This is a genomic window from Nocardia sp. (assembly GCF_025465275.1).
Classification (GTDB): Bacteria; Actinomycetota; Actinomycetes; order Mycobacteriales; family Mycobacteriaceae; genus Nocardia.
Genome location: NZ_JAODNK010000006.1, coordinates 57,672 through 102,393 on the forward strand (window position 1 = coordinate 57,672; position 44,722 = coordinate 102,393).

51 protein-coding genes (1 of these 51 running past the window's edge) are annotated in these 44,722 nt (G+C 65.5%); 26 read left to right on the forward strand and 25 right to left on the reverse strand.

The genetic code is table 11. From position 1 onward, the window contains the following. Window positions 1-15, reverse strand: the 5' end (the start) of a protein-coding gene (locus tag JWN03_RS01990) for a M50 family metallopeptidase (protein WP_297608746.1). It extends 1,188 nt beyond the left edge of the window; the window shows 15 of its 1,203 coding nt (coding positions 1-15); its start codon is at window positions 13-15; its stop codon lies off the left edge, out of view. A gap of 22 nt (window positions 16-37) precedes the next feature. Continuing rightward, a complete protein-coding gene (dxr, locus tag JWN03_RS01995; RefSeq protein WP_297608749.1) occupies window positions 38-1,177 on the reverse strand; it encodes a 1-deoxy-D-xylulose-5-phosphate reductoisomerase in 1,140 nt (379 codons plus the stop codon). A 118-nt stretch (window positions 1,178-1,295) separates the two neighbouring features. Here dxr and JWN03_RS02000 point away from each other — a divergent pair, with 118 nt between their 5' ends. Then, window positions 1,296-1,562: a DUF2631 domain-containing protein gene (locus JWN03_RS02000; protein WP_297608752.1), complete on the forward strand. Its 267-nt coding sequence runs from the start codon at window positions 1,296-1,298 to the stop codon at window positions 1,560-1,562. Between the two features lie 120 nt (window positions 1,563-1,682). Then, the gene (locus JWN03_RS02005) at window positions 1,683-1,994 is read left to right on the forward strand and encodes a hypothetical protein (protein WP_297608755.1); all 312 of its coding nucleotides are present in this window, start codon (window positions 1,683-1,685) and stop codon (window positions 1,992-1,994) included. A 77-nt stretch (window positions 1,995-2,071) separates the two neighbouring features. On the opposite strand, the gene JWN03_RS02010 is transcribed toward JWN03_RS02005, so the two are convergent. From JWN03_RS02010 to JWN03_RS02040, 7 genes are all read right to left on the reverse strand, one after another. Further along, window positions 2,072-2,785 (reverse strand): hypothetical protein, encoded by a 714-nt coding sequence (locus JWN03_RS02010; protein ID WP_297608758.1) that lies wholly within the window; start codon window positions 2,783-2,785, stop codon window positions 2,072-2,074. A 266-nt stretch (window positions 2,786-3,051) separates the two neighbouring features. Next, entirely contained in the window at window positions 3,052-3,759 is a 708-nt protein-coding gene (locus JWN03_RS02015) for a hypothetical protein (RefSeq protein WP_297608761.1), read from the reverse strand. 237 nt (window positions 3,760-3,996) lie between these two features. Beyond that, a complete protein-coding gene (locus JWN03_RS02020; RefSeq protein WP_297608764.1) occupies window positions 3,997-5,181 on the reverse strand; it encodes a TetR/AcrR family transcriptional regulator in 1,185 nt (394 codons plus the stop codon). 9 nt (window positions 5,182-5,190) lie between these two features. Continuing rightward, entirely contained in the window at window positions 5,191-6,021 is an 831-nt protein-coding gene (locus JWN03_RS02025; protein ID WP_297608767.1) for an SDR family NAD(P)-dependent oxidoreductase, read from the reverse strand. 50 nt (window positions 6,022-6,071) lie between these two features. Beyond that, a complete protein-coding gene (locus tag JWN03_RS02030; protein WP_297608769.1) occupies window positions 6,072-6,482 on the reverse strand; it encodes a MaoC/PaaZ C-terminal domain-containing protein in 411 nt (136 codons plus the stop codon). Beyond that, window positions 6,479-6,937 (reverse strand): MaoC family dehydratase N-terminal domain-containing protein, encoded by a 459-nt coding sequence (locus JWN03_RS02035; protein WP_297608772.1) that lies wholly within the window; start codon window positions 6,935-6,937, stop codon window positions 6,479-6,481. The genes JWN03_RS02030 and JWN03_RS02035 overlap by 4 nt, the downstream gene beginning before the upstream one ends. A 2-nt stretch (window positions 6,938-6,939) precedes the next feature. Further along, window positions 6,940-8,124 (reverse strand): lipid-transfer protein, encoded by a 1,185-nt coding sequence (locus JWN03_RS02040; RefSeq protein WP_297608775.1) that lies wholly within the window; start codon window positions 8,122-8,124, stop codon window positions 6,940-6,942. Window positions 8,125-8,339: 215 nt separating this feature from the next. On the opposite strand from JWN03_RS02040, the gene JWN03_RS02045 reads away from it, so the two are divergent. Further along, window positions 8,340-9,884 (forward strand): acyl-CoA synthetase, encoded by a 1,545-nt coding sequence (locus tag JWN03_RS02045; RefSeq protein ID WP_297608777.1) that lies wholly within the window; start codon window positions 8,340-8,342, stop codon window positions 9,882-9,884. A gap of 8 nt (window positions 9,885-9,892) precedes the next feature. Here the strand turns inward: JWN03_RS02045 and JWN03_RS02050 are convergent, their stop codons facing one another. After that, window positions 9,893-10,120 (reverse strand): chitin binding peritrophin-A domain-containing protein, encoded by a 228-nt coding sequence (locus JWN03_RS02050; RefSeq protein WP_297608779.1) that lies wholly within the window; start codon window positions 10,118-10,120, stop codon window positions 9,893-9,895. Window positions 10,121-10,138: 18 nt separating this feature from the next. Then, entirely contained in the window at window positions 10,139-10,312 is a 174-nt protein-coding gene (locus JWN03_RS02055) for a hypothetical protein (RefSeq protein WP_297608782.1), read from the reverse strand. Window positions 10,313-10,527: 215 nt separating this feature from the next. Between JWN03_RS02055 and JWN03_RS02060 the strand changes: the two genes are divergently transcribed. Further along, window positions 10,528-11,541, forward strand: coding sequence for a MauE/DoxX family redox-associated membrane protein (locus JWN03_RS02060; RefSeq protein WP_297608785.1), 1,014 nt, complete (start codon window positions 10,528-10,530; stop codon window positions 11,539-11,541). 40 nt (window positions 11,542-11,581) lie between these two features. On the opposite strand, the gene JWN03_RS02065 is transcribed toward JWN03_RS02060, so the two are convergent. Beyond that, window positions 11,582-12,346 carry an ArsR/SmtB family transcription factor gene (locus JWN03_RS02065; RefSeq protein WP_297608788.1) on the reverse strand — a complete coding sequence of 255 codons (765 nt, stop codon included), beginning with the start codon at window positions 12,344-12,346 and terminating at the stop codon, window positions 11,582-11,584. 65 nt (window positions 12,347-12,411) lie between these two features. On the opposite strand from JWN03_RS02065, the gene JWN03_RS02070 reads away from it, so the two are divergent. The 4 genes from JWN03_RS02070 to JWN03_RS02085 all read left to right on the forward strand — a co-directional run bounded on the left by JWN03_RS02070 (window position 12,412) and on the right by JWN03_RS02085 (window position 17,662). Continuing rightward, on the forward strand, window positions 12,412-13,857 hold the full coding sequence (locus tag JWN03_RS02070) for an MFS transporter (RefSeq protein ID WP_297608791.1): 1,446 nt from the start codon (window positions 12,412-12,414) through the stop codon (window positions 13,855-13,857). 93 nt (window positions 13,858-13,950) lie between these two features. Then, window positions 13,951-15,603: a sulfatase-like hydrolase/transferase gene (locus tag JWN03_RS02075; RefSeq protein ID WP_297608794.1), complete on the forward strand. Its 1,653-nt coding sequence runs from the start codon at window positions 13,951-13,953 to the stop codon at window positions 15,601-15,603. Between the two features lie 118 nt (window positions 15,604-15,721). Beyond that, window positions 15,722-16,723 carry a Gfo/Idh/MocA family protein gene (locus JWN03_RS02080; RefSeq protein ID WP_297608797.1) on the forward strand — a complete coding sequence of 334 codons (1,002 nt, stop codon included), beginning with the start codon at window positions 15,722-15,724 and terminating at the stop codon, window positions 16,721-16,723. Window positions 16,724-16,747: 24 nt separating this feature from the next. Further along, on the forward strand, window positions 16,748-17,662 hold the full coding sequence (locus JWN03_RS02085) for an SDR family NAD(P)-dependent oxidoreductase (RefSeq protein ID WP_297608800.1): 915 nt from the start codon (window positions 16,748-16,750) through the stop codon (window positions 17,660-17,662). Window position 17,663: 1 nt separating this feature from the next. Here JWN03_RS02085 and JWN03_RS02090 read toward each other — a convergent pair whose 3' ends face one another. Then, the gene (locus JWN03_RS02090) at window positions 17,664-18,968 is read right to left on the reverse strand and encodes an alpha/beta hydrolase (protein ID WP_297608803.1); all 1,305 of its coding nucleotides are present in this window, start codon (window positions 18,966-18,968) and stop codon (window positions 17,664-17,666) included. 57 nt (window positions 18,969-19,025) lie between these two features. Between JWN03_RS02090 and JWN03_RS02095 the strand changes: the two genes are divergently transcribed. Beyond that, window positions 19,026-19,559, forward strand: coding sequence for a helix-turn-helix domain-containing protein (locus tag JWN03_RS02095; protein WP_297608805.1), 534 nt, complete (start codon window positions 19,026-19,028; stop codon window positions 19,557-19,559). Here the strand turns inward: JWN03_RS02095 and JWN03_RS02100 are convergent. Beyond that, on the reverse strand, window positions 19,522-20,586 hold the full coding sequence (locus JWN03_RS02100) for an Lrp/AsnC family transcriptional regulator (protein ID WP_297608808.1): 1,065 nt from the start codon (window positions 20,584-20,586) through the stop codon (window positions 19,522-19,524). The genes JWN03_RS02095 and JWN03_RS02100 overlap by 38 nt on opposite strands. 168 nt (window positions 20,587-20,754) lie before the next feature. Here JWN03_RS02100 and JWN03_RS02105 point away from each other — a divergent pair, with 168 nt between their 5' ends. The 5 genes from JWN03_RS02105 to JWN03_RS02125 are packed head-to-tail and all read left to right on the forward strand — an operon-like array spanning window position 20,755 to window position 25,435. Further along, the gene (locus tag JWN03_RS02105) at window positions 20,755-22,179 is read left to right on the forward strand and encodes an MmgE/PrpD family protein (protein ID WP_297608811.1); all 1,425 of its coding nucleotides are present in this window, start codon (window positions 20,755-20,757) and stop codon (window positions 22,177-22,179) included. A 6-nt stretch (window positions 22,180-22,185) separates the two neighbouring features. Then, entirely contained in the window at window positions 22,186-23,061 is an 876-nt protein-coding gene (locus JWN03_RS02110; RefSeq protein ID WP_297608813.1) for an isocitrate lyase/PEP mutase family protein, read from the forward strand. 3 nt (window positions 23,062-23,064) lie between these two features. Further along, complete coding sequence (locus tag JWN03_RS02115) at window positions 23,065-24,312, forward strand: 3-isopropylmalate dehydratase large subunit (protein WP_297608816.1); 1,248 nt, start codon at window positions 23,065-23,067, stop codon at window positions 24,310-24,312. A gap of 8 nt (window positions 24,313-24,320) precedes the next feature. After that, on the forward strand, window positions 24,321-24,866 hold the full coding sequence (locus JWN03_RS02120) for a LeuD/DmdB family oxidoreductase small subunit (protein ID WP_297608906.1): 546 nt from the start codon (window positions 24,321-24,323) through the stop codon (window positions 24,864-24,866). Further along, complete coding sequence (locus tag JWN03_RS02125) at window positions 24,863-25,435, forward strand: YbhB/YbcL family Raf kinase inhibitor-like protein (protein ID WP_297608819.1); 573 nt, start codon at window positions 24,863-24,865, stop codon at window positions 25,433-25,435. Before JWN03_RS02120 ends, JWN03_RS02125 begins: the two co-directional genes overlap by 4 nt. Here JWN03_RS02125 and JWN03_RS02130 read toward each other — a convergent pair. Then, window positions 25,420-26,250 carry a class I SAM-dependent methyltransferase gene (locus JWN03_RS02130; RefSeq protein ID WP_297608822.1) on the reverse strand — a complete coding sequence of 277 codons (831 nt, stop codon included), beginning with the start codon at window positions 26,248-26,250 and terminating at the stop codon, window positions 25,420-25,422. The two genes, JWN03_RS02125 and JWN03_RS02130, sit on opposite strands and share 16 nt — an antisense overlap. A gap of 167 nt (window positions 26,251-26,417) precedes the next feature. Here JWN03_RS02130 and JWN03_RS02135 point away from each other — a divergent pair, with 167 nt between their 5' ends. The 7 genes from JWN03_RS02135 (at window position 26,418) to JWN03_RS02165 (ending at window position 32,795) form a co-directional block, all read left to right on the forward strand. Next, on the forward strand, window positions 26,418-26,990 hold the full coding sequence (locus JWN03_RS02135; RefSeq protein ID WP_297608825.1) for a TetR/AcrR family transcriptional regulator: 573 nt from the start codon (window positions 26,418-26,420) through the stop codon (window positions 26,988-26,990). A gap of 170 nt (window positions 26,991-27,160) precedes the next feature. Continuing rightward, window positions 27,161-27,466, forward strand: coding sequence for a helix-turn-helix domain-containing protein (locus JWN03_RS02140; protein WP_297608828.1), 306 nt, complete (start codon window positions 27,161-27,163; stop codon window positions 27,464-27,466). Then, window positions 27,463-28,710: a type II toxin-antitoxin system HipA family toxin gene (locus JWN03_RS02145; protein WP_297608831.1), complete on the forward strand. Its 1,248-nt coding sequence runs from the start codon at window positions 27,463-27,465 to the stop codon at window positions 28,708-28,710. The genes JWN03_RS02140 and JWN03_RS02145 overlap by 4 nt, the downstream gene beginning before the upstream one ends. A 74-nt stretch (window positions 28,711-28,784) precedes the next feature. Further along, complete coding sequence (locus JWN03_RS02150) at window positions 28,785-29,105, forward strand: YciI family protein (protein WP_297608834.1); 321 nt, start codon at window positions 28,785-28,787, stop codon at window positions 29,103-29,105. Further along, on the forward strand, window positions 29,102-30,340 hold the full coding sequence (locus JWN03_RS02155; RefSeq protein WP_297608837.1) for an RNA polymerase sigma factor: 1,239 nt from the start codon (window positions 29,102-29,104) through the stop codon (window positions 30,338-30,340). Before JWN03_RS02150 ends, JWN03_RS02155 begins: the two co-directional genes overlap by 4 nt. Window positions 30,341-30,403: 63 nt before the next feature. Then, a complete protein-coding gene (locus tag JWN03_RS02160; protein ID WP_297608839.1) occupies window positions 30,404-31,189 on the forward strand; it encodes an alpha/beta fold hydrolase in 786 nt (261 codons plus the stop codon). A 61-nt stretch (window positions 31,190-31,250) separates the two neighbouring features. Next, a complete protein-coding gene (locus JWN03_RS02165) occupies window positions 31,251-32,795 on the forward strand; it encodes an MFS transporter (RefSeq protein WP_297608843.1) in 1,545 nt (514 codons plus the stop codon). A 4-nt stretch (window positions 32,796-32,799) separates the two neighbouring features. Here the strand turns inward: JWN03_RS02165 and JWN03_RS02170 are convergent, their stop codons facing one another. Further along, window positions 32,800-33,723, reverse strand: a complete 924-nt coding sequence (locus tag JWN03_RS02170; RefSeq protein ID WP_297608847.1) for an AraC family transcriptional regulator — start codon at window positions 33,721-33,723, stop codon at window positions 32,800-32,802. A gap of 95 nt (window positions 33,724-33,818) precedes the next feature. Between JWN03_RS02170 and JWN03_RS02175 the strand changes: the two genes are divergently transcribed. Further along, complete coding sequence (locus JWN03_RS02175) at window positions 33,819-34,829, forward strand: zinc-dependent alcohol dehydrogenase family protein (protein WP_297608850.1); 1,011 nt, start codon at window positions 33,819-33,821, stop codon at window positions 34,827-34,829. 23 nt (window positions 34,830-34,852) lie between these two features. Here JWN03_RS02175 and rlmN read toward each other — a convergent pair whose 3' ends face one another. Beyond that, a complete protein-coding gene (gene rlmN, locus JWN03_RS02180) occupies window positions 34,853-35,965 on the reverse strand; it encodes a 23S rRNA (adenine(2503)-C(2))-methyltransferase RlmN (RefSeq protein WP_297608853.1) in 1,113 nt (370 codons plus the stop codon). Between the two features lie 175 nt (window positions 35,966-36,140). Here rlmN and JWN03_RS02185 point away from each other — a divergent pair, with 175 nt between their 5' ends. Continuing rightward, entirely contained in the window at window positions 36,141-36,458 is a 318-nt protein-coding gene (locus JWN03_RS02185) for a LapA family protein (RefSeq protein ID WP_297608855.1), read from the forward strand. Here the strand turns inward: JWN03_RS02185 and JWN03_RS02190 are convergent. Continuing rightward, window positions 36,455-38,152 carry a metallophosphoesterase gene (locus JWN03_RS02190; RefSeq protein WP_297608858.1) on the reverse strand — a complete coding sequence of 566 codons (1,698 nt, stop codon included), beginning with the start codon at window positions 38,150-38,152 and terminating at the stop codon, window positions 36,455-36,457. The two genes, JWN03_RS02185 and JWN03_RS02190, sit on opposite strands and share 4 nt — an antisense overlap. 90 nt (window positions 38,153-38,242) lie before the next feature. Continuing rightward, window positions 38,243-39,160, reverse strand: a complete 918-nt coding sequence (locus tag JWN03_RS02195) for an AraC family transcriptional regulator (RefSeq protein WP_297608861.1) — start codon at window positions 39,158-39,160, stop codon at window positions 38,243-38,245. A 120-nt stretch (window positions 39,161-39,280) separates the two neighbouring features. Between JWN03_RS02195 and JWN03_RS02200 the strand changes: the two genes are divergently transcribed. Continuing rightward, window positions 39,281-39,730 (forward strand): pyridoxamine 5'-phosphate oxidase family protein, encoded by a 450-nt coding sequence (locus JWN03_RS02200; RefSeq protein ID WP_297608866.1) that lies wholly within the window; start codon window positions 39,281-39,283, stop codon window positions 39,728-39,730. A gap of 17 nt (window positions 39,731-39,747) precedes the next feature. Here JWN03_RS02200 and JWN03_RS02205 read toward each other — a convergent pair whose 3' ends face one another. The 4 genes from JWN03_RS02205 to JWN03_RS02220 form a co-directional block, all read right to left on the reverse strand. After that, on the reverse strand, window positions 39,748-40,677 hold the full coding sequence (locus JWN03_RS02205) for a phosphatidate cytidylyltransferase (protein WP_297608908.1): 930 nt from the start codon (window positions 40,675-40,677) through the stop codon (window positions 39,748-39,750). A 113-nt stretch (window positions 40,678-40,790) separates the two neighbouring features. Then, the gene (frr, locus tag JWN03_RS02210; protein WP_297608869.1) at window positions 40,791-41,348 is read right to left on the reverse strand and encodes a ribosome recycling factor; all 558 of its coding nucleotides are present in this window, start codon (window positions 41,346-41,348) and stop codon (window positions 40,791-40,793) included. A gap of 37 nt (window positions 41,349-41,385) precedes the next feature. Beyond that, complete coding sequence (gene pyrH, locus JWN03_RS02215) at window positions 41,386-42,120, reverse strand: UMP kinase (protein WP_297608872.1); 735 nt, start codon at window positions 42,118-42,120, stop codon at window positions 41,386-41,388. Window positions 42,121-42,250: 130 nt separating this feature from the next. After that, window positions 42,251-42,397, reverse strand: coding sequence for a hypothetical protein (locus JWN03_RS02220; RefSeq protein ID WP_297608875.1), 147 nt, complete (start codon window positions 42,395-42,397; stop codon window positions 42,251-42,253). Here JWN03_RS02220 and JWN03_RS02225 point away from each other — a divergent pair. After that, window positions 42,396-42,785, forward strand: coding sequence for a hypothetical protein (locus JWN03_RS02225; RefSeq protein WP_297608878.1), 390 nt, complete (start codon window positions 42,396-42,398; stop codon window positions 42,783-42,785). The genes JWN03_RS02220 and JWN03_RS02225 overlap by 2 nt on opposite strands. A 123-nt stretch (window positions 42,786-42,908) precedes the next feature. Next, on the forward strand, window positions 42,909-43,145 hold the full coding sequence (locus JWN03_RS02230) for a hypothetical protein (RefSeq protein WP_297608881.1): 237 nt from the start codon (window positions 42,909-42,911) through the stop codon (window positions 43,143-43,145). Window positions 43,146-43,248: 103 nt separating this feature from the next. On the opposite strand, the gene tsf is transcribed toward JWN03_RS02230, so the two are convergent. Further along, entirely contained in the window at window positions 43,249-44,073 is an 825-nt protein-coding gene (gene tsf, locus JWN03_RS02235) for a translation elongation factor Ts (RefSeq protein ID WP_297608884.1), read from the reverse strand. A gap of 101 nt (window positions 44,074-44,174) precedes the next feature. Beyond that, window positions 44,175-44,722 (reverse strand): 30S ribosomal protein S2 (gene rpsB / locus JWN03_RS02240; protein ID WP_297608887.1); only part of this gene is annotated, 548 nt, incomplete at its 5' end.

Below are 44,722 nucleotides of genomic sequence, written 5' to 3' on the forward strand. Positions count from 1 at the left end.
GATCGCGTAGACCATGCGGTTCCGAACCCTCCTGAAGTCAGCCGCGCACGATCGTGCGCGCCGTCTCTCGCGCCCACGTATCGGCCGCGAGCACCTCGTCCAAGGTACTGGGTTCCGCAGTCCACCGGTCGGCAGACTCTACGACCCGCGCCACCGTGCGCACGATATCGGGGAATCGGATCACCCCGTCGAGGAAGGCCTGCACCGCGATCTCGTTGGCGGCGTTGTAGGTGGCCGTCACGCAACCGCCCGCCTTACCGGCCTGACGCGCCAGCTCCACCGCGGGGAAAACCTCGCTGTCCACCGGTTCGAAGGTCCACGTCGAGGCGGCCCGGAAGTCACAGGCGGCCGCCGCGCCCGGCACCCGGTCCGGCCAGCCCAGCGCCAATGCGATGGGCAGCTTCATATCCGGCGGGCTGGCCTGGGCGAGGGTGGAGCCGTCGACGAAGGTGACCATGGAATGCACGATGGATTGCGGGTGCACGGTCACGTCGATGTTGTCGTAGGGCACGCCGAACAGCAGGTGCGTCTCGATCAGTTCGAGGCCCTTGTTCACCAGCGATGCCGAATTCAGGGTGTTCATCGGCCCCATGGACCAGGTCGGATGTGTCTTGGCCTCAGCCGGATTCACCGACTCCAGCATCTCGGCGGTCCAGCCGCGGAAGGGCCCGCCCGAGGCGGTGAGCACAATGGTGGCCACCTCGTCGGCGCGGCCGCCGCGCAGGCACTGCGCCATGGCCGAGTGTTCGGAATCGACCGGCACGATCTGCCCCGGCTTGGCGGCCCGGGTGACGAGCGAGCCACCCGCGACCAGCGACTCCTTATTGGCCAGCGCGAGCCGCCGCCCCGAATGCAGGGTCTCCAGCGTCGGCGCCAAACCCAGCGAGCCGACCAGCGCGTTGAGCACCACGTCCGCATCGGTGCGGCGGACCAGCTCGGTGGCCGCATCCGGACCGGCCAGTGACACACCCAGTTTCGCCGCGGCCGCCTCGTCGGCCACCGCCACATTGCGGGTCCCGGTGGCGGCGATCTGCTGTGCGAGCAGTTCGGTATTGCCACCGCGCGCGGCCAATCCGACCACTTCGAAGCGATCGGGGTTGGCGGCGATCACCTCCAGCGCCTGGGTACCAATCGAACCGGTGCTGCCCAGCAGCAGAACTTTCACGACGTCGGACACGCGCCCATTCTCCCTTGCCCCGAAAACGACCCGCTGCGCTGCCACCCTGCTGGCTACGACACAGGGTCGTATGTCACGATAAGGGTCAGCATTCGATTCGAGCCTATAAGGAGCGAAAGTGGCCGCCACGGAACTGGAACCCGCCCACAGCGCCGGAGTCGTCACCAAGGTCGACACCGCCGAGGTTCCGTCCGCCGCATGGGGCTGGAGCGGCGAGTCGCGTCGCACCTTCCGCACTGCCGGTTGGGTTGTCGTACTGATCCTGCTCGCCATGCTGATCGGTAACCACAAGGGCAAGATCGAGGACATCTACCTGGTCGGATTCGCCGTCGCCATCGCCGGCATCCTGATCCGCGACTCGCTGTTGCAGCGCAAGCCGCGCTAGTTCGCACGCACGCAAATACCCGGCCTCGCAGACTTTTTCGCGGGGCCGTGGTTGTTTTCACCTGACCATCAGGCAAACTCGGGGTGGCAAACACGCACACGAGTTTTGGGAGTGAAACGAATGCGCAAGATCCTGCCCTCCACTTTGCTGGCCGCTGCCGCTGTCGGCGCGCTGCTGGTGCTGCCCACCGGCACCGCGAGCGCCATGTCCCCCGCCTGCAACCAGGCGAGCGACGTGATCAACAACAACCGCAGCCTCGGCCCGGACGCCGCTCTGACGCAGTCCATTTCCGACCAGCTGCTCGCCATCGACGCCAGCGGCCAGGAGCAGCAGGCCATCGCCAACTACGCGCACGCGCTGACCAATGGTGATGTCGCCAGCGTCGGCAATGCCTCGACCATCCTCAATGGGGTGTGCCAAGTCGGGTCGTAGCAATCTCTGCTTCGCAGCAGACTTCGGGCCGGATCGCATATGCGATCCGGCCCGAAGTCTGTTGTGGCTGAGTGCCGTTAGCTGGCCGGAGCGGCCGGCGCCGGCGGGGTGGCCAGATCGCTGAAGAACTGGAACAGGCCCACGGCGACGACGGGTCCGCCGATGATGATGGTGCCGGCCACCAGACCGATCGCGGCCATGGCCGCGCCGGTCACCAGGCAGCCACCGAGGAAGCCCGGAATGGTCAGGGTGCCGATGCTGATCACCGTGGCGCCGAGGGCCACTGCGGCGCCGCCCGCGATGCAACCGATGCCCGCGCCGATCACGGTGCCGACGAGGCTACCGATCGCAACACCGACGGAGACCGTGCTGGACAGGTTGCTCAGCGCCTGGTTGAAGTTGGGGTTCGCGGTGGCGTCGACCTGCTTGATGAGCGGGGTGCCCGGGGCGACCGGCTGTGCGGCGGCCGGATCGGCGTTCGGGGTCAGGGTGGCGGTATTGCCGTCGATCTGGGCCGCGATCGGGAAGGCCTGGCCGTCCTTGACGAAGCTCAGCGGGACGGTGGTGACCACGCCGCCCTGGGGATCGCGCACCTGGAGCTGACCGTCGTCTGTGGTCAGCGAGCCGATATCGGTCTTCAGAACGACCGACGAGCCCTCGATCTTGGTGTCGTAGTGAATCGCGGTGGCGGCGGCCGGAGCCGGCGCAGTATCGGCGTAACTCGTGCCGGCAGAGACACCGAGAGCCGCGATTGCCAGGGCCGAGGTGGCGGCGAACTTCTTGAAGCGCATAACTTTTCGTCGCTTTCTGCAGCGGACGCACTACCTCTTTTCGAGGAGTGCGGGTTCTCGTCGAGCACCCGAGATAAGAGTCGTTCCGTGATGTTTCCGTGATGTTGCCGTGCCATAGCGGTATGGAGTCAGTGAGCCGGTTTTCGTTACGTTTAACGTGCCCTCGGTTTTTTTCACAGGAATGAGGCAACTCATTAACGCAGCAAGAAGGGCCCGCCGCCATCCGATCGATGGGAGCGGGCCCTCAGGTTGCCCAGGTATAACCGCTACTGGTTCGCGGGGTCGTTGATCCGCTGGAAGAAGCCGATACCCACGATGATCGCGGCAGGGACGCCGGTCAGGACCAGGCCCGCGGCCGCGCCGAGCGGGATACCGATCAGCGTGCCGGTAATGCAGCCACCGATCCAGCCCGGCAGTAACACCGGAGTACCGAGGAACGCACCCAGGGCACAACCGCCGATGGCGCCGACCAGAGTGCCGACCATGGTGCCCACAGCAGTAATGACGCCGAACTGTGCACCCGCGGCGCCGACGGCGTCGTCGAACGCCTTCTGCTGCACGACCTCGTGGATCGGCAGATCGACCGGACGGGCGGCGGCCGGATCCAAGTTCGGGGTCAGAGTGGCGCGCAGGCCGTCGATGGCGGCGTTGATCGGGTACCGCAGGCCGTCCTTGACGAAGCCGAGCGGGAAGGCGGTCACCAGAGCACCCTTGTTGTCGAGCATCCGGAACTGGTCGTCCGCGGTGGTCAGCGAGCCGGCGTCGGTGGTCAGCACTACCGAATCGCCCTGGATCTCGGCATTCCAATGAATGGACGGGACCATCTGATCGATCGCCTGATCGACGCCGTTCACGATGTCGGAGACACCCGGGATCGCGGGGGCGGGAGCCGGGGCGGCATGCACAGCACCGGCGGAGATGCCGAGGGCCGCGATGACCATGGCCGAGGTCGCGGCAGCTTTGCTGAACTTCATGACATCGTTGCTTTCTTCGCACGGCCGCTGCCCTTATCAGCAGCGGGAGGCTTGTGAAGCCTTCTAGTCAAGTGTCCAACAAGGCGATTACTGATGAGTAGCTGAGAAGTCCATAAGAGCCCGAAAACGAGAGTGATCTGCGTCAAACGACTCGAAAACCGCACTGCTGAACAAACTTTCAGTCGGTTATAGGGCGGTTTTCTGCCATATGATCTGCATCACTCTGACGCACATCGGCTATCGAATTGCGAGCAAACCTGCTCCGACGGCCAGTACCGATGCGTCCGCGCCCGGCAGCTCCCGAACGCGGGCGGTCAGGGCAAGTTCGTTCAGTACCGTCTGCGCGGCCTGCACCCGGACGCGGGCGCTGATCGGATCCCAGTCCGGATGCACCCGGCGGGCGAGGCCCACCCATTCGGCGATATACGAGTGCTGCGCGACCCGGGCGCGGTGCCGGTCGGCGTCGGGCAGATGCATGGACTCCGAGACGAGTATCTGGACCAGATCGGGATTCTCGGCGACGAAGCCGCCGTAGCTGCGCAACAGCCGGTCCAGGCCGTCGCCGGCATCGACGGCCCGGGCGAAGGCGCGGCTCATATCCATCCGAAGCCACTCGTTGCCACGGAACACCATGGCCAGCAAGATATCGGCCTTGCCGGGGAAATGGTTGTAGACGCTGGGCCCGGCAATGCCGACGGCCTCCCCGATATCGTCCATGCTCACACCGACGAACCCCTGGCGAGCGAACAGTTTCGCCGCCTCGGCGAGAATCGCCTCGCGACGCGATCTGGTCATCGAAAGATGCACTTTCCCGGCAGGATTCGCGACAACTTCGGGCAGCGCGATCTGTGTGTCGACCGCCGCCGAGACGAGTTCGTCCAGCAGCGCGGTGAATCCGGGTTCGGGCAGCGAAAGGCTGTGGAACGACATGCTGTCGGCCACCGCCAGCGCGCAGCGGGCGAGCAGATCCGCCTCCACCGCGTTCAGCTCGGGACGGCGCTCGCGCACCAACTCGGTGAGGCGGGCGATGATCCGATGGGTGAGAGTCCGGAACGCGGCCCGATTCTCGGCGGACAGATGTCGGCCTTCGCGCCGCCACAGCACCCCGACATGACGGTGCGCGAGCGACGCGGCGGCGAGGCTCGCGCCGATATCGTTCGCGGTGGTCACTGCCAGGGCGGCATCGATGGTGGTCAGGGCATCGCCGACAACGGTGGCGAGCAGATCCTGCTTGCCACGGAAATGCCGGTAGAGCGCAGACGGGCCGATGGCCACCGCCGCGGCGACCTCGCCCATACCGACGGTGGCATAACCCTTGCGATAGAACAGCTCCGAAGCCGCCCGCACGATGAGCTGCCGCCGATTGGCCGGGCGGGTGCCCCGAGCCGGGCCGGTCACCGTCTGCGTCTCGCGCCCGGCCATGGCTGAACCCTAGATATTGAAGCCGCCACCGCAGAGCAGAGTCTGCGCGCTGACGTAGTTGGACTCGGGAATGCAGAACAGGTAGACCGCGCCGGCGGCTTCGGTCGGTGTGCCCGCCCGGCCGAGCGGGACCATCTGCTCCATGGCGGCAAGCAGATCCGGGTTCACGCCGACCTTGAGCGTCTTGCCCTCGATGTCGATGGTGCTGTCGCCGCCGGCGGGGGCCTCGGTGAGCCGGGTCTTGATCAGGCCGAACGCGACCGTGTTCACGGTGACGTTGTAGCGGCCCCACTCCTTGGCCAGGGTCTTGGTCAGGCCGGTGATGCCCGCCTTGGCGGAGGAGTAATTGGCCTGTCCCGCATTGCCTCCGGTGCCGGCCATGGAGGAGATGTTCACGACCTTGCGGCACGGGATCGGCTCCCCCGCCGCCCTGGCCTTCTTCACGGCGGCGGCGATGACCGGCTGTGCGGCGCGCAGAATCCGGAACGGGGCCTTGAGGTGTACGTCGAGAATGGCGTCCCACTGCTCGTCGGTCATCTTCTGGATGACCGAATCCCAGGTGTAGCCGGCGTTATTGATGATGATGTCCAAGCCGCCGTAGTTGTCGACGGCGGCCTGCACGAAACGCTCGCCGAAATCGGCGTCGGTGACACTGCCGACGCACGAAACAGCCTGGCCGCCAGCGGCTTCGATGGCCGCGACGGTTTCCTTGGCCGGATCGGCATCGAGGTCGTTGACCACGACCTCGGCGCCCTCGGAGGCGAGTTTCAGCGCGATCTCACGGCCGATGCCGCGGCCGGAGCCGGAGACAATGGCGACCTTGCCATCAAGAGTTCCCATGGGAGACAAAACCTTTCAGTGTGGATGAATGCGGCGTGGATCAATGAGGCTCAGAGTGCGACAACAGCCTCACCAGCGAGGGTGACCGTGCCGTCGTCGAGGGTGACGACGAGGGCGAGGGTGGCGCGGCGTTCACCGTCGACCTCCTCGATGGCGGTGACCTTGCCGGTGGCGGTGGGCTTGCCGTGCACCGGTGTGATGGCCGCGAACCGCACGCTGTAGGAGCGGATCGACTGCTGCGGAACCCAATTGGTGAGCAGTCGGCCGAGGTACGCCATAGACAGCATGCCGTGCACGAAGACGTCGTCGAGTCCGGCGGACTTGGCGACATCGAGATCGATGTGCATCGGATTGTGGTCACCCGAAGCGCCCGCGAACAGGGCGAGTGTGGTGCGCGAGATCGCCCGAATCTGCAAGGGCGGCAACTCGGTTCCGACCTCGACCGCTTCGACTGTGGTCATTTGCCTGCTCCTGGATTCCGGACGACGATCACGGATTTCAGGTCCGCCACCGCGGACCCGTCGGCACGGGTGACGGCGGTTTCCTTGACCAGAAATTCGAGTGCGCCGCCCTTTTTGCTGTAGACGTCGGTGATGCGCGGCCGAGCGGTCAGCACGTCACCGGCCACGGCTGTCGAGTGGTAGGTGAAGGTCTGCTCGCCGTGCAGGACGAATCGCATATCGATCCCGGCGGCGGCGGCGAAGGCGAACGGGTCCGGGGCTTCGAGTTCGATGGAGAACAGGAAGGTCGGCGGGACAGGCAGATCGGTGTAGCCCGCGGCCTTCGCCGCCTCGGTGTCGGTGTAGACCGGGTTCTTCTCGCCGATGGACTTCGCGAAGAAGCGCAGCCGCCCCGCGTCGATCGTCAAGATTGTCGGCGGGAACTCGGTTCCGATAATGGCGGGATCGATGGCCATGCTCAGCTCACCTTCTCGTACAGGGTGACGACGGCCGCGCCGCCGAGCCCGATATTGTGCTGCAGCGCCAGGTTCACACCCTCGACCTGACGACCCTCGGCCTGACCGCGCAACTGCCACACCAGTTCCGCGCATTGCGCCAGACCTGTCGCACCCAGCGGGTGCCCCTTGGACAGCAGGCCACCGGACGGGTTGGTCACCACCCGGCCGCCATAGGTGTTGTCGCCGTCGGCGATGAACTTCTCGGCGGTGCCTTCGGGCGTGAGGCCCAGACCCTCGTAGGTGAGCAGTTCGTTGGCGGTGAAGCAGTCGTGCAGTTCGACAACCCGAATGTCGGCCGGGCTCACCCCCGCAGCCTCGTACACCTGGTCGGCGGCGGCCTTGGCCATGTCGTAGCCGACCACTCGCATCATGTCGGTGGTGAAGGTCGACTCGAAGTCGGTGGTCATCGCCTGTGCCTTGATGACAACGGCGGTGGTGAGGCCGTTGGCCTTCGCGAACTCCTCGGAGCAGAGGATCGCCGCGGCCGCGCCGCAAGTCGGTGGGCAGCACTGCAATCGGGTCAGCGAGCCGAAGATCTGCGGCGAGGCCAGCACCTCCTCGACGGTCACCGGAGTGCGGAATACCGCGTACGGGTTATTGGCCGCATGCTTGCGCGACTTCACCGAGATCTGCGCGAACACCGCGGGATCCATGCCGTACTTGTCGGCGTAGGCCTGGCCCGCGCCGCCGAAGTACTGCGCGGCCATGGGCGCCTGCTCGTCCCAGCCCTGCAATTGCGTGGTCTTGGTGTCGAAGCGTCCGAACGGGGTCGGCCGGTCGCTCCACATCGAGCCGAGCGCCCCGCGCAGCATCTGCTCGAAGCCGAGCGCGATCACACACTCCGCGGCGCCGGTCTCGATCGCCTGACGAGCCAGGAACAGGGCCGACGATCCGGTGGAGCAGTTGTTATTGACATTGACGATCGGAATACCGGTCTGGCCGAGTCCGTAGAGCGCCGCCTGCCCCGAGGTGGAGTCGCCGTAGACGTACCCGACGTACGCCTGCTGCACCTTGCTGTAGTCCACGCCGGCATCGGCCAGCGCCTTGCGGGCAGCCGTCTCACCCATGACGTCGTACGGCTCGGTCCGGCTGGGTGTGGTGAAGGGAATCATCCCGACACCCGCCACCACTACGCGTCTATTCATCAAGACCTCCTGGACTTACTAGTGCCTATTCACTTAGTGAACCTCACACCGCCCTCGACGCACAAGCCATCGCGCACATATGGCCGACTATCGGCAGATAGCTGCCGGAAAACTGGGTCTTGCGCCACTGCATGTGACCGTTGTTACACTACCTACTGTTCACATAATGCAGGCACGGTCACAGCTGCAACCCACCGGATCCGGAGATCGCATCCATGTACCTCACGCAAGGCCTGCACCGGGCCGTTCAGCAGAACCCCGACGGGATCATGACCATCGACGGGGAGCGGACACGAACGTTCCGGGAGGTGGCCGATCGAGTCGCCCGGCTGGCGGGGGCCCTGCGCGAGCTGGGGGTCGGCGACGGTGATCGGGTCGCGATGCTCGGGCTGAACTCCGATCGCTACAGCGAATACCTACTGGCGGTGCCGTGGGCGAATGCGGTGCTCAATCCGGTCAATATCCGGTGGAGTGTGCCCGAAATCGTGTACAGCTTCGAGGATTCCGGCACCACGGTGCTGTTCGTCGACGATGCGTTCGCGGCAGTGCTGCCCGCGGTTCGACAGGGCTGTCCCGGACTGACGACGATCATCCACTGCGGCAACGGACCTACTCCCGAGGGCACGCTGTCCTATGAGGACCTCATCACGAGCTCCGCGCCCATCGAGGATGCCCGGCGCGGCGGTGACGAGCTGGCGGGGATCTTCTACACCGGCGGCACCACCGGATTCCCCAAGGGCGTCATGCTCAGCCACGCGAATATGTTCGCCTCGGCATTGGGTTCGATCTCCACCGGATATCTGTTCCGGCCCGGCGGCTCCTACCTGCATACCGCGCCGATGTTCCACCTCGCCGATCTGGCGGGCTGGATGGCCGAGGTACTGCTCGGCGGCACCCATGTGATCATTCCATCGTTCGATCCGGTGACGACCTTGAATGCCATTGCGGCACACCGGGTTACCGATACCCTGCTGGTCCCGGTGATGATCCAGCTGGTCGTCGATCATCCGCAGGTGGCCGAGTACGACCTGTCGAGCCTGCAGACCATCATGTACGGCGCGTCACCCATCGCGCAGGCGGTGCTGGAGCGGGCGATGAAGGTTTTCCCCAATGCGAGCTTCACCCAGGCGTACGGCATGACCGAGGTCGCACCCGTCGCAACCCTGCTGGGTCCGGCCGATCATGCTGCGGGACTGCTCCGTTCGGCCGGTCGGGCCGCGCCGCATTCGGAGGTCCGCATTGTCGATCCGGACGATCTCCCGGTGCCCAACGGCACGGTCGGCGAGATCCTGGTGCGCGGTGACCATGTAATGCTGGGCTATTGGAACAAACCCGAGGAGACCGCCGACGCCCTGCGCGGCGGGTGGATGCATACCGGCGACGGCGGCTATCTGGATGATCGCGGCTATCTCTATGTGGTCGACCGGATCAAGGACATGATCGTCAGCGGCGGCGAGAACGTGTACTCCGCCGAAGTCGAGAATGCCGTTGCCGCACATCCCGATGTCGCCGCCTGCGCGGTGATCGGCGTGCCGGATGCGGAATGGGGCGAGCGGGTGCACGCCGTGATCGTCTGTGTGCCGGGGACTTCGGTGACCACGGAGCAGATCCGCGAGCACACCAAGACCTTGATCGCCGGATACAAGGCGCCGCGGAGCGTCGAGGTGGTCGACGCGCTACCGGTATCCGGCGCCGGCAAGATTCTCAAACGTGAACTGCGGAAGCAGTATTGGGGCGAGAGCGACCGGCAGGTGCACTGACCGCGGCCCTAATACATGCAGCCGGCGACCTCCGGGTAGTCGCAGCGTGATGTCACTGGGTCGGGCCCGGAGTTTTGGACGTAATGCAGCAACTCGCCGTTATGGCCCATCGCACACGGCATCTCATAGGCGTGTGCGTGTGCGACACACGCCACGTAGTGAGTGCATTTGGTGGGATGCGGGTAGTTACCGTCCGCCTTGTCGCTGCAGTCGAAGTGGAATTCGGTTGTGTCCATGGCTTTCTCCTCCGGAGGTCAGGCGCAGGTCGGGACATCGTCGAAGGTCTGACAGGTGGTGCCCGACGCGCAGGGCCTGACAAGCCAGGACCCGTTGTCGCAGGTGGCGTAGTTGTTGTCGTCCCAGCAGATGTCCACGACGCCGTCACTCGTATCGCAGCTTTCGTCACCGGGGCCGTATCGGAGATGCATTCCAGATCATCGTCGGGTTCCTGCGCCGAGCTATTCATGGCGATACCTTCCGTTGTCGTCATCTCAGAGGTTCGAACCAGTAGGCGTGCCACCCTTTTGCCAATTTTGACAGGACCGCTCCGGCGACACGCGGAAATTCGTTCGCCGGGCGGCAGCCGGACAATCGCCGATTGCCGTACCGGGCCCAGCCGAAGTGTGCGAATCTGATCGATGTGATGGCGCAGTCACTGGGGTGGGCAGTGCGGATGGCGTTCGCGGCGGTATTCGCGACATCCGCTTTCGGGAAGCTGACGGCACGACAGGCCGCGCGAGATGCCTTGCTCGCCTTCGGTATCGGTGAGCGATGGGTACCTGCGACGACCTGGGCGGTACCGGTCGCGGAGGCACTCGTTGCCGCCGGACTCCTGCTGCCGGTGACCGGACTGTCGGCCGCCGCGGCCGGAATTCTGCTACTGACCGTCTTCACGGTGGCGGTGGCGGTACAGCTGCTGCGAGGTAACCACCCCTCGTGCGCATGTTTCGGCGCGGCCGATGTCGCGCCGATCGGACCGCTCACGCTCGTGCGCAATGGTGCGCTACTCGCGCTCGGCTGCGCCGCAATGGCCACTGCCATCGCCTATCCGCGCCTGCCGTCGCCATTGCCCGCCGACCGGGCAGCCCTGATCACTGTCGGGATTGCCGTGGTGACAGTGCAGATATGGCAGGGTTTGGCACTGCGCCGGATTCGGCGTGCGCAAGCGACCAGTATCCCCGCCGTGGCACTGCCGAGCCAGTTGCCGGTTGGGACGATCGCGCCGGAGTTCGAGCTTCTCGCCTCGCCGGGCACACCGGCGACGCTGAGCGGACTGCTGGCGGATGGGCGTCCGCAAGTGCTGCTGTTCCTGCATCACGGCTGCAGTCCGTGCCGGCAAGTCGCCGACGAGATCGGCGTCTGGAACCGAAAGCTGCACGGACAGGCCGACATCACCGTCATCGGCTCGGGGACCCTGCAGGACAATGCGCTGTGGGCCGAGGAGTACGGCATTGCCAGATATCTGGTGCAGCAGTACAAGGAAGTGGCCGAGCGCTACGCGATACGCGGCACCCCGACCGGGGTGAAGGTCGGGTCCGACGGCCGCATCGCCACCGGGCTGGCCATCGGTAGTGCGGCCATCCGAGCCCTGCTCAGCGAATCCGAACACCCTGGCAGCGAGGGCCTCCACATCGAGAACCGACTGCACCACTCGTGAATTCAGCCGCCACAGGACCGATAGTGACCGTCTCGGGTAGTCATTCGACGCCGACGCCGAGGATCCGGTCGAGTGCCCGGGTCCCGGCGGGCGTGATCTTCAGCGCCCGGCGTGAATTGTGGCGCTCCAGCCAGTCGGCGGATTCCATTCGAGTCAGCACTGCCGCACCGAGCGCGCCGCCCAGATGATGCTGCTGTTCACTCCAGTCGACGCAGAAACGCAGCAGTGGCCTACGGCGAGAGCGTAATTGGTCCAGGTCGACGCCGAGCTCGGCGAAGATCGGCTCGGCGGCCGGACCCAGTTCGTAGGGGTGCTCATGCAATGGCGCGGCGATCGGATCGGACGGAGCGCGTTCGGTGTGCAGGCCTCCGTCGGTGCGGGTCAACGCCTTTCGTTCGAGCAGCGCTCCGGTGACGGCGACGCCCAGTCGCCCGGCCAGATGGTCGTAGCAGCTGCGGGCGCTGCGCATGGCGGCGGCTCGGCTCGATTCGCGCAGGGAGCGCACCGGGCGGATCGGCGCGAGCGCGGCCACCGCTTCGAGGACCGTCGCGACCTCGGGACCGGCCAGCCGGTAGTAGCGATGGCGCCCCGACGGCTGCACGGTGATCAGTCCGCCCGCGACGAGCCGGGACAGATGCGCGCTGGCCGTGGATGCCGAGACGCCCGCCTCCGCGGCCAGTACCGAGGCGGGGAGCGCGCGGCCGTCGAGGAGCGCCATCAGGACCCGGGCGCGGCTCGCATCGGCCAGTAGCTCGCCCACACCGGCAATATCGGCGAAGCCGAGTTCAGCAGTGTGTGCGTTCATGCTCTCCAGTCTGCCGCGCCGACACTTCGATGGGCGACGAAGCGTTTCGGGGAAACACTGGGGATATGAGTACATCGACTCGCGCGATGACCACACCGAACCCGATAGTGCGGCCCGGACGACTACTGACGGTGCTGTGCGCCGGAATGTTCCTGGTTCTGCTGGACGTGACCATTGTGAATGTCGCCCTGCCGAGCATCAGCCATCAGTTGCACGCGGACTCCGCCACGCTGCAATGGGTGGTGGACGGCTATGCGGTCGCCATCGGCGGTCTGCTGCTGGCGGGCGGCACCCTCGGCGACCGCTTCGGGCACCGCCGCATTCTGCTGATCGGATTCGCGGTGTTCGGGGCGGCCTCGCTGATCTGCGCGCTGGCGCCGACCATCGGAGTACTGGTCGGCGGCCGGGTCCTGCAGGGTGTCGGCGGCGCACTACTACTGCCCAGCACGATGGCTGCGCTGGTCGACGCGTTCCCGGATCGGGCCGCGCAGGCGAAGGCGCTGGGGACCTGGGCCGCTATCTCGTCGCTGGCGCTTCCCGCGGGCCCGTTGCTCGGCGGGCTGCTGGTCAGCGGGCTGGGCTGGCGACCGGTCTTCTGGATCAATGTCCCGCTGATTGTTCTTGCGCTGGTGGCTATTCCGGCCGTGGTGCCCGCGCGACCGGCTAATCGGCAAGCGGGTGGGATCGATATCCTCGGATTGACGGGATTCGTCGTCGGGCTGAGCGGACTGGTGTTCACCGTCATCTCGGCCGGACACCACTCGGACCCGGTGCTGCTGGCGGTATCGGCACTGGTGACGCTGGCCGCGCTCGGTATCGCACTGCGGTCCGCGCGACACAGTGCGCACCCGATCCTGCCGTGGGATCTCTTGCGCCGCAGGGATTTCCTGAGTCCCAATGTGGTGGCGCTGACCATGAATCTGGTCTTCAACGGCCTGCTGTTCGTCAGCATGCTGTATCTACAGGACGTACTGCACTATTCGCCGTTCGCCGCGGGCTGCGCGGTACTGCCCCTGGCTGTTCCGCTGGTCGCGCTGGCCCCGGTGTCCGGACGTCTCACCGCGCGGCGCGGGCCCCGCACCGCCATCGCCATCGGCTGCGTCGCCGCTGTGCTGGGCTCGCTGCTGCTGACACAGGTCCGGCCTTCCTCCGGAATCGGCTGGCTGCTGGCCGGATTCGCGCTGCTCGGCGTCGGTGCGGGGCTGGTGACCACCTCCGTGGTCGCCGCCGTCGTCCGCGCCACCCCGTCGGACCGGTCCGGTTTGGCGACCGGTGTGTCGAATACCGCCAGGCAGATCGGAACCGCCTGTGGTGTAGCGATTTTCGGTGCCATCGCCGGATCACCCACCACACCCGGATTCCGCCACGCGATCCCGCTGCTCGCGATTATTGCCGCGGCGCTCTGGGCGATGGCGCTCGCCGTGACACTCCATGGGATCGGGCGACAACAAGGCAGTTCAGCGGCCGGCGTGTCCCCCGCGCGAGGGACCCGAGTTCCCCCGGTGGAGTGATTGTTTCACCCGCTGCGGAACCTAGGCTGCTCTGGTCGGGCAGCCACCAGCGATTCCATTCGGCCGCCCGCCGGAACGCCCTTGGGAGGCATAGTGTTCGGTGCTGTCAGCAGACGAGGATTCCTGGCCGGTGCGGCGACCACCGCGGCAGCCGCGGCGACCGCGGCATCGGCAGGTCGCGCTCGCGCCGACGGGAACCGCGACAAGCCGAATATTCTCGTGGTGCTCGTCGATGAGATGCGCGCGCCGGTCTGGTTCCCGGATCAGCAGGCGCTCGACGGCATACTGCCCAATCTCGCCCGTATTCGGCACGGCGGTGTGTCCTTCGAGCAGCACTACACCGCCGCGAACGATTGCACCGCTTCCCGTGGCGCCCTGGTGACCGGGCTGTATACCCATCAGACCGGATGCATGGTCGTCTCCGAATCGACGCTGTCGCCGAAATTCCCGACCTGGGGTTCGATGCTGCGCGATCACGGTTACGAGTCGACCTGGTGGGGCAAATGGCATCTCGGGCATTACCCCGATCGCACGCCGGGCGCGCTGGACGCCTACGGGTTCGGCGGCGGCACCTATCCCTCCCCGAACGGTGCGCCCGGTCAAGGGCTGCAAATGGATCCGAAGATCGTCGACCAGTTTGCGGATTGGTTCGAGCACGATGCCGGGACCGCGCCGTGGTGCACCACGGTATCGCTGGTGAATCCGCACGATATCCAGTACTGGCCGCGCTGGACGCGCCGCGACCAGGCCGCGCTGAATATCCCGCGGTGGGTGACCGACCTGCCGCCGAATTTCGAATCTCCCGAACAGCTCGCCGGGAAGCCACGCCTGCAGACCGCACTGGTGCAGGTGTCGACCGCCGCATTCGGGCTCGCGCCGTACGGCACGCCGGACGCCCGGCAGGCCTGGATCGATATGCGCAATCTGTATCTGTGGCTGCAGCAGCAGGTCGATATCCAGATCGGGCGTGTGCTCGACACTTTGAATTCGCAGCCGGAGGTCGCGGCCAATACCGTCATCGTCTTCACCTCGGACCACGGTGATTACGCGGGTTCGCACGGTCTGCACGGTAAGGGCGGCGGCGCGTACGACGAGGCGATCCGCGTCCCGCTCTACGTGCACGATCCGCGCGGTTACTACAGCCCCACCGACGGCACCACTGTCCGCAACCAGCTGACCTCCAGCGTCGATCTCACCCCGCTGCTGCTGTCCATCGCCACCGGCGGCAATGCCTGGCGCGGCGACGGCCGCTACGAACATCTGCGTGACCGTCTCGACCTGGCCGCCCTGTGCCGTGATCCAGGCGCGGCCGGCCGCCCCTGGATCGCGCACACCACCGATGAGGCGACCATCGAAGAGGCCGCAATCCTGTTCGACCGCAATGCCCCCGGCCACGTCGCCATGGTCCGCACCGCCGACGCCAAATTCGCCTCCTATTCGACCTGGGTAGACGGCCGAATCCAGATCGATCCGAGCCAAGAGCAGGAATTCGAGCTCTACGACTACTCCACCGACAACGGCAAACTCGAACTCGACAACCAGGCCGCCACCGCAAACCCCCTCCGCGCCAACACCTCCCAACTCCTCGACCACGCGATCCAAACCGAAATCCAGCAACCCCTCCCCACCTACCTGAAGGACGCCCAGGACCAAGGCATAGCCGACTACCTCGATTCCCAGCGCAACCTCGCCACCAAGGCCGAACGCCTCGGCGACTTCCTCGACGATTTCGCCACCCCCCGCTGACCGGCGAGATCTGCCGATCCGACACCGCGCCTCGAACGTAAACACCTGCAATGCAAGGTGATTCAGCGACCGCGGCGATGAATCATCCGGGCAGATACGCCAGTGTTATGGTGCGTTGATGAATGATGGTGCGGGATCACCGGTGCGTATCGGCATACTCGGCGCTGCGCGGATCGCGCCGACGGCGATCGTCGATCCGGCGAAGGCGCATCCGGATGTGGTGGTCGGGGCGGTGGCTGCGCGGGATGGGGGGCGGGCTCGGGCGTTTGCGCAGAAGTATGGGATCGAGACGGCGTATGACAGTTATGAGGCGCTGATCACGGATCCGGGGCTGGACGCTGTTTATATTCCATTGCCGAATGGGTTGCACGGGCAGTGGACGCGGGCGGCGCTGGAGGCTGGGAAGCATGTGTTGTGCGAGAAGCCGTTTACGGCGAATGCGGACGAGGCTCGTGACATTGCCGCGCTGGCCGCGGATTCGGGGCGGGTGGTGATGGAGGCGTTCCATTATCGGTATCACCCGATGAATCTGATGGCCGAGCAGATCATTGCCTCGGGGGAATTGGGGAAGCTGGTGCGGGTGGAGGCGGCCATGTGCTTCCCGCTGCCGAAGTTCTCCGATATTCGGTACAACTATGCGCTGGCCGGCGGGGCACTGATGGATGCCGGATGCTACGCCGTGCATATGGCGCGGGTGTTCGGTGGCGAGAATCCCGAAGTTGTCTCGGCCACAGCGAAATTGCGCGATCCGGAGGTCGATCGGGCCATGACGGCGGAGCTCCGGTTCCCGGCGGGGCATACCGGCGGGATTCGCTGTTCGATGTGGTCGTCGGAGCTACTGCGGATGAGTGTCAAGGTGGTGGGTGAGCACGGACAGCTGCACATCGTCAATCCTATTGCCCCGCAACTCCCGAGCTGGCTGACGGTGCGGACCGAGCGCGCTAAGCGCCGGGAACGCTTCACCCACCGGCCGAGTTATGCCTTCCAGCTCGATGCCTTCGCCGGCGCGGTGCTGCACGGCGAACCGGTGAAAACCGGTCCGCAGGATTCGGTCGAGAATATGACCGTCATCGATGCGATCTACCAGGCCGCGGGGCTGCCGCTGCGGCAGCCGAGCTGAATGCCCAGCCCCACAGGAGATCTGATGACCGATCCACGGACTGTCCTGATCACCGGTGGTACCGGCAGCCTCGGTTACCGGACCGCCGCGGCGATTCTCGATGCGGGCCGGCATGTCGTGATCACCGGGCGCGATTCGGAAACGGTTGCGGCCGCGGCGAATCGGCTCGGTGACAATGCGGTGGGATTGCCGCTCGACCTGGGGTCACTCGACAGTGTGCGGCGGTTCGCCGGTGCGATCACGCGATCGGGTCTGCCGCCGCTGCATGCGATCGTCTGCAATGCCGGTATGCAGATCGTGTCCGGAACCACGTTCACCGCGGACGGTTTCGAGCAGACCTTCGGCGTCAATCATCTCGCGCACTTCCTGCTCGTTCAGGAGTTGCTACCACTGCTGGCGACGCCCGGACGAATTGTCTTCGTCGCCAGCGATACTCATGATCCGAAGAAGCCCACGGGCATGCCCGCGCCGAATTACACCAGCGCCCTGGCGCTGGCCTATCCCGAGGCCGATGACGCCGCTGCCGGAGCGGCCGGACGCCGCCGGTACACCACCTCGAAACTCTGCAATGTGCTGACCACCTACGAGCTGGCGCGGCGGCTCGGGGACGAAACGCCGCCGCCGATCACCGTCAATGCCTTCGATCCCGGACTCATGCCCGGCACCGGGCTCGGCCGCGACTACCCCGGAATCCAGCGGCTGGCGTGGCGATTCCTGCTGCCCGCAATGACATTGGTGCCCGGACTCAATATTCATACGCCGCGGAGATCGGCCGCAGCGCTGGCGCGGCTGGTGCTCGATCCCGCGCTCGCCGGGACCACAGGGCGGTACTTCTCGGGACGACGGGAGATCCGATCCTCGGACGAGTCCTACGACGCCGATCTCGCCGCGGATCTGTGGAACACCAGCGTCGAATTGATCGAGAAGGTTCGTCACTGAGTCAGCTACGGGACAGGCCGAGGAGCCGCGCGATTCTCCCCCGGGCCGGCGCCGGTGCCAGCCAGTCGGCGATATCGGCGATCACAGCGGGGTCGATGTGTTGTGCCGGTTCATATTCGGCGGGGTTCGAAGGTCCCGTGCCGGGGAAGAACAGGTGATTGTCGGCGTCGTAGACGCGGATGGTGACGTCGGGACGCTCGCCGAGACCGGCCTGCCACAGGGCGAGGTCGTCTTCGACCGTCACCTGATAGTCACGGCCCCCTTGGAGAATGAGCATCGGTTTGTCCAAGGCCGCCGCTGTCGCGACCGGGTCGTAGCCGCGCAGATCCAGCCAGTACGCGCCGGGCAGGCCGAACGGCAGTTCGGCAGCGGGCGTCGACGCCGACAGCCCGGGACTGTCGACGCGCTGAGCCTGTTCGATGATCATCGCTACGGCGGATTCGTTTGTCGCACCGGGGTTCAGCGCGGCAAGGTACCGGGCCACCCGGATCGCCGAACGCTGCATCGGCGAGGCATCGGCGGCCAGCAGCACCAGCCCGGCGACCGACGGCTCGGCGGCCGCGACGCGCGGGGCGACTTTGCCTCCCATACTGTGCCCGAGCACGAAGACGCGTGCGGCGGCGACGCCCGGATGTTGTTGCAGCAGTTGGATAGCGGCGACGGCGTGCGGCACGTATTCGTCGGTCATGGTGAACTCTGGCATATCGGCGACGAGGCCCGGGTGTGTGCGAGTGACGAGGTCGAACCGCGCCACCGCGATGCCGCGGCCGGCCAGCCCCCAGGCGATATCCTTGAGCGGCTTGTTCTGCCCACTCGTCTCATCGCGGTCGAAAGGCCCACCACCACTGAGCAATACAACGCCGGGATGGACGCCGTGCCCGCGCGGAATACTGACCGTGCCGGACACCGCGAGTGAGCCCTCGCCGACAGTGACCTCGAATTCCGTGAACCGTTTCCGCGCGGCGTAGGACGGCGGTTCCCACGCCGGACCGACCGGCGGTGCGAGACGCAGCCCATGAAGCGATCCCGCTTCGTCGACCGACATAACCACGGTGAGTCTGCCGCGTTCGCCGGTCACCGGAACACTCACGCGCACCAGCCCCGCATCGATCGGTTCGCTGGACGGCTCGCCCACCGCGCTGATCGATCCGATCCGTTCGACCTCGGTCACCCACGCCACCCGCAATGACGCAGCGGAGACCACTGCGCGGAGCTTCGGCGCGAACAGCTTCTCGACCTCCGCGAATCGGCCCTGTCCGGCCATATCGACGACAGCGGCGGCAATCGTGTTCGGTTCGACGTTCATCGGAATCCTTACCTTTCTCATGTATGAGAAAGGTAGCACGTATGAGATCGTTGACCCATGGATACTCTCGAACTCCTGGCGCATCCGGTGCGGCTGCGAATCGTCCATGCCCTGCGTGGTGGCCGGACACTGACCACCTCGCAGTTGTGCGCCCGGATTCCGGACGCCTCGAAGGCCACCGTCTACCGGCAGGTCGAGCTGCTCACCGCGGGCGGAATCCTGGAAGTGGCCGGCGAGCAACGGGTTCGGGGCGCGGTGGAGCGCCGCTATGTGCTGCGTCAGGAACACGCCTCGATCGACGCGGAGACGCTCGCGGCTGCCTCGCTGGACGACCATCGGCGGACCTTCGCGGTGGCCATGGCGGCGCTGCTGGCCGAGTTCAATGCCTACCTCGATCGGGACCGGGCGAATCCGCTGACGGATCTGGTCGGCTATCGCCAGCACGCACTCTGGCTCAGCCCGAGCGAACTCGAAACGATGATCGACGGCATGCGCAGCGCGATCGCACCGCAGCTGGCCAATACCCCGACGCCTGATCGCGCCCAGTACCTGCTCAGTCCGGTGCTGTTCCCGATCGAGGACGATCGGTGATCGGCGCCCACGGGTCGACCGGAACGACCGCGTGCCCGTGACCGTCACTGTCGAGCATGCGACCCCACGATTTACACGGACGCAGCACCAATCGCTGATCGGCCACCAGCACTGCGGGGAATGTGCGATGGATTCGGTCCAAAATCTCTGACAGGTCGGCGATTTGGTGCACCTGGGACATCACCAGGAGGTTGGCGGATCCGATCATGGATACACAGATCCTCGTCTCCGGCCAGAGCGCGATATCGGCGCCGGTGCCCCGGAGTTCATGATGCGGAACCGTAAGCCAGAGCACGAGTTCGGCGGGCCAGCCACCTTCGCTGCGCGTGAAATCGGTGCGGAAGTTCACCATGCCGCGGCGGGTGAGGGCGGCCAGCTGACGACGGACCTGACCCTCGGTGGAGCCGAGATCCCTTGCGAGATCACGGTATCGGGCGCGGCCGTCGCGTTGCAGCGCTAGGAACAGGGCGCGATCGACAGGGTCGAGGGAGCTGTCGCGGGCGGCCCGCTGATCGCCGGCCTCGGATTCGTCGACGACCGAGCGATGCTGACCGGTGTCGATCGCGCCCAGGCGCCATTGGGCGCCGCTGTGCCAGTGCAGGCCGATGTGGGCTCGGGTGCGGGCGATTCCCAGAATCTGCGCCAATCGCTCTAGCAGCAGGGCGGTCAGCGTCTTCATATCGGCGGCGAATACCAGGGCGAGCACATCGAACTCGCCTGCGGTGAAGTACACGCTGCCGACCTGAGGGATTTCGGCCAGGGCCTGCCCTACCTCGAGCAGGCGGCCCGGCTCGGCTTCGACCTCGAAGACCGCCGCTGATAGAGCCAGCCGGGAACCGGGCACCGCGGAAACCCACGCGCGGCCCGAATCCGAGAGCCGCTGCCAACGGCGGGCCGCGGTCACCGCGGAGATGTTCAGGGCCGTACCGAGTCGTTCGAAGCTCACCCGCGGATTCACGTGCAGAGCATCGAGCAGGGTCACGTCTAGCTCGTCCACACCCGACTTGCGCGAGCTGCTCTCAGGCACGGTGACCCCGTTCCGGGACTCGAATTCAGTGGGATTCGAGCACCGACGATATCGCATATTTCCTACATGGAGCTGCTACAGGCATCGTTTTCCATCTGATAAGCCGACCGAACATGCATTTACCTTCACATTCGCGAGCACCGGCATTACCGGTTGTTCACTGTGTGCATGAGCGATACGACAACCTCCGATGTCACCGTTCCGCTTGCCTCCTGGGTCGAGCAATTGACGCTCGACTCGATTCCGGAACGGGTGCGCACCCGCGCCAAGCATCTGCTGCTCGACGGGGTGGCCTGTGCACTGGTCGGCGCCCAGCTGCCCTGGTCGCGGGTGGCGACGGAATCGGTGCTGGGACTGGAGGGCGCGGGCGAGGTGACGGTGATCGGCACCGGCGCGACCACCAGTGGTCCGGCGGCAGTGCTGTTGAACAGCACCTTCATTCAGGGTTTCGAGCTGGACGATTTCCATCCGCTCGCACCGCTGCACAGCAATTCGCTGGTGCTGCCGGTACTTCTGGCCGCGGCGCAGCAATTCGGCGGGGCCTCGGGGGCAGCGGCGCTGACCGCAGCCATAGCCGGATTCGAGGTCGGTCCGCGAGTCGGGTTGGCACTGCACGGATCCGAGATGCTCTCACGCGGTTGGCACAGCGGACCGGTTTTCGGCACCCACACTGCTGCCATGACGACGGGCAAGCTGCGTGGCCTCGATACCGCACAACTCGAAGATGCCCTCGGAATGGCGGGCACCCAGTCGGCCGGATTGATGGCCGCGCAATACGAGGCGATGTCCAAGCGGATGCAGCACGGATTCGCCGCGCGCAACGGCTATTACGCCGCCGGGCTGGCCGCAGGCGGCTACACCGGCATCAAGCAGGTCTTCGATCGCCCGTACGGCGGCTACCTGTCGGTGTTCGGCGAAGGCCACAACCCCGACCCCGCGCAGGTGATCTCCGGGCTCGGCGAGGGGTGGCATACCGAAGTGATCATGGTGAAGTCCTATGCCGCACAGGGTGGGTTGCACGGGACGATTCAGGCCGCGCTGGAACTGCGCGCCGAACATGACATCGATCCGAAATCCATCGCGCACATAGCGATTCGAGTTGGCCACACCGTCTACCACCACGGCTGGTGGGAACCCGAGCGTCCGCTGACCCCGATCGGCGCGCAGATGAACCTGGGTTATGCCGCGGCCGTGGCACTGCTCGACGGGGCCGTGCTGACCGCACAGTTCACCACGGCACGCCTCGACGCCGACGATGTGTGGGATCTGCTCGGCAAGGTGCGGGTCGAGCTCGACGAGCAGATCCAGAACGGGCCGATAGCAGGGCGTTTCGCCACCGAGTTGACGGTCACGCTGGATGACGGCACCGCGCTGCACAAGCGGACCGAGCAGCCGCACGGCGGTCCGGCCGATCCTGTCACCAATGACGAACTGATTGCCAAATACCGATCGCTGGCCGGGCCGCTGCTCGACGCCGAACGGCTCGATGCCATTCAGCACGCGGTGCTGCATATCGACGAACTCGAGGATATTCGCGCGCTGGTCGAGCTGCTGGCCGCGCCGGTCGCCGGTGCCCTTGATGGAGAGGAATAGGAAGCCATGAGTCCACACGAGTCCCGCACCCGGTTGCGCGCCGCCATTGCCGGTGCCGAGATAGTCATTGCACCAGGTGTTTTCGACGGCATCTCGGCATCCCTGGTGAGCCGGATCGGATTCACGGCGGCCTATCTGACCGGCGCGGGCGTAGCGGCCTCCGGGTTCGGGTTGCCCGATATCGGGCTGGTCACCCAAGCCGAAATGGTCGAACGCGCAAGGGTTCTGGTGCGCGCGCTCGGCGATATCCCGCTCATCGCCGATGCGGATACCGGGTACGGCGCACCCCTGAATGTCATTCGGACCGTCCGCGAGTACGAGGCCGCCGGGGTTGCCGCAATTCAGTTGGAGGATCAGGCTTTTCCGAAGAAGTGCGGGCATCTGCCGGACAAGGAACTCATCAGCACCGGCGAGTTCGTGGTCAAGCTCGAGGCAGCGCTCGATGCCCGCACCGATCCCGATCTCGTCGTGATCGCCCGCACCGATGCGCGCGGGCCGCTGGGTATCGATGCCGCGATCGAACGAGCCAATGCGTACGCGGATGCGGGCGCCGACGTGATCTTCGTCGAAGCGCCGCAGGGGATCGACGAGATCGAGCGGATCGCGAAAGAGGTGCCCGCGCCGCTCCTGATCAATCTGGTGCTGGGCGGCCTGACGCCGATCGAATCGACCGCGCGACTCCAGGAGCTGGGCTACTCGATCATCATCCATCCCTCGAATCCCTTGGGAGTGGCCGCATTCGCGATGCTGACCGGTCTCTCCGGACTCCTCGGACGTGATCCCGCACCCTTGCTGCCGGCAGGTCCCGGCGATTTCTTCAACCTGGTCGGCTTGGCCGAATGGTCCGAGCTCGGCGAGCGCTACCGCTTCGAAGGAGCCTGAACCATGGGCATGACAATGATCGAGAATCTGCTGGCCCGGAAAACCGGTGTGGCGCAGGTTCGCCCGGGTGACATCGTCACCGTCGAGGTCGACATGTGCGTCATGATCGACCTGCAATTCGCGACGCTGTGGATACCGCCCAGCCGGATCCACAATCCGGACAAGGTCGCCGTCGTCATGGACCATGCGGTCCCGGCGCCGACCCTCAAAGATGCCGAGGGCGGGCCGAAGGCACGAAAGTTCGTCGCGGACTTCGGGATCGAGAAGTTCTTCGATGTCGGACGGCACGGGATCTGCCATCAGGTGATCGCGGAGAACGGACTTGCCCGGCCCGGTGAAGTGCTGGCCTGCACCGACTCACACACCTGTGCAGGAGGCGCGTACAACACCGCAGCGCGCGGCCTCGGACCCGCCGAGCTGTATTCCATCATGTGCACCGGTTCCACCTGGTTCCAGGTTGCGCCGACCATCCGTTACGAACTCAATGGTCAATTGCCCGAAGGGATCAGCGGTAAGGATGTGTTCCTCTACATCGCCGATGCCTATGGTGACGCCACCAATATGAATCTGGAGTTCGGCGGCTCCGGGACGGCCGGTATTCCGCTCAACGACCGGCGCACCATTGCTACCCAGGCAGCCGAAATCTCGGCCGACTTCGCCACTTTCGGTGTCGACGATGTGCTTCGAGACTTCCTCCACGAGCGCGGCGTTCACGATTTCGAGGCCGCCGACGCCGATGCGGATGCGGAGTACTTCGCGATTCGCGAGATCGACCTGAGCGGTCTCGAACCCTATGTCGCGCGGCCGGGCACGGTGAGCCGCAATGGTTTACCGGTATCGCAGCTCGAGCGGCGCACGATTCATCAGGCCTTCATCGGATCCTGCGCCAATGGCCAGCTCGAGGATCTGCGCATTGCCGCGCGGATCCTGCGGGGCAGGTCCGTCGCGCCCGGGGTACGGCTGCTGGTCACACCGGCATCGCAGCAGGTCTATCGCGACGCCATGCGCCTGGGCTACCTGCAGGACATTGCCGATGCCGGTGGCGTGGTGACCAATTCCACCTGCGGCGCGTGCTTCGGGTACCACATGGGCGTTGTCGGGTCGGGCGAAGTCTGCCTCACCTCCAGCACCCGCAATTTCACCGGCCGCATGGGCAGTACGGAGGCCGAAATCTATATGGCCTCCCCCGCCACCGTGGCCGCCTCGGCGATTGCCGGGTACATCACCGATCCCCGGAGTGTGACCGCATGAGCACCAGCATTACCGGCCGGGTCTGGGTCTTCGGCGACTCGATCGATACCGACGCCATGTACCCGGCCTTCGCCATGAAGATGGATATCCCCGAAGCGGCGAAACACGTCTTCCACCAAATCCGCCCGGGCTGGACCGAACTCGTCGCACCCGGCGATATCGTCGTCGCGGGCAAGAACTTCGGCGTCGGGTCCTCGCGGCCGGTCGCGGCACTGTTCCGCACTCTCGGGGTGGCGGCACTGATCGCGGAGGAGTTCAATTCGCTGTTCTTCCGCAATGCCATCAATGCCGGCCTGCCCGCTCTCACCGTGCCCGGGGTCGCCGGGATGTTCTCCGACGGCGACCGGGGCAGCTTCGACTTCGCCACCGGCACTTTCGGAAACGACACCACGAGTGCGGTGGGCCAGGCACCGCCATTGCCGCCGCTCATCCTGGAGATCCTGGCCAGCGGCGGTGTCCTCGCCCGGCTGGTCGAGCAGGGGTTCTTGCCGATCGAACTGCTCGATGTGTTCCGGTCGGGCGCCGTCCCCGTTGACAGCGGAGCCGGAGCATGATCAAACATCCGATTGCGCGGCTACTGCGATCCGTGCGCGCAGGCATCGAGAAGACGGCGTGGCATCAGGCCGCCACTGCTGGTGCGCCAGAACTCATTACGGTCACCAGTACCGCCTTCGACGAGGGGGCTGCGATCCCGCAGCGGCATGCGGGCAAGGGTGTCGGTGCGGATGTTTCACCGGCGCTGGAATGGTCCGGTGTGCCGGCTGCGGCGGTCGAACTCGTCCTCATTATCGAGGACCCTGATGCACCGCTGCCACGTCCGATCGTGCACGGTCTCTTCTCCGGAATCGATGCGCACCGCACTGGAATTCCTGAAGGTGCTCTCGCACTGGATAATTCGGCGCACCCGACGTCTCGTGTCGGCGTCGGATCGTTCAAGCGGCGTGGATATGCCGGGCCGCGGCCCATTCCCGGACATGGGCCGCACCGGTACATATTCCAGCTCTTTGCGCTCGATGCCGCGAGCGGACTCGGCGACGAGTCGGCGCTCGCCGAGGCACTCACGGCCATCAACGGTCATGTCATCGCCCGCGGAAAACTGACCGGCATCTACGAACGCGACTGAGGTGCGCCGACTGCTCGCGCGACGCCCTGGATGACTCGAAGGCGTCCGTCAGCCAGGGCGTGCGTCAGGTTCGCGGCCTTCTGTGCGAAGTCGGTAACGAAGGCGTGCAGCCCGAGTGGTGCGGGCGGCAGTGCCAGTATCGCCTGCATCAGAGCGGTGGCCTGGTCGGTGAGATCGTTCCAATGTTCGATCTCGAAACCCGAGGACTCGACAACGGCGCGCAATTCACCGGACCCGACCAGGTGGCCCAGGTCGGGTCGATCGGCCCACGGCAGTGGATAGACGAGCTCGCCGTTCTCACCAGAGGTGATGTCCCACATGGCAAGTCGGCCACCATCGACCAGCACCCGGCGCGCTTCCCGGTAGAGGCTGGCCTTGTCGGCCACGTTCATCTGCACGTGCTGACTGAAGGCAACCTGGAAGGTGGCGTCGGCGAACGGCAAGTCGGTGACATCGGCTCGGCGCACGGAGATCCGATCATCCAGTCCGACAAGCTGATTGAGCCAGCGCGCCGTGTCGCAGTACTCCTCGGTCAAATCGACGGCGGTCACCCGGCAGTGGCAGCGGTCGGCGACGAAACGGGCGGTGCCACCGATTCCGCTGCCCGCGTCGAGCACCTCGTCCGTAGCGGTGATCCCGACCAGATCCACCAATTGGCTTGTGGCATAACGCCCCATCGTATGGAAGTCCTCGAGCAGCGCGAGATCTTCGGGCCGGAGATGCTCGAGGTCCTTCCCCGCGACTATCAGCGCCTGCTCGATATTGCGCCGCGATACGCCGGTCGAGTACTGGGTATGGATCAGTGTGTCTTTCATGCCCAAGCTCCTTCGCCCCGACCGGCTTGCCGAACATCGAATATGTTTCTGAACAACATGTTCGATTATGCTGTCGGTGAGGAGTCGCTGGTCAACAACCAGTTCCGGGCATTCGTTCACTACCGGACATCAGCCGAGAGGTTGTCCGGAAAGTCGAGGAGGCAACCGTGGCCGAGCAGGACCGCCGGATTCGCCGCACTCGAAAAACCTTGCACGAGGCGTTCATAGCCCTCGTCCTCGACAAGGGCTACGAAAACATGACCGTGCAGGACATCCTGGACCGCGCCGACATCGGCCGCTCCACCTTCTACGTCCACTACCGCGACAAAGAAGCCCTCCTCACCGCCACCTTCGACAGCATGCGCGAGCAACTGGAAGCCGACTTCGCCCACATGAATTCGGCCGGCCTGCCGATCGAGGTCGACCGCCCCGCCGCCCTCCTGTTCGACCACGCCTACCGCAACCAGCGCGTCTACCGCGCACTCTGCGGCAAACAGGGTGGCACCGTAGTAACCGGCCACCTACACGGCTTCATAGTCCAACTGCTCTCGAACCACCTCCCGCAACAGCACCCCGACACCGAACCCTGCAACACCCCACCCCCCGAGGTAGTCGCAGAGTTCTACGCCGCCGCTACGGTCGGCCTACTCGCCTGGTGGATCGACAACGACTTCCACCGCGCCCCCACCCACCTGACAAACGACTTCCGCCAACTAGCCACCCACGGCACCCAGTCGTAACCGACACTATCGCTGCAATAGCAACGATTAGTGGAGAAATCTGCCCGACCCCACTCGTCAGATGAACTATCGTTGAAATAGCAGCGTTAAGATATCAGGAGCCCAAGCCGACTGGAACGATTGCAGAATCCAGCAGCACTAGCGTTGCAATAGCAATGACAGGAGGGCAAATGACTGGGTCGGGACCGCGTAGGCGACCGCGTATCGAGTCAGGCCTACTTGCCGACTTCGGAGCCTTCATCGCAGCCCGTCGCCATGCACTGAAACTGACCCAGCTCGAGGTGGCAGAACTCGCGGACGTCGGCTTGTCATCGGTGCGCACTCTCGAGGCGGGACAAGCCTCGCCGACTCTCGCAGTCACGCTGCGCGTATTGGACACTCTCGGACTGGCGCTGGTGAGCATGCCGCATACGGATGCGCGAGCACTGACCGACAACACCGTCGAATTGCGTGCGGCAGTGACTGGTTCGTTGTGACCACACCTGCTGAACTCCGAACCGTCGACGAGGCCGACGTATACAAAGCGGACCGCATCGCCGGACAATTGCGCCGCGAGCGCGACGACGTCACGTTCACATACGCCGAGCCCTATCTCGCCGATCCCACAGCACCAGCCGTTGCCTTCACATTGCCCAAGCAGGCCAGTGCCTTTCGATCTACCGGAGGTTCGGTCCCTGCCTTCTTCGCAGGACTGCTTCCGGAAGGTCTGCGGCTGACTGCAATCACCAGGGCCGCACGTACCAGCGAGGACGATCACTTCAGCATTCTGCTGGCCGTCGGCACCGACACAATCGGTGACGTGCAGGTCGTGCCTGCGGGAACAGTTCCGCATGCCCCACTTCCGCTGTTCGGGAAGACCGATCCGGCGAGCGCCGATTTCACCGCCCTGTTCGCTCGCGCGACCTCGACCGATGTCGACGACCTCGACAGGACCGCCCTGCCCGGCGTTCAGGTGAAGGTCTCCGCGCAAATGATCTCGACGCCGGTCTCCACCGCCGGAGGGCCGGCGATACTCAAACTCAATCCGCCCGAGTACCCGCTGCTGGTCGAGAACGAGAACTTCTTTCTGAATATGGCCAGCGCCTGCGGCATACGAGTTCCGCGGCACCAACTCGCCACCGACAGAAACGGCCGCACAGCGCTTTTCATCGACAGATTCGACCGCGTCGTCGAGCACCGCCGGATTCGCCGCCTGGCCCAGGAAGATGCGTGCCAGGTTCTCGGTCGATATCCAGCCGCAAAGTACCGAATCACGTTGCAGGAAGCCATTATCGGCCTTGCCGACGCCGTCACCGAAGGCCGCGGCTCACAGCGGCTGACTATCCTGCAGATGCTCGAGATCGCAGCGTTCAGCTACCTCATCGGGAATGGCGACCTGCACGGCAAGAACTTGTCGATCCAGCAGAACGCCGACGGAATCTGGGAAGCAACACCGGCATACGACCTGCTCAGCACCCAGCCATATCTGAGCTGGAACGACCCCATGGCGCTGCAACTGTACGGGCGCGATGCGAAACTCGTCCGCCGCTGGTGGACCGAGGCGGCCACCCGCCTCGGCATCCCCGACCGAGCCATCAACCGCAGCCTGACACGCATTGTCGATGCCACAGATCCATGGATCGACCGGGTGGCCGAAATCGGATTCGACGACAAGACCACCCGGCACTTGGCGAGAATGATCGCGGAACGACGTGAACAGCTGCGACAACCCGCGCACTGATTCGCAGAGTCTGTCCTTGATACCCGGGGCTGTTCGTCGTATCGATGAAGGCTTGTCGAAGCTGGAGGAGAGCGATGAAGTATCTGCTGATGATTGCCACCGATGAGTCCAAGGTGCTGGAGGTGGAGGGGTGCTCGGCGTGGGCGCGGGAGATGACGGAGCGGGGGGTGTTGCACGAGGTCACGGGGTTGCGGCCGACGAGTGATGCGACGACTGTGCGGGTTCGGGCGGCGGAGGTGCTGCTGTCGGATGGGCCGTTTGCGGAGACGAAGGATCAAATCGGCGGGGCGGCGTTGATCGAGTGTGCTGATTTGGATGAGGCTATCGATATTGCGTCCAGGCATCCGGCGGCGGCGCTGGGGGCGATCGAGGTTCGACCGCTGATGGTGCAGTGAACGCCGAGGTCGATGCCGCGGTGGCGGAGGCGTTCCGCAGTGAGCGGGGGCATATTGTCGCCACGCTGATTCGGGTGACCGGCGACTGGGAGCTGGCCGAGGAAGCGGCGCAGGAGGCATTCGCCACCGCGCTGCAGGTGTGGCCCCGGGCTGGGGTGCCGCGCAAGCCGGGGGCCTGGCTGACCACCACGGCCCGCAATCACGCCATCGACCGCGTGCGCCGGAATACGGTGGGCGGGGCCAAATTACGGGAGTTGGCGGTGCTGACACCACCTTCGGACGCCGGCCTGTTCGATGCGGAGGAGATTCGCGATGATCGGCTGCGGCTCATTTTCACGTGCTGTCATCCGGCGTTGGCGTTCGAATCGCAGATCGCGCTCACCCTGCGGACACTGGCCGGGCTGAGCACGGCGCAGATCGCGCGGGCCTTCCTGATGCCGGAGCAGACACTCTCGAAGCGGCTCGTGCGGGCCAGGGCGAAGATCAAGAATGCGGGCATTCCGTATCGGGTACCGCCCGCGCATCTGCTGCCGGAGCGGACGACCGCGGTGCTCGGGGTGCTGTATCTGATCTTCAATGAGGGATATTCGGCGACGATCGGCGCCGACATGATCCGGGAGAGTCTGAGCGCCGAGGCGATTCGACTGCAGCGACTGCTGGTCGAATTGATGCCCGATGAGCCGGAGGCGCAGGGGCTGCTGGCATTGATGCTGCTGCACGATGCGCGGCGCACGACCCGGGTGAACGACGCCGGAGCGTTGGTATCGCTCGAATTCCAGGATCGATCGAAGTGGGATCGGGGCCGGATTGCCGAGGGCACAACGATTCTCGACAGCGCGATGCCGCGCGGGCCGGTGGGTCCATATCGGGTGCAGGCGGCAATCGCGGCCTGCCATGTGACCGCACCGACCGCCGCGGAGACCGACTGGGCGCAGATCGCAGGGCTGTACGACCATCTCGTCGGGCTGGTGCCCTCGCCCATCGTCCGGCTCAATCGGGTTGTGGCGATCGCTATGGCGGACGGACCGGACGTGGGACTCGCACTTTTGGCCGATCTGGAGGCCGAGAAGGCGCTCGCCGAAAACCATTTGTTGCCCGCGACCAGGGCCGATCTGCTGCGGCGGCTCGGTAGGTCCGAAGAGGCGGCCGCCAGTTATCGGCGGGCGCTGGACCTGGTTGCGACCGATGCCGAGCGCCGGTATCTCACCCTGCGACTCGAGGAACTCTCGCAGTGATGTCCGGATCGGGTCATGCCGTTCGTCGGCATAACACATCGACCCGATACCTAGGAGTTCACCATGAGTCCAGAACCGCACACCGGCAAGGTCGTCTCCGCGGACGGCACCGTCATCGCCTTCGATCGGCTGGGTGACGGGCCACCACTGGTCCTCGTGCTCGGAGCCTTCAATGACAGATCGACCCACCAGACCTTCGCGGTCGAATTGGCCTCGTATTTCACGGTATTCAGCTACGACCGGCGCGGGCGGGGCGGCAGCGGCGATGCGCCGGTGTACTCCGTCGATGCCGAAATCGCCGACCTTGCTGCCATTGTCGCGCAAGCGCCCAGCGCGCCTGTGGTCTTCGGCTACTCCTCCGGCGCGGTGCTCGCGCTGGCGGCGACGGCCGCCGGGGTTCCGGTGAGCGGCCTCGCGCTCTACGAGCCGCCGCCGATCCGCGCGGATGAGCCCTTTGCCGAGCGGCTGGATCGGTTGGTCGCGGCGGGACAGCGCGGCGCGGCGGTGGAATTGTTCCAGACCGACGTGATCGGAATACCGGAATCTGTTGTCTCCCAGCTGCGTAATGCGCCGTTCCGGCCGGCGCTGGAGGCAATGGCGCACACGCTGGTTTATGAGATGACCATCCTCGGCGGAGTGGTGCGACCTGCCGACTCGGCGGCAGCGGTGTCGGTGCCGACGGTCGTCATGGTGGGTGAGCAGAGTCCACCACTGCTGCATGAATCCGCGGCGGCGATCGCCTCGGCGAATGCCCTCTTCCGCTTGCAGGTGCTCGCCGGGCAGAACCACGACATCGTGCCCGAAGTAGTGGCCCTCGCGCTGAAAGACCAATTCCTGCAACAGCATTGACTGTCAGTCCGTTCACGGACGTCCTGTTCGTCGGTTGAGTGCAACCGATGGAAGGACTTCTGTGGACATCACCAACGAACCTACGACGGTTAGAGCGGGGCGACGCGAGTGGCTCGGGCTGGCGGTACTCGCACTACCCATTCTGCTGATCTCGGTGGACTTCAGCGTCCTCAATCTCGCACTACCGAAACTCGCCTCGGACCTGGCGCCGAACAGCAGCCAGCAACTGTGGATCTTGGATATCTACGGATTCATGATCGCCGGATTCCTGATCACCATGGGAACGCTCGGCGACCGCATCGGCCGCCGACGGCTGATGCTCTGCGGTGCAGCGGCTTTCGGCGCGTGTTCGGTACTCGCGGCCTATGCGGCAAGTCCTGGGATGCTCATCACCGCGCGAGCCTTGATGGGCGTGGCCGGTGCGACCCTCGCACCCTCCGGACTGGCGCTGATCGGCACCATGTTCGCCGACCCCAAACAACGTGCGGCAGCAGTGGCGGCCTTCACCAGTTGCTTCATGGGCGGCGCCATCATCGGCCCGATCGCGGGTGGTGTTCTCCTGGCGCACTTCTGGTGGGGCTCGGTGTTTCTCCTGGCAGTGCCGGTAATGTTGCTGCTGCTGATCGCAGGCCCACTGCTGCTGCCCGAATACCGGAACCCCGACGCCGGGCGGCTCGATATCCTCAGCGTCGCGCTGTCATTGGCGGCAATCCTGCCGACCGTCTACGGAATCACCGAACTGTCTCGCAACACCCACCAGCCCCTGGCCTGGGCAAGTGTCGCCCTCGGCGCCCTCGTCTTCGGCGCATTCGTGCTGCGGCAGCGCACACTCCAGCAGCCTCTCCTGGAACTGCGTCTGTTCAGCAACCGAATCTTCCGCGGCGCCTTCACCCTCAGCCTGCTGGTCGGCGCCGTCCAAGGCGGCAGCATCCTGATGATCAATCTGTATCTGCAGACGGTGCTCGGCTATTCGACGCTCCGAGCCGGACTGTGGATGGTGCCACCGGCAGTCGCCATGCTGCTGACCATCGGCCTCGGCCCCGCCCTGGCCCGGACAATCCGCCCGGCCTACATCACCGCCGCGGGCCTGACCGTCGCGGCACTCGGCTACGCCCTCATCACCCAGGTGAACACCACCACCGGCCTACCCGCGCTGATCATCGGTTTCGCCATAGCCATGGCAGGCATCGGACCGGGCCTGGCACTGGGCTACGACCTCGTGCTCGGAGCAGCACCGGCCGAAATGGCAGGCTCCGCATCAGCAACCGCGGAGACCGGAGGCCAATTCGGAGTGGCCGCAGGCGTTGCGGTGCTGGGCAGTATCGGCGCAGCGGTATACCGCGCGCATATGCCCGCCCCCATGGCACTACCCCCGATACCCGCCGGTCAAGCACACGAAAGCATCGCAGGCGCAATAACAGTCGCCCATGACGTGCCGCCCACCCTGCGCTACGAAGTACTCGAATCCGCCCGAACGGCATTCACCACCGGGCTGCACACAGTGGCCGCCATCGGCGCAGTCGTCTTCATCGCATTGGCAGCCCTGGCCATCGTCGAGCTTCGACAGGCCCTGCCCAGCAACAAGATTCAGCCGGACAACACCTGATGATCTACACGGGTTGCTGTTGGCGGCGGTATTGGCCTGGGGGAAGGCCGTATTCACGTTTGAATGCTTTGGAGAACGCGTATTCCGAGCTGTATCCGCAGCGTTGAGCGATGGTGTGAATCGGGCTGTCGGTGCGATCCAGTAGCCGGGCCGCAGTGATCATTCGCCACCACGTGAGATAGGTCAGCGGTGGTTGGCCGACAACGGTGGTGAAGCGCTTGGCGAAAGTCGCGCGAGAGACTCCGGCGTGGTTGGCCAATTCCTCTACGGTCCACTGGTTTTCCGGTTGCCGGTGGATGAGGTGCAGCGCAGTGGCAATCGCCGGATCGGTGAGGGCGGTGGCCCAGCCGGTGGTGGTGCGATCAGCGTCTTCATCGAGCCAGGCGCGCAGCACGTACAGCAGCAACATATCGATGAGCGCGGGCAGGATGGCGTCGGTGCCGGAGCCCGGGCGATGCAGTTCACTGCCGAGCATGTCGACCGTGGCGCGGAGCGCACGGTGTTCGCCGATACGGGCCGGCAGATGGATCACCGGCGGCAGGGTTCGCAACAGTGGATGGGGACGGACGACGTCGAATGTGTAGCAGACACACAGTATTTCGGTGACCGCACCCGGGCCGGGAATGTCCAGTTCCACCACCGAGTAGCCGCTCCCCCGGTTCGGCTCGAATTCCACAGCGGGACTGCCGGGTTGGTCGGCCAACGTATGGGCATGCCGGGGTCCGGTGAACAGAATGTCCCCGACCCCCAGGGTCACGACCGGCGACCCGTCAGCCGGAACGAGGCTGCATCCACCCTGCAGCACGATGTGACAGCAGGCGGCATCGCTGGCGGGAAAGCGCACACCCCACGGAGCTCGGCAGGTGCTGCGGCCCGCATATGGCTGGCCCGCCCGCATGGCGGCGAGCACATCGCTGAGAACGTCCACGGAAAGAACGTATCACCGGTCTGATCAGACGATCAGACAAGAAATTCAGACAACAGACCATTTTTCATCCGATGCCGGAGATTTACGGTCGTCTCATGGATGGAATGACGAAGGCTAAGACTGTACTGTTCGACGAGCTCGGTGGCCCGGAGGTCCTGCGCCTGACCGAGCTCGAGATCGGCGAACCCACCACAGGGCAGGTTCGGGTTCGGGTCGACGCCATCGGGCTCAATCGCGGCGAGGCGCTACTTCGGGCCGGGAGTTATTACTACGACGCCGTGCTGCCCCACTCCCGGCTGGGCAACGAAGCAGCCGGGGTCATCGAAGCCGTCGGGTCCGGTGTTGCCGGATTCGCCGTCGGCGACCCGGTCAGCATCGTGGCCAAGCCGACCGATGAAGGGATGTCGGAGCACGGCGTGTACGCGAGCCGCGTACTGGTGGAGGCGAATCGGTTGCTGCATCGTCCCGCTCATATCGATGCGATCACCGGCGCCGCGGTCTGGACTTCGGCATTCACCGCCTACGGCGCCCTTGTCGAGGTCGGCCGGGTTCGCGCGGGCGACACTGTCGTCGTCACCGCGGCATCCAGCAGCGTCGGCATGGCAGCCCTGCAGATCGCGCGCTACCTGGGCGCCACACCGATTGCCGTCACCCGCACCGGCAAGAAGGCCGATCGGCTCCGCAGCGCCGGCGCCGAACATGTCATCGCCAGCGACAATGGCGCTGTCGCGGAACAGATCCGCGCACTCACCGACGGCAAGGGCGCACGGATCATTTTCGACGGTGTCGCCGGACCCGGACTGCCCGACCTGGCCGGCGCCCTCGCACCCGACGGCATCTTCCTCGTCTACGGATCGCTCGACACCCGCACCACTCCACTACCGATGTGGTGGCCGATCAACATCTACGGCTACGCGGTCTTCCACGTTTATGCCGACACCGAACGAGCCTGCCGCGCAGAAACATTCATCGTCGATGGGTTGCGCAACGGCGCACTCACCCCAATTATCGATCGGACCTTCGACCTCACCGAAATCGTCGAAGCCCATCGATATCTCGAATCCAACCAGCAGGCAGGCAAAATCGTCGTCACCGTCCGGCACTGACGGCAAGCGCCGAGCAGGTCTCGCTAGCCTTCGGCGGCGAGCTGGCCGCAGGCGGCGGCGATTTCCTGGCCGCGGGTGTCGCGCACCGTACAGGTGACGCCCTGGGCCACGACGCGGCGAACAAATTCGCGCTCAGCGGGTTTCGGGGAGGCGTCCCACTTGCTGCCCGGGGTCGGGTTCAACGGAATGAGATTCACGTGGACTCGGGAGCCCAGGGCCTTGTGCAGTTTCTTGCCGAGCAGGTCTGCGCGCCAGGGCTGATCGTTGATATCGCGGATCAGGGCGTACTCGATGGAGACGCGGCGGCCGGACTTGTCGGCGTAATACCTTGCGGCATCGAGGACTTCGGCGATGGGCCAGCGGTTGTTGACCGGGACCAGGGTGTCGCGAAGCTCGTCGTCGGGGGTGTGCAGGGAGACCGCGAGGGTCACCGACATGTCCTCGTCGGCGAGTTTGCGGATGGCCGGGGCCAGGCCGACGGTGGAGACCACCACGCTGCGCTGAGAGATGCCCAGGCCGTCGGGAGCGGGAGAAGTGATGCGGCGGACCGCGTTCACCACGCGCTTGTAATTGGCGAGCGGCTCGCCCATACCCATGAAGACGATGTTCGAGAGGCGACCGGGACCACCGGCAACTTCACCGTCACGCAGGGCGGCCGCGGCGGCGCGCACCTGGTCGACGATTTCGGCGGTGGACAGGTTGCGCGTCAAGCCCGCTTGTCCGGTCGCGCAGAACGGGCAGGCCATACCGCAGCCGGCCTGACTGGAGATGCAGAGGGTATTGCGGTCGGTGTACCGCATGAGGACGCTCTCGAGCAGCGTGCCGTCGCCCGCGCGCCACAGCGTCTTGCGGGTGCTGCCGTCATCGCAGACCACATTGCGGACCTCGGTGAGCAGCGGCGGGAAGAGGGCCTCGCCCACCTTGGCGCGCATGGCCTCCGGCAGATCGGTCATCAACGCCGGGTCGGCCACCAAGCGGCCGTAGTACTGGCGGGCGATCTGATCGGCCCGGAATTTGGGGAGGCCGAGCTCCTCGACGGCCGCCCGGCGTTCCTGCGGATCGAGGTCGGCGAGATGCCGCGGCGGCAGACCACGGCGAGGGGCGTCGAACACGAGGGGCAAGGGGGTGGCAGTCATAACCCTTCCAGTGTTCCATCCGAGCCGCCCTTTCGGGCGCGCAGGGTGGGATGCGCTCATCACAGTCACCGTGAGCTCGGCGACAGTGACCCAGCTAATACCGGGCATGAACGACATACCGGAGATAAGGGGCGATATACGTGCACCGGTCATAGCAATCGGCAATGATCAAGCAATGACCACCGACGCCGTACCTACCGCCGGGTCGGAGCCGACCCCCAGTACAGGCAAGAGCAAGAACAAGGGCGTCCTCAAAACCCGCGCGGGCTACGCGTGGATCGGCCTCGTTTTTGCCGCCGTCCTGGGGATCGTCCTTCTGATCTTCATCCTGCAGAACCTGGAACAGGCCAGCGTCTCACTGTTCGGGTGGACCTGGAACCTGCCCATCGGTGTGCTCGTGCTGCTTGCGGTCATCTCCGGCGCACTGGTCACAGCACTGGTCGGCGGCTACCGCATCCTGCAGCTGCGCCGCGCAGCCAAGAAGAACGTCTAACGGGTGACCAGTCGTCGATAAGTGATGCGGTCGAATTCGCGGCCGAACTCGTCGACGGCTGTCACATCCATTTCGCTGGAGAACACGCCCGGGCGCACGTCTACCCGGATGAACGAGTAACGGTTGAAACGCACTCGGGACCAGGCGACCGTTTCCTTCTGGTCCTTGCCGTCGGCGCCCCACAGCGTGCTCTGCACGGGGGTCGTATCGGGCGCGACATTGCCGCGGTAACTTTCGCCGCCGGGGAAGACGCCGTGCGCCGCGCCGCCACCGCCGACCACGTAGTAGGTGGTGCCGTCGGTATCCGGATAGACGATCGAGTTGTCGGGTGCGGCCTTGGTCGGCTGCCCGGCGCGCAGCGGATCGGTGCGCTCGAAATTGTGATTGTGGCCCTGCAGTACAAGATCGACGCGGTACCTGTCGAACAGGTCCGACCAGGCCCCGCGTACGCCGCCGTCGCTCGCGCCGCCGATGCCGGTCGCGTACGCGCACTCGTGGTAGAAGCACACGATGAAATCGATATTCGGGTCGGCGCGGTAGGCGGCCAGCGTGCGCTCCACCCAACTCGTCTGTGCCCCACCGGAATAGCCGAGATTGGCCTGCACCTGATAACTGACCTCGTTCGCGTCGAGGGACAGCACCGCCACATTGCCGTAGCGGAACGAATACACCGACGGGCAACCCGGCGCACCGCCGCCGACCAGCGGATCACCTCCGGAGAACTCGAAACGCGCCTGCAGGCCGCCGTATCCGTGGTTGCCGTACACGGCCTCCATATCGTGATTGCCGGTCGCGAACATCCACGGCACCCGCGCGGCACTGCCCTCGATGGCCTGCAGATAGGTGTCCCATACGAACGGGTTGTAGGCGTCGATGTCCGGGCGCGGCGCAGTTCCATTGGGCACGAACCAATCCGGGCCACCGCCGTGCGAAGTGTCGGCGTAGCAGAGGTCACCGGCGAGGATGTGGAACTCCGGAGCGGAGCCCACGATCTGGCGCTGAATGTTCTCGGCATTGCGGGAACCCGGCGCATCGCCCTCGCCGTACTTGTTGCGATACGCGCCCGCGGGCATGCCGCCGGGCTGCGCCGGAGCATCGTCCACACCCTGGTCTCCGACCATGGTGAAGCGGAACGGCAACAACGCCGCGCGAGAGCTCGGCATGGCTGTATTCGCCGAAACCACCTCGCCCGCAAAGCCATAGGAGCTGCGCCAGCGGTAGAAGTGCGGCATGCGGCCGGGCAGATCATCAACCGACGCGTGCACGTAGAACTGCTCCGCGGCCAGTACTCCCCCGTCGGTACGCGGCAGCTGGGTCACCAGATTGCGCACCTCACCCTCGACCGTCGCGCCCAGCGCGGGCGTCGGACCGTGATCGAGAAACACCTTGGCGCCCTGAGGATTCCGCGACAGCTGGGCCGAGAACCGCAACTGGCTGGCGGCATCCGGGCCGTAGCCGACGTGCCTGCCCGCCACCCCGAGGGGTGCGTCATCGGCGTAGGCGTAGCCCACCCGGCCGAACGGAGCGCCTGCCGCCATGGCCGCCGCCGCACTCCCGCGCAGGAACGAACGGCGGCTCACCGCATGCCGGCGCAGGAACGACCGATGCCAGTCGTACTGCTCGGCCATCGTCATATGCGCGGCCAGAGCGGCGGGAATGCCCGTGCGGGGCACCAGGCCGGGAGGATTCAGCATCGAGGGACCCTTGTCTTCGTGGGGATGGCCACGTCATCCAAACGGGGAAACCTTACGGTCTGCCGACACCGGGATGAACAGAACGGGCGGTCACACGCCGGCCAGCAGCAGATCAGCCCCCGTCTTGCGATATAGACCGGGCGCAATGCCGTATTCGCGCTTGAAAGCCTTGCCGAAGGCGTACTCCGAGCCGTATCCGGCACGGCGGGCCACGCTCGACAGGGGAGAATCGGTCTCGCGCAACAGTCTTGCGGCGGTGATCATTCGCCAGCGGGTCAGATAGGACAGCGGCGGCTCACCGAGCATGAGGGTGAAGCGCTTGGCGAAGGCCGCGCGGCTGAGACCGGCCCGCTCCCCCAGCGACTCCACCGTCCAGCCGTGCTCCGGGTTCTCGTGGATGCCACGCAGTACGGCAGAAATGCCGGGATCGGCGAAAGCCGCTGCCCAGCCGGAGATTTCGTGCGCCGCGACCTCGGTGAACCAGGCGCGCAGGATGTAGAGCAACAGTAGATCCAGCAGGGCGGGCACCGCGGCATCACCGCCGGGACGCGGATCATCGAGTTCGGCGGCGAGCAACTCGACGGCGGCACGCAGGGGTGGGTGACTGCCCAGCCGAGCCGGAATGTGCACTACCTCAGGGAGTTCGGTCAATAGCGGGTGGGTGCGGTCACTGGCCAATTGGTAGGAGCCGCACAGCAGAGTCGCGACCGGGCCCGGTCCGTCGATGACGCGGATATCGGCGGGACCGGCGGTTTCGGTGAGCGGGGTGCCGGGCTGATCGACCAGACCATGCGCGACACCACGCGGCATGAACACCACATCACCGACACCGAGCGCCATCGGATCAACGTCAGCCCTGGTCAGCCAGCAGGTGCCCTGCAGCACGATATGGAATCCGGCGCCCTCGATGCGCGGGTACCCCCGGCCCCACGGCGCATGCCGCACGAACATGCCGGACGCGGGGCTGCCGGTACGTGCGGTGGCCAGCACCTCACTGAGAACGTCCATGCCGAAAATCCTATCCGGCAAGACGATTGGACATCGAGGCAAGATGGTCGATCATTTATCGTCTTCGCTCCCGCTCATACAGTGAGTTCAACACCGAGAACGCCCCGACAGGAGATTCACATGAGCAAGAACCAGGGTCCCGCTCCGCGCTCGCTGACCGAGGAGGAGCTCATCACGCTGATCGGTGCACAGCAGTTCGGAGTACTGGCGACGGTGAAGCGCTCCGGGCATCCGGCGATGTCCACGGTCCTCTACCGCTGGGATCCCACCGAGCGCGTCATCCACATCTCGACCACGGCCGAACGGCTCAAGGCCAAGCAGGTGCGCAATGACTCCCGGGTCTCGCTGCATGTCAGCGGACCCGATGTGTGGTCGTTCGCAGTGGCCGAAGGCGACGCCGAGGTATCGGATAGTCCCGAGGAGCTGCTCGCCTACGCCGGGTATCCGGCCGCGTCCTCCGGGTACCCGGAGGACGCGGCGGCGTTCCTGGCCGAGCAACGAGCCGAGGGGCGGGTCGTGATCGCCATCAAGGTGGCGCGGCTGTACGGCACCGCGCTCGACGTTTCATAGCAACTCGGAGCAGGAACTCAGAGCAGCGCGGTCAGTACCAGCCAGGCCACGAAGGCGGACGGCAGCATGGAATCCAGGCGATCCATGATGCCGCCGTGGCCGGGCAGCAGGGTGCCCATGTCCTTGATGCCGAGTTCGCGCTTGACCTGCGATTCGATGAGATCGCCGGTGGTGGCGACCAGCACCAGGCCGACACCGAGCAGCACGCCGATCATCGAATTGGCTTGCAGCAGCAGGGTCACGGTCAGCAGACCGCCGATGACGCAGAAGACCAGCGAACCGCCGAAGCCCTCCCAGGACTTCTTCGGGCTGATGTGCGGAACCATCGGATGCTTGCCGAAAAGCACACCCGCGACATAGCCGCCGACATCCGAGCAGACCACCAGAACCATGAAGGTCAGCACCCGCAGATTGCCGTCGTCCTGCTGCAGCATCAGCACCGCGAAAGACGCCAGCAGCGGGATCCAGGCCAGCACGAAAATACTGATCGCGGTGTCGCGCAAATAGTTTCGAGGCGTCGCCCGGAGACCATGATCGAACAGCCGCCACACCATGACCGCCAGCGCCGTCGCACCGAAGGCCCCGAGCACACCCTGCGGACCCCACGGCCAGGCCAGCCAGACGATCGCCTGACCACCTACCAGCAGCGGAATCCGCGGCACCAGGACATCGGCCTCACGCAGTCGCTTGGCCACCTCCCAGGTCGCGACCGCGATGGCCGCGGCGATCACGCCGATGAGCACCTTGGGCGCGAACAGCAGAATCGCGATGAGCGACAGGCCCAAGCTCATGCCGACCGCCAGCGCGGCGGGCAGATTGCGCCCGGCCTTCGAGGCGGGCGCGGCCGGGACCGCTGCCTCGGGTGACTCCGGCTCGGTAGCCGGTGGTGCCGGTTCGGAAACAGCCGACGGCACCGCCCCCGCGGTCCCCTCGCCGGGCGGTGTCACCGCATCGGTGGCGGCAGTTTCTTCGGCCACGATTGTCCTGTCGCTCACTTGTCGTCCGTTCGTCCCTACCCCCGGCCGGGCATCGCCGGCCGTCCGTGTCAGATTCGAGCGACTCAGACCTCGAGCAGCTCAGATTCCTTGTGCTTCACCAGTTCGTCGATAGCGGCGACGTACTTCGCGGTGGTCTTGTCCAGTTCCTTTTCGGCGCGACCGACCTCGTCCTCGCCGGCCTCACCGTCCTTCTGGATCCGGCCGAGCTCCTCCATGGTCTTGCGCCGCACATTGCGGATGGAGATCTTGGCGTCCTCACCCTTGGACTTGGCCTGCTTGACCATCTCGCGGCGCCGCTCCTCGGTCAGCTGCGGGACCTGCACGCGGATGATGTCGCCATTGTTGGTCGGGTTCACACCCAGATCGGAATTGCGGATCGCGGTCTCGATCGGCTGCAGCTGGCTCTGCTCATACGGCTTGATGATCAGCATGCGCGGCTCGGGCGTGCTGATACCGGCGATCTGGGTGATAGGCGTGGGCGACCCGTAGTAGTCCACGACAACCCGGGAGAACATGCCCGGATTCGCGCGACCGGTCCGAATGGAACCCAGGTCGTCCTTCGCCACCGAGACGGCCTTCTCCATCTTTTCCTCGGCGTCGAAGAGCGCTTCTTCAATCACGGCGTTTCCTCCACAGCGTCATCGTTCTTTCCACCGGTCACGAACGGACCAGCGTGCCGATCTTCTCACCGGCGACGGCACGGGCAATATTGCCCTTCGTCAACAAATTGAACACCAGCATCGGCATCTGGTTGTCCATACACAGGCTGAACGAGGTGGCGTCGGCCACCTTCAGCCCACGTTCCAAGACCTCTTGGTAGCCGATCTCGGTGAACATTTTGGCGTTCGGGTCTTCTCGCGGGTCCGCATCGAAGATGCCGTCGACCCCCTTGGCCATCAGCACGACCTCCGCACCGATCTCCAGCGCACGCTGCGCGGCGGTGGTGTCGGTCGAGAAGTACGGCATACCCATCCCGGCGCCGAAGATCACGACCCGGCCCTTCTCCAGATGCCGCTTGGCGCGCAACGGGAGATACGGTTCGGCGACCTGGCCCATGGTGATGGCGGTCTGCACCCGGGTGTCGATGCCCTGCTTCTGCAGAAAGTCTTGCAGCGCAAGGCTGTTCATCACAGTGCCGAGCATGCCCATGTAATCGGAGCGGGCGCGTTCCATACCGCGCTCCTCGAGCTCGGCGCCGCGGAAGAAATTACCGCCGCCGATGACCACAGCCACCTGGACACCGTCCTCGACGACCTCCGCGATCTGCTCGGCGACGGCCTGCACCACATCCGGGTCGAGACCGACTCGGCCACCGCCGAACATCTCGCCGCCCAGCTTGAGGAGCACTCGGCGATAACCCTTGCGGTCGGGCGCCGTATCGGGGTCCGTCATCGGTCTCCTTGTCCTCGGCAGTCGCGTAACCACGCACATGAAAAGGCCACCCCGGCGCACGCTTTGCACGGGACGGCAACAAACTTGTTCTATCCTGCACCACGAGCGGTCACGACGATGCGGCGACCCTCTATACCGCGCCCGAATTCGAGATATTCGGGGCATGCTGCGCGCGGTCCAACTGTACGGCAATCCGGTCGGCAGCCGCCTGATCAGCGGGCCTCGCGAGACGCGAAACGCTTTGAAACGCAAGGATTTCAAATACCATCTCGGTCATGACGCTCTTCTCACACCGGGCCATCGCCGGCGGACTCGCCGCCCTGGCATTGACCTCTACGCTCGTCGCCGGGGCCGGCGCCGCCGGCGCGGAAATTCCCCTCGAGGTCGCACCCGTAGATACGACGACACCGGCCGGTTCCGGCTCCGCGGGAACCAGTTCAGCCATCGGCTCGGCCCAACTGCCGTTATCCGCACTCTGGACACTCAGCGCTGCCGAACAGGCGGCTGGTCTTCCCGATTTCAGCCCACTGAGCGCCGCTGCCACCAACGCCACCCGCGACACGCCACTCGGTTGGCTGGCTCGAAACCTGCTCGGTCCGATCGTCAGTGCCGCAGGAAGCGGGGGCTGCGCGAGCACGGTCTGCGGGAACCTTCCTCCCGCCTGACAAGTACTGTCGACACTTGTCGCCTCCCTAGGGATCAGGGGTTCGGGGGGATCCGTCCAGACCATGAAATCATCGGCGCTGGATCAGCTTTGAAGTCAATACATTTCAGATATTGTCCGGCCTATGACCCCCCAAACCCGTTCCCTCCGAATCGGATTCGCGGCCTTTGTCCTCGCCACAGCCCTGGCCACCGCCGGCCAGGCCGCCGCCGAAATCACGCCGCAGCCGGTCGGCGCATCCGAAACCTACAGTGGCTCCGCCGCAACCGGCAGCAGTTTCTTCCTCAACAGGCTCGTCACCTACCTCACGTCGGGCAGCTCCAGCTGCCCACCCTGGGCAATCGCCTGCGCACCGCTCTGACGCGCCCTGACGACCGCCCGGCGACCGTCGGGGCATAGACCGCAAAAGGCCCCTCGCTCATCGAAAATCGATGGGCGAGGGGCCTTTCGGGTTTGTCAGGCGATCAGGCCTGGCCGACCTCGAAGCGAGCGAAGGCGGTGATGGTGGCACCGGCCTCGTCGAGCTGCTGCTTCACGGTCTTCTTGCTGTCGGTGACCGACGACTGCTCCAGCAGGACAACGTCCTTGTAGAAGCCGTTGACGCGACCTTCGGTGATCTTGGCGAGGGCGGCCTCGGGCTTGCCCTCTTCGCGCGCGGTCGCCTCGGCGATCGAACGCTCCTTCTCGACGAGGTCGGCGGGAACCTGGTCGCGGGTGACGTACTTGGCCTTGAGCGCGGCAACCTGCATGGCGGCTGCGCGGGCGGCATCGGCGGCAGCTTCGCTGTCACCGGTGTACTGGACCAGCACGCCGACGGCGGGCGGCAGGTCGGTGGCGCGCTTGTGCAGGTAGGTCGCGACCGGGCCGTCGAAAGCGACGGAACGACGCAGCTCGAGCTTCTCGCCGATACGGGCGGCCAGCTCCTGCACGGCCTGGTCGGCGGTCTTGCCGCCCAGGTCGACAGCCTTGAGCGCATCCAGGTCGGCCGGACGCGTCTTGACGGCGGCCGCGACGATCGTGTTGGCCAGCTCCTGGAACTCCGCGTTCTTGGCGACGAAGTCGGTCTCGGAGTTGATCTCGATCATGACGCCGTCGAGCGAGGCAACCAGGCCCTCGGCAGTGGAGCGCTCAGCGCGCTTGCCGACGTCCTTGGCGCCCTTGATGCGCAGGATTTCGACTGACTTCTCGAAGTCGCCGTCGGTCTCCTCGAGCGCCCGCTTGCAGTCCATCATGCCGGAGCCGGTGAGGTCGCGAAGCTTCTTCACGTCAGCGGCGGTGTAGTTCGCCATGTTGGGCGAGCCTCCTCAGTGTTGGAATGTGGTGGTCACACCTTGCCGCCCGCTTCCAAACAGGAAGGGGCGGCAGGGTGAACGAACTTCGTTGTCGCGACTCAGAAGTCAGCCGGGGTGGTGGCCGGGGGAACCTCGGCCACAGCGGCCTCGGCCGCAGTCTCGACGGGAGCCTCGACAACAGCCTCGGCCTCGACGGCAGCAGCGTTCTCAGCGGCAGTCTCGACAGCCGGAGTCGCCGAAGACAGCAGCTCCTGCTCCCACTCGGCGAGCGGCTCGTTGACGGCGCCGGCCTCGGGCTTGGAATCGCCACCTGCACGCGAGGCACGAGCCTGCACGCCCTCGGCGACAGCGGAGGCGACAACACGGGTCAGCAGCGCGGCCGAACGGATCGCATCGTCGTTACCCGGGATCGGGTAGTCGACCAGGTCGGGATCGCAGTTGGTGTCCAGGATCGCGATGACCGGGATGTTCAGCTTGCGAGCCTCACCGACGGCGATGTGCTCCTTGTTGGTGTCGACGACCCAGATGGCCGACGGAACCTTGGCCATGTCCCGGATGCCGCCGAGGGTGCGCACGAGCTTGTTCTTCTCACGCGTGAGCATGAGGATTTCCTTCTTGGTGCGACCGTCGAAGCCACCGGTCTGCT

What these genes read in the sequence shown, in the direction of transcription:
- JWN03_RS02005 (WP_297608755.1), top strand. Translation starts at nt 1,683, where the DNA reads ATGCGCAAGATCCTGCCCTCCACTTTGCTGGCCGCTGCCGCTGTCGGC.
- JWN03_RS02010 (WP_297608758.1), bottom strand. Translation starts at nt 2,785, where the DNA reads ATGCGCTTCAAGAAGTTCGCCGCCACCTCGGCCCTGGCAATCGCGGCT.
- JWN03_RS02015 (WP_297608761.1), bottom strand. Translation starts at nt 3,759, where the DNA reads ATGAAGTTCAGCAAAGCTGCCGCGACCTCGGCCATGGTCATCGCGGCC.
- JWN03_RS02020 (WP_297608764.1), bottom strand. Translation starts at nt 5,181, where the DNA reads ATGGCCGGGCGCGAGACGCAGACGGTGACCGGCCCGGCTCGGGGCACC.
- JWN03_RS02025 (WP_297608767.1), bottom strand. Translation starts at nt 6,021, where the DNA reads ATGGGAACTCTTGATGGCAAGGTCGCCATTGTCTCCGGCTCCGGCCGC.
- JWN03_RS02030 (WP_297608769.1), bottom strand. Translation starts at nt 6,482, where the DNA reads ATGACCACAGTCGAAGCGGTCGAGGTCGGAACCGAGTTGCCGCCCTTG.
- JWN03_RS02035 (WP_297608772.1), bottom strand. Translation starts at nt 6,937, where the DNA reads ATGGCCATCGATCCCGCCATTATCGGAACCGAGTTCCCGCCGACAATC.
- JWN03_RS02040 (WP_297608775.1), bottom strand. Translation starts at nt 8,124, where the DNA reads ATGAATAGACGCGTAGTGGTGGCGGGTGTCGGGATGATTCCCTTCACC.
- JWN03_RS02045 (WP_297608777.1), top strand. Translation starts at nt 8,340, where the DNA reads ATGTACCTCACGCAAGGCCTGCACCGGGCCGTTCAGCAGAACCCCGAC.
- JWN03_RS02050 (WP_297608779.1), bottom strand. Translation starts at nt 10,120, where the DNA reads ATGGACACAACCGAATTCCACTTCGACTGCAGCGACAAGGCGGACGGT.
- JWN03_RS02055 (WP_297608782.1), bottom strand. Translation starts at nt 10,312, where the DNA reads ATGCATCTCCGATACGGCCCCGGTGACGAAAGCTGCGATACGAGTGAC.
- JWN03_RS02060 (WP_297608785.1), top strand. Translation starts at nt 10,528, where the DNA reads ATGGCGCAGTCACTGGGGTGGGCAGTGCGGATGGCGTTCGCGGCGGTA.
- JWN03_RS02065 (WP_297608788.1), bottom strand. Translation starts at nt 12,346, where the DNA reads ATGAACGCACACACTGCTGAACTCGGCTTCGCCGATATTGCCGGTGTG.
- JWN03_RS02070 (WP_297608791.1), top strand. Translation starts at nt 12,412, where the DNA reads ATGAGTACATCGACTCGCGCGATGACCACACCGAACCCGATAGTGCGG.
- JWN03_RS02080 (WP_297608797.1), top strand. Translation starts at nt 15,722, where the DNA reads ATGAATGATGGTGCGGGATCACCGGTGCGTATCGGCATACTCGGCGCT.
- JWN03_RS02085 (WP_297608800.1), top strand. Translation starts at nt 16,748, where the DNA reads ATGACCGATCCACGGACTGTCCTGATCACCGGTGGTACCGGCAGCCTC.
- JWN03_RS02090 (WP_297608803.1), bottom strand. Translation starts at nt 18,968, where the DNA reads ATGAACGTCGAACCGAACACGATTGCCGCCGCTGTCGTCGATATGGCC.
- JWN03_RS02095 (WP_297608805.1), top strand. Translation starts at nt 19,026, where the DNA reads ATGGATACTCTCGAACTCCTGGCGCATCCGGTGCGGCTGCGAATCGTC.
- JWN03_RS02105 (WP_297608811.1), top strand. Translation starts at nt 20,755, where the DNA reads ATGAGCGATACGACAACCTCCGATGTCACCGTTCCGCTTGCCTCCTGG.
- JWN03_RS02110 (WP_297608813.1), top strand. Translation starts at nt 22,186, where the DNA reads ATGAGTCCACACGAGTCCCGCACCCGGTTGCGCGCCGCCATTGCCGGT.
- JWN03_RS02115 (WP_297608816.1), top strand. Translation starts at nt 23,065, where the DNA reads ATGGGCATGACAATGATCGAGAATCTGCTGGCCCGGAAAACCGGTGTG.
- JWN03_RS02125 (WP_297608819.1), top strand. Translation starts at nt 24,863, where the DNA reads ATGATCAAACATCCGATTGCGCGGCTACTGCGATCCGTGCGCGCAGGC.
- JWN03_RS02130 (WP_297608822.1), bottom strand. Translation starts at nt 26,250, where the DNA reads ATGAAAGACACACTGATCCATACCCAGTACTCGACCGGCGTATCGCGG.
- JWN03_RS02140 (WP_297608828.1), top strand. Translation starts at nt 27,161, where the DNA reads ATGACTGGGTCGGGACCGCGTAGGCGACCGCGTATCGAGTCAGGCCTA.
- JWN03_RS02150 (WP_297608834.1), top strand. Translation starts at nt 28,785, where the DNA reads ATGAAGTATCTGCTGATGATTGCCACCGATGAGTCCAAGGTGCTGGAG.
- JWN03_RS02160 (WP_297608839.1), top strand. Translation starts at nt 30,404, where the DNA reads ATGAGTCCAGAACCGCACACCGGCAAGGTCGTCTCCGCGGACGGCACC.
- JWN03_RS02175 (WP_297608850.1), top strand. Translation starts at nt 33,819, where the DNA reads ATGGATGGAATGACGAAGGCTAAGACTGTACTGTTCGACGAGCTCGGT.
- rlmN (WP_297608853.1), bottom strand. Translation starts at nt 35,965, where the DNA reads ATGACTGCCACCCCCTTGCCCCTCGTGTTCGACGCCCCTCGCCGTGGT.
- JWN03_RS02185 (WP_297608855.1), top strand. Translation starts at nt 36,141, where the DNA reads ATGACCACCGACGCCGTACCTACCGCCGGGTCGGAGCCGACCCCCAGT.
- JWN03_RS02190 (WP_297608858.1), bottom strand. Translation starts at nt 38,152, where the DNA reads ATGCTGAATCCTCCCGGCCTGGTGCCCCGCACGGGCATTCCCGCCGCT.
- JWN03_RS02195 (WP_297608861.1), bottom strand. Translation starts at nt 39,160, where the DNA reads ATGGACGTTCTCAGTGAGGTGCTGGCCACCGCACGTACCGGCAGCCCC.
- JWN03_RS02200 (WP_297608866.1), top strand. Translation starts at nt 39,281, where the DNA reads ATGAGCAAGAACCAGGGTCCCGCTCCGCGCTCGCTGACCGAGGAGGAG.
- pyrH (WP_297608872.1), bottom strand. Translation starts at nt 42,120, where the DNA reads ATGACGGACCCCGATACGGCGCCCGACCGCAAGGGTTATCGCCGAGTG.
- JWN03_RS02225 (WP_297608878.1), top strand. Translation starts at nt 42,396, where the DNA reads ATGACGCTCTTCTCACACCGGGCCATCGCCGGCGGACTCGCCGCCCTG.
- JWN03_RS02220 (WP_297608875.1), bottom strand. Translation starts at nt 42,397, where the DNA reads ATGACCGAGATGGTATTTGAAATCCTTGCGTTTCAAAGCGTTTCGCGT.
- JWN03_RS02230 (WP_297608881.1), top strand. Translation starts at nt 42,909, where the DNA reads ATGACCCCCCAAACCCGTTCCCTCCGAATCGGATTCGCGGCCTTTGTC.
- tsf (WP_297608884.1), bottom strand. Translation starts at nt 44,073, where the DNA reads ATGGCGAACTACACCGCCGCTGACGTGAAGAAGCTTCGCGACCTCACC.